This window comes from Psychroflexus montanilacus, assembly GCF_020164535.1.
Lineage (GTDB): Bacteria > Bacteroidota > Bacteroidia > Flavobacteriales > Flavobacteriaceae > Psychroflexus > Psychroflexus montanilacus.
The window spans coordinates 230,686-288,356 of record NZ_JAIQZC010000001.1 but is presented as its reverse complement, the minus strand read 5'-3'; the positions used below and the strand labels follow the sequence as shown (position 1 = coordinate 288,356).

Annotated in this window: 57 protein-coding genes (1 of these 57 running past the window's edge); 33 read left to right on the top strand and 24 right to left on the bottom strand. The window is 35.6% G+C overall.

Translation table 11 applies throughout. The features are described from left to right. From dapB to LB454_RS01300, 17 genes are all read right to left on the bottom strand, one after another. Nucleotides 1–634, bottom strand: partial view of a 4-hydroxy-tetrahydrodipicolinate reductase gene (gene dapB, locus LB454_RS01380; RefSeq protein ID WP_224462516.1) — the 5' portion only. Its footprint begins 83 nt before the window's first position; 634 of the gene's 717 nt are visible here — the first part of the coding sequence; its start codon is at nt 632–634; the stop codon falls past the left edge of the window. Next, complete coding sequence (locus tag LB454_RS01375) at nt 635–1,222, bottom strand: DUF5683 domain-containing protein (protein ID WP_224462515.1); 588 nt, start codon at nt 1,220–1,222, stop codon at nt 635–637. Beyond that, nucleotides 1,212–2,114, bottom strand: a complete 903-nt coding sequence (locus tag LB454_RS01370; protein ID WP_224462514.1) for a ParB/RepB/Spo0J family partition protein — start codon at nt 2,112–2,114, stop codon at nt 1,212–1,214. The genes LB454_RS01375 and LB454_RS01370 overlap by 11 nt, the downstream gene beginning before the upstream one ends. 4 nt (nt 2,115–2,118) lie before the next feature. Further along, nucleotides 2,119–2,883, bottom strand: a complete 765-nt coding sequence (locus LB454_RS01365) for a ParA family protein (RefSeq protein ID WP_224462513.1) — start codon at nt 2,881–2,883, stop codon at nt 2,119–2,121. Nucleotides 2,884–2,971: 88 nt separating this feature from the next. Then, nucleotides 2,972–3,853, bottom strand: a complete 882-nt coding sequence (locus LB454_RS01360) for an SDR family oxidoreductase (RefSeq protein ID WP_224462512.1) — start codon at nt 3,851–3,853, stop codon at nt 2,972–2,974. A gap of 64 nt (nt 3,854–3,917) precedes the next feature. Then, nucleotides 3,918–4,832 (bottom strand): 1,4-dihydroxy-2-naphthoate octaprenyltransferase, encoded by a 915-nt coding sequence (menA, locus tag LB454_RS01355; RefSeq protein WP_224462511.1) that lies wholly within the window; start codon nt 4,830–4,832, stop codon nt 3,918–3,920. A gap of 4 nt (nt 4,833–4,836) precedes the next feature. Continuing rightward, nucleotides 4,837–6,174, bottom strand: coding sequence for an adenylosuccinate lyase (gene purB / locus LB454_RS01350; RefSeq protein ID WP_224462510.1), 1,338 nt, complete (start codon nt 6,172–6,174; stop codon nt 4,837–4,839). Between the two features lie 112 nt (nt 6,175–6,286). Then, nucleotides 6,287–6,964, bottom strand: coding sequence for an SIR2 family NAD-dependent protein deacylase (locus LB454_RS01345; RefSeq protein WP_224462509.1), 678 nt, complete (start codon nt 6,962–6,964; stop codon nt 6,287–6,289). Between the two features lie 5 nt (nt 6,965–6,969). Next, entirely contained in the window at nt 6,970–7,740 is a 771-nt protein-coding gene (locus LB454_RS01340) for a carboxypeptidase-like regulatory domain-containing protein (RefSeq protein ID WP_224462508.1), read from the bottom strand. A gap of 64 nt (nt 7,741–7,804) precedes the next feature. Continuing rightward, nucleotides 7,805–9,565, bottom strand: a complete 1,761-nt coding sequence (locus tag LB454_RS01335) for a DEAD/DEAH box helicase (protein ID WP_224462507.1) — start codon at nt 9,563–9,565, stop codon at nt 7,805–7,807. A gap of 68 nt (nt 9,566–9,633) precedes the next feature. Continuing rightward, nucleotides 9,634–10,206 (bottom strand): RdgB/HAM1 family non-canonical purine NTP pyrophosphatase, encoded by a 573-nt coding sequence (rdgB, locus tag LB454_RS01330; RefSeq protein ID WP_224462506.1) that lies wholly within the window; start codon nt 10,204–10,206, stop codon nt 9,634–9,636. Beyond that, on the bottom strand, nt 10,203–11,534 hold the full coding sequence (locus tag LB454_RS01325; RefSeq protein ID WP_224462505.1) for a DUF58 domain-containing protein: 1,332 nt from the start codon (nt 11,532–11,534) through the stop codon (nt 10,203–10,205). Before LB454_RS01325 ends, rdgB begins: the two co-directional genes overlap by 4 nt. Continuing rightward, nucleotides 11,534–12,520 (bottom strand): AAA family ATPase, encoded by a 987-nt coding sequence (locus LB454_RS01320; RefSeq protein WP_224462504.1) that lies wholly within the window; start codon nt 12,518–12,520, stop codon nt 11,534–11,536. The genes LB454_RS01325 and LB454_RS01320 overlap by 1 nt, the downstream gene beginning before the upstream one ends. 3 nt (nt 12,521–12,523) lie before the next feature. Further along, entirely contained in the window at nt 12,524–13,714 is a 1,191-nt protein-coding gene (locus LB454_RS01315) for a DUF4350 domain-containing protein (RefSeq protein ID WP_224462503.1), read from the bottom strand. Continuing rightward, complete coding sequence (locus LB454_RS01310; protein WP_224462502.1) at nt 13,707–14,480, bottom strand: hypothetical protein; 774 nt, start codon at nt 14,478–14,480, stop codon at nt 13,707–13,709. Before LB454_RS01310 ends, LB454_RS01315 begins: the two co-directional genes overlap by 8 nt. Next, entirely contained in the window at nt 14,470–15,354 is an 885-nt protein-coding gene (locus LB454_RS01305) for a hypothetical protein (protein ID WP_224462501.1), read from the bottom strand. The genes LB454_RS01310 and LB454_RS01305 overlap by 11 nt, the downstream gene beginning before the upstream one ends. Further along, entirely contained in the window at nt 15,335–16,303 is a 969-nt protein-coding gene (locus LB454_RS01300) for a stage II sporulation protein M (RefSeq protein WP_224462500.1), read from the bottom strand. The genes LB454_RS01305 and LB454_RS01300 overlap by 20 nt, the downstream gene beginning before the upstream one ends. Nucleotides 16,304–16,335: 32 nt before the next feature. On the opposite strand from LB454_RS01300, the gene LB454_RS01295 reads away from it, so the two are divergent. Further along, entirely contained in the window at nt 16,336–17,052 is a 717-nt protein-coding gene (locus LB454_RS01295) for an RDD family protein (RefSeq protein ID WP_224462499.1), read from the top strand. After that, complete coding sequence (locus tag LB454_RS01290) at nt 17,052–17,681, top strand: trimeric intracellular cation channel family protein (RefSeq protein ID WP_224462498.1); 630 nt, start codon at nt 17,052–17,054, stop codon at nt 17,679–17,681. Before LB454_RS01295 ends, LB454_RS01290 begins: the two co-directional genes overlap by 1 nt. A gap of 1 nt (nt 17,682) precedes the next feature. Here the strand turns inward: LB454_RS01290 and LB454_RS01285 are convergent, their stop codons facing one another. Continuing rightward, complete coding sequence (locus tag LB454_RS01285; RefSeq protein ID WP_224462497.1) at nt 17,683–18,399, bottom strand: peptidylprolyl isomerase; 717 nt, start codon at nt 18,397–18,399, stop codon at nt 17,683–17,685. On the opposite strand from LB454_RS01285, the gene LB454_RS01280 reads away from it, so the two are divergent. From LB454_RS01280 to LB454_RS01270, 3 genes are all read left to right on the top strand, one after another. Beyond that, complete coding sequence (locus LB454_RS01280; RefSeq protein ID WP_224462496.1) at nt 18,387–19,025, top strand: NUDIX hydrolase; 639 nt, start codon at nt 18,387–18,389, stop codon at nt 19,023–19,025. The two genes, LB454_RS01285 and LB454_RS01280, sit on opposite strands and share 13 nt — an antisense overlap. Nucleotides 19,026–19,065: 40 nt before the next feature. Then, nucleotides 19,066–19,989: a lysophospholipid acyltransferase family protein gene (locus LB454_RS01275; protein WP_224462495.1), complete on the top strand. Its 924-nt coding sequence runs from the start codon at nt 19,066–19,068 to the stop codon at nt 19,987–19,989. A 72-nt stretch (nt 19,990–20,061) separates the two neighbouring features. Next, nucleotides 20,062–21,012 (top strand): aldo/keto reductase, encoded by a 951-nt coding sequence (locus LB454_RS01270; RefSeq protein WP_224462494.1) that lies wholly within the window; start codon nt 20,062–20,064, stop codon nt 21,010–21,012. A gap of 76 nt (nt 21,013–21,088) precedes the next feature. Here the strand turns inward: LB454_RS01270 and miaE are convergent, their stop codons facing one another. Genes miaE through LB454_RS01250 form a run of 4 tightly spaced genes read right to left on the bottom strand, consistent with a single transcriptional unit; the run spans nt 21,089 to nt 24,806 of the window. Next, nucleotides 21,089–21,673: a tRNA-(ms[2]io[6]A)-hydroxylase gene (miaE, locus tag LB454_RS01265; RefSeq protein WP_224462493.1), complete on the bottom strand. Its 585-nt coding sequence runs from the start codon at nt 21,671–21,673 to the stop codon at nt 21,089–21,091. 5 nt (nt 21,674–21,678) lie between these two features. Next, complete coding sequence (locus LB454_RS01260) at nt 21,679–23,508, bottom strand: DNA polymerase III subunit gamma/tau (protein WP_224462492.1); 1,830 nt, start codon at nt 23,506–23,508, stop codon at nt 21,679–21,681. Between the two features lie 24 nt (nt 23,509–23,532). After that, a complete protein-coding gene (locus tag LB454_RS01255) occupies nt 23,533–24,633 on the bottom strand; it encodes an endonuclease/exonuclease/phosphatase family protein (protein WP_224462491.1) in 1,101 nt (366 codons plus the stop codon). 8 nt (nt 24,634–24,641) lie between these two features. Beyond that, nucleotides 24,642–24,806 (bottom strand): YqaE/Pmp3 family membrane protein, encoded by a 165-nt coding sequence (locus tag LB454_RS01250; RefSeq protein ID WP_224462490.1) that lies wholly within the window; start codon nt 24,804–24,806, stop codon nt 24,642–24,644. A 181-nt stretch (nt 24,807–24,987) separates the two neighbouring features. Between LB454_RS01250 and LB454_RS01245 the strand changes: the two genes are divergently transcribed. Continuing rightward, nucleotides 24,988–28,245, top strand: coding sequence for a S41 family peptidase (locus tag LB454_RS01245; RefSeq protein ID WP_224462489.1), 3,258 nt, complete (start codon nt 24,988–24,990; stop codon nt 28,243–28,245). Nucleotides 28,246–28,320: 75 nt separating this feature from the next. On the opposite strand, the gene LB454_RS01240 is transcribed toward LB454_RS01245, so the two are convergent. Next, entirely contained in the window at nt 28,321–28,839 is a 519-nt protein-coding gene (locus tag LB454_RS01240) for a GNAT family N-acetyltransferase (RefSeq protein WP_224462488.1), read from the bottom strand. Nucleotides 28,840–28,943: 104 nt separating this feature from the next. Between LB454_RS01240 and LB454_RS01235 the strand changes: the two genes are divergently transcribed. The 9 genes from LB454_RS01235 (at nt 28,944) to LB454_RS01195 (ending at nt 38,498) form a co-directional block, all read left to right on the top strand. Continuing rightward, entirely contained in the window at nt 28,944–29,714 is a 771-nt protein-coding gene (locus tag LB454_RS01235) for an MBL fold metallo-hydrolase (protein ID WP_224462487.1), read from the top strand. Between the two features lie 23 nt (nt 29,715–29,737). Then, nucleotides 29,738–31,102 (top strand): alpha/beta hydrolase family protein, encoded by a 1,365-nt coding sequence (locus tag LB454_RS01230; protein ID WP_224462486.1) that lies wholly within the window; start codon nt 29,738–29,740, stop codon nt 31,100–31,102. 381 nt (nt 31,103–31,483) lie between these two features. Then, nucleotides 31,484–32,839: a hypothetical protein gene (locus tag LB454_RS01225; RefSeq protein WP_224462485.1), complete on the top strand. Its 1,356-nt coding sequence runs from the start codon at nt 31,484–31,486 to the stop codon at nt 32,837–32,839. Nucleotides 32,840–33,117: 278 nt separating this feature from the next. Further along, entirely contained in the window at nt 33,118–33,639 is a 522-nt protein-coding gene (locus LB454_RS01220; RefSeq protein ID WP_224462484.1) for a hypothetical protein, read from the top strand. A 16-nt stretch (nt 33,640–33,655) separates the two neighbouring features. After that, entirely contained in the window at nt 33,656–34,102 is a 447-nt protein-coding gene (locus LB454_RS01215) for a DUF2147 domain-containing protein (RefSeq protein ID WP_224462483.1), read from the top strand. Nucleotides 34,103–34,173: 71 nt separating this feature from the next. Beyond that, entirely contained in the window at nt 34,174–35,325 is a 1,152-nt protein-coding gene (locus LB454_RS01210; RefSeq protein ID WP_224462482.1) for a DUF6268 family outer membrane beta-barrel protein, read from the top strand. 392 nt (nt 35,326–35,717) lie between these two features. Beyond that, on the top strand, nt 35,718–36,191 hold the full coding sequence (locus LB454_RS01205; RefSeq protein ID WP_224462481.1) for a T9SS type A sorting domain-containing protein: 474 nt from the start codon (nt 35,718–35,720) through the stop codon (nt 36,189–36,191). Between the two features lie 3 nt (nt 36,192–36,194). After that, on the top strand, nt 36,195–37,703 hold the full coding sequence (locus tag LB454_RS14030; RefSeq protein ID WP_322962805.1) for a collagen-like domain-containing protein: 1,509 nt from the start codon (nt 36,195–36,197) through the stop codon (nt 37,701–37,703). Between the two features lie 33 nt (nt 37,704–37,736). Then, nucleotides 37,737–38,498 (top strand): hypothetical protein, encoded by a 762-nt coding sequence (locus LB454_RS01195; RefSeq protein WP_224462480.1) that lies wholly within the window; start codon nt 37,737–37,739, stop codon nt 38,496–38,498. Nucleotides 38,499–38,519: 21 nt separating this feature from the next. Here LB454_RS01195 and LB454_RS01190 read toward each other — a convergent pair whose 3' ends face one another. After that, entirely contained in the window at nt 38,520–38,939 is a 420-nt protein-coding gene (locus LB454_RS01190) for a DUF2141 domain-containing protein (RefSeq protein ID WP_224462479.1), read from the bottom strand. Between the two features lie 290 nt (nt 38,940–39,229). Between LB454_RS01190 and LB454_RS01185 the strand changes: the two genes are divergently transcribed. The 18 genes from LB454_RS01185 (at nt 39,230) to LB454_RS01110 (ending at nt 57,626) form a co-directional block, all read left to right on the top strand. Next, nucleotides 39,230–41,485: an FUSC family protein gene (locus tag LB454_RS01185; protein WP_224462478.1), complete on the top strand. Its 2,256-nt coding sequence runs from the start codon at nt 39,230–39,232 to the stop codon at nt 41,483–41,485. Nucleotides 41,486–41,776: 291 nt separating this feature from the next. Next, nucleotides 41,777–43,003 carry a site-specific integrase gene (locus tag LB454_RS01180; RefSeq protein ID WP_224462477.1) on the top strand — a complete coding sequence of 409 codons (1,227 nt, stop codon included), beginning with the start codon at nt 41,777–41,779 and terminating at the stop codon, nt 43,001–43,003. Nucleotides 43,004–43,061: 58 nt separating this feature from the next. After that, nucleotides 43,062–44,405 (top strand): hypothetical protein, encoded by a 1,344-nt coding sequence (locus tag LB454_RS01175; protein WP_224462476.1) that lies wholly within the window; start codon nt 43,062–43,064, stop codon nt 44,403–44,405. A gap of 91 nt (nt 44,406–44,496) precedes the next feature. Further along, the gene (locus LB454_RS01170; RefSeq protein WP_224462475.1) at nt 44,497–44,841 is read left to right on the top strand and encodes a helix-turn-helix domain-containing protein; all 345 of its coding nucleotides are present in this window, start codon (nt 44,497–44,499) and stop codon (nt 44,839–44,841) included. 4 nt (nt 44,842–44,845) lie between these two features. Continuing rightward, nucleotides 44,846–46,045 carry an AAA family ATPase gene (locus tag LB454_RS01165; protein WP_224462474.1) on the top strand — a complete coding sequence of 400 codons (1,200 nt, stop codon included), beginning with the start codon at nt 44,846–44,848 and terminating at the stop codon, nt 46,043–46,045. A gap of 89 nt (nt 46,046–46,134) precedes the next feature. Then, nucleotides 46,135–47,142: a DUF6371 domain-containing protein gene (locus tag LB454_RS01160; RefSeq protein WP_224462473.1), complete on the top strand. Its 1,008-nt coding sequence runs from the start codon at nt 46,135–46,137 to the stop codon at nt 47,140–47,142. A 58-nt stretch (nt 47,143–47,200) separates the two neighbouring features. Then, a complete protein-coding gene (locus tag LB454_RS01155; protein ID WP_224462472.1) occupies nt 47,201–47,338 on the top strand; it encodes a hypothetical protein in 138 nt (45 codons plus the stop codon). A gap of 22 nt (nt 47,339–47,360) precedes the next feature. Then, the gene (locus tag LB454_RS14195) at nt 47,361–47,516 is read left to right on the top strand and encodes a DUF6965 family protein (protein WP_407692583.1); all 156 of its coding nucleotides are present in this window, start codon (nt 47,361–47,363) and stop codon (nt 47,514–47,516) included. An 85-nt stretch (nt 47,517–47,601) separates the two neighbouring features. Beyond that, nucleotides 47,602–49,110, top strand: a complete 1,509-nt coding sequence (locus tag LB454_RS01150) for a class I SAM-dependent DNA methyltransferase (protein ID WP_224462471.1) — start codon at nt 47,602–47,604, stop codon at nt 49,108–49,110. 29 nt (nt 49,111–49,139) lie between these two features. Beyond that, entirely contained in the window at nt 49,140–49,550 is a 411-nt protein-coding gene (locus tag LB454_RS01145; RefSeq protein WP_224462470.1) for a hypothetical protein, read from the top strand. Beyond that, on the top strand, nt 49,550–50,773 hold the full coding sequence (locus tag LB454_RS01140) for a DUF6575 domain-containing protein (protein WP_224462469.1): 1,224 nt from the start codon (nt 49,550–49,552) through the stop codon (nt 50,771–50,773). Before LB454_RS01145 ends, LB454_RS01140 begins: the two co-directional genes overlap by 1 nt. A gap of 3 nt (nt 50,774–50,776) precedes the next feature. Continuing rightward, complete coding sequence (locus LB454_RS01135) at nt 50,777–52,036, top strand: restriction endonuclease subunit S (protein ID WP_224462468.1); 1,260 nt, start codon at nt 50,777–50,779, stop codon at nt 52,034–52,036. Nucleotides 52,037–52,040: 4 nt separating this feature from the next. After that, the gene (locus LB454_RS01130; protein WP_224462467.1) at nt 52,041–55,229 is read left to right on the top strand and encodes a type I restriction endonuclease subunit R; all 3,189 of its coding nucleotides are present in this window, start codon (nt 52,041–52,043) and stop codon (nt 55,227–55,229) included. Nucleotides 55,230–55,243: 14 nt separating this feature from the next. After that, the gene (locus LB454_RS14020; RefSeq protein ID WP_322962804.1) at nt 55,244–55,471 is read left to right on the top strand and encodes a PDDEXK family nuclease; all 228 of its coding nucleotides are present in this window, start codon (nt 55,244–55,246) and stop codon (nt 55,469–55,471) included. 36 nt (nt 55,472–55,507) lie between these two features. After that, the gene (locus LB454_RS01125; RefSeq protein ID WP_322962803.1) at nt 55,508–56,146 is read left to right on the top strand and encodes a DUF5655 domain-containing protein; all 639 of its coding nucleotides are present in this window, start codon (nt 55,508–55,510) and stop codon (nt 56,144–56,146) included. 135 nt (nt 56,147–56,281) lie between these two features. Continuing rightward, complete coding sequence (locus LB454_RS01120) at nt 56,282–56,677, top strand: hypothetical protein (RefSeq protein ID WP_224462466.1); 396 nt, start codon at nt 56,282–56,284, stop codon at nt 56,675–56,677. Next, entirely contained in the window at nt 56,674–57,201 is a 528-nt protein-coding gene (locus tag LB454_RS01115) for a hypothetical protein (RefSeq protein WP_224462465.1), read from the top strand. The genes LB454_RS01120 and LB454_RS01115 overlap by 4 nt, the downstream gene beginning before the upstream one ends. Then, a complete protein-coding gene (locus tag LB454_RS01110) occupies nt 57,201–57,626 on the top strand; it encodes a protein-export chaperone SecB (RefSeq protein ID WP_224462464.1) in 426 nt (141 codons plus the stop codon). Before LB454_RS01115 ends, LB454_RS01110 begins: the two co-directional genes overlap by 1 nt. Nucleotides 57,627–57,671: the final 45 nt, after the last annotated feature.

The following is a 57,671-nucleotide window of genomic DNA, read 5'->3' as shown; positions in this document are numbered from 1 at the left end:
CGGCGCCATGAGCGAATCCTTTTCTAGATTTTGCATTATGTGAAATTGAAATAGTATCTATATCAGAATCATAAGTGACATCATGAAATCCAAATACGCCCTCTTCTCTTTCGGCTTCAATATCAATTGAAGAATCCTCTCTTTTAGGTGGATGATTCCAGCTGGAATAATTTGTTTCTTTTATAATTTGTTCTGCCAGGCTTATAGCAGTACCACTAGGCGCATCTTTCTTTTCCAAATGATGAACCTCTTTCAGTTTGACGTCATATTCTTTCAATCCAGACATCATTTTGGAGAGGTAAGAATTCAATTCAAAAAACACATTGACACCTACACTAAAGTTGGAGGCGTATAAAAATCTTCCAGAATTGGATTTACAAATTTCTTCAGCCTCTTCAAATTTATCCAGCCATCCTGTAGTTCCTGAAACAATAGCAATATTATTATTTAAACAAGCAGAAATATTGGTATAAGCAGCTTCAGGTATGCTAAAGTCTATTGCAACATCGGCTTGTCTAAGTTGTTTGAGATCCAACTGGCCCGACGAGATGTAAACAATCTCGTGGTTTCTAGATTTTGCAATTTGTTCAACGGTTTTACCCATTTTACCATATCCGAGTATAGCGAGTTTCATTTAATTTAATTTAAAATTCAAAGTTAAGCCATAGTCTATGTTTCCACTCAAATAGTTGGGCTCAAAGTTAGGTCGAAGTGATAGGTCTTTAGACACATCAAATTGTCTTAGGTGAGCATCAACGTTTGCATCCACTATATTCAATAGATAGAAGGCTACAGTAGCCAATATGGCAAATTCTTTATTTTGTCTGAATTGTTTCTGGGCATTGATGAGGCCATCATTTTCCAGAATATCCTGAAATTCATCATCTGTAAAACCTGCCAATCTACGTTTGTAAGCATCGCGGTAGCGATTGTATTCGGTATCATTTTGAATCACCAAATAAAGACTAGTTCCAATACCTGCATATACTAAAGGAATTTTCCAGTAGCTGCCATTGTAAGCTTGGCCTAAACCTGGCAATATAGCAGAGTAAAAAGCGGATCTAGCTGGAGCTAGAGGATCGTAAAGATCTAGCTTGAAAGCATCATTGGTAGAAGTCATTGTACTTTGGATGGTTAAGCTATCTTGATCCTGTTCTTGCGCCAAAGTCAAAAAAATACTTCCAAGAGCAAATACAAGCGAGTAGAAGAAATTACGAGTCACCTTGTATTAATTTTTTGATTCTTTGGAAATCTTCGTCAGAAGAAAATGGAACAATCAATTTTCCGTTACCTTTTTTATTGACTTTCAATTCTACTTTTGCACCAAAATAAGAAGAGATTTGCTTCAGAGCTTTTTGTTTTTTCTCATCAACTTGAGGGGTCTTTTTGTCTTTAGATTGTTTTGAACCGTCCTGAATGCGTCTTACTAAAGCTTCTGTTTCTCTTACAGAAAGCTTGTCTTTAAGAATTCGCTCATAGACTTCAAGTTGAATATCCGTACTGTCCACATTGATGAGCGCTCTTCCGTGTCCCATGCTCAAAAAACCGTCTCTCATGCCCGTTTGGACTATGGGATCCAATTTCAAAAGCCTTAAATAGTTGGCAATCGTAGATCTGTTTTTACCTATTCTTTCACTCATTTCTTCCTGAGTCAAATCAATTTCATCGATGAGACGTTGATAAGAAAGGGCAACTTCAATAGGATCAAGATCCTGACGTTGTATATTTTCAACAAGAGCCATTTCCAGGGACTCCTGATCATTGGCAATTCTTATGTAGGATGGAATAGTTTCCAGTCCAAGCATTTTGGAAGCTCTGTAACGACGTTCTCCAGAAACCAGCTGGTATTTATTAAAATCTAGTTTTCTTACAGTAATGGGCTGTATAACTCCAAGTTCTCTAATAGAAGAAGCTAATTCTTTTAAAGCATCTTCACTAAAACTGGTTCTGGGCTGAAAGGGATTGACCTCTATTGCTTCCAGACTCAGCTCAACGATATTACCTACTACTTTGTCTGCATTTTTATCTTCTGCAGATTTAATATCATTCTCGGGATCATTTAGCAAGGCTGAAAGCCCTCTTCCTAAAGCTTTTTTCTTTGTCGTTTTGGCCATGAACTTAGTTTGACTTTTTTATAATTTCTTCGGCTAGGCTTAAATAATTATTGGCTCCTTTACTAGCTGCATCGTATTTAATGATACTTTCTCCATAACTTGGAGCTTCGCTTAAACGTACATTTCGTTGTATAATTGTTTCAAAAACCATGTCATTGAAGTGTTTTGTCACTTCTTCAACAACCTGATTAGAGAGTCGTAACCTAGAATCGTACATGGTTAAAAGTAAACCTTCTATACTTAATTGCTGATTATGGATCTTTTGAACACTTTTAATGGTGTTTAATAATTTTCCGAGACCTTCAAGGGCAAAATATTCACATTGAATTGGAATCAAAACTGAATCAGAAGCTGTTAAGGCGTTTAGCGTAAGCAATCCCAGAGAAGGCGCACAATCAATAAGAATATAATCAAACTTATCTTTGATAGGCATTAAAGCGTCTTTAAGCATATACTCACGTCTTTCCATGTCTACCAGCTCGAGCTCTATGGCCACAAGATCTATGTGAGAAGGAATCAATTCCAAATTTGGTGAATCGGTTTCCATAATTGCTTCTTCCGCATGTTTGGTATGTTCCAAAAGCTGGTATGTACCTATCTCTACAGATTCGATATCAATACCCAATCCAGAAGTAGCATTGGCTTGTGGATCTGCGTCAATAAGAAGTACCTTTTTTTCTAAAACCCCTAAAGCTGCTGCCAGGTTTACTGCAGTTGTTGTTTTACCAACACCTCCTTTTTGGTTTGCAATCGAAATTATTTTACCCATTAAAATATCTGAATTATGAGTTGTAAAATTACAATTATTTATGGCATACAAATATGCCTAATCTATTTATGAAATTTAAAATTTGAATCTAACCCTTCTTTTGGGCGCGAATCATTTGTTCCAGCTGATCCCACATCTCCGGTGTTACCATCTCAAGCAAATTGAATTGCCCGGCACCTTGCAGCCACTCACCACCATCTATAGTGATCACTTCTCCATTGAGGTAATGCGCAAAATCTGAAACCAAATAGGCCGCCAGATTAGCTAGTTCCTGATGATCACCTACACGCTTTAAGGGTACTTTTTTAGCTAAATCAAATTTTTCTTTAAGTTCTCCAGGCAATAATCTATCCCAAGCTCCCTTGGTTGGAAACGGTCCTGGAGCAATGGCATTAAATCGGATCCCATATTTTGCCCATTCTACAGCCAGTGACCTTGTCATGGCTAGAACACCTGCCTTGGCAGTTGCGCTAGGTACAACATAGGCAGACCCAGTCCAGGCATATGTGGTCACAATGTTCAACACGGTTTTGTTTGTTTGTTTTTTATCGATCCAATATTTCCCTAAAGCTAAAGTGCAGTTTTTGGAACCTTTTAAAACAATATCAATAATTGTGTCAAAGGCATTTGCTGAAAGTCTTTCAGTTGGAGAAATGAAGTTTCCAGCTGCATTATTAAGTAAAATATCTACTTCACCAAATGCATCATGCGCTTTTTCAATCATCGTTTCTACTTCTTCATAATGCCGGACATCACACTGTACCGGCAAGCATTTGCCTTTGGTTTCCTGTTCTAGTTCAGATGCAGTTGTCTTTAATTTTTCAAGATTTCTACTCGTGATGACCACATGAGCACCAAGTTCAAGAAAGTATTTTGTCATAGATTTTCCAAGGCCACTTCCGCCACCAGTCACTATTATAGTTTTGCCTTCCAAGGCGTCATCACGTAACATTTTCTTTTTAAAATCCATCAGATGTTTTTTTCTCAATTTACAAATTTATGTTTCAAAGTCAAGTTTCAAATTATTCTATTTTTCAATTGCTGAATAATAGAACAATAAAGAACGATAGTGAAAGGGCAAACGTACTTAAAGCTACTTTCTTAAGTTCAGGGTCCAATACTCCCGGATCTTTATATTGTGTAATCTTCTTTAAGTGAATGGCTAAAGGCACAAAAGCTAAAAATGGTAAAAAAATAAAACCAGATTCATCTGCCAGGTAACTTATACTAAAAATGAGTAAACTCAAAAATGATATCAAGATAAGACTGGAATGATAAACTTTTGCAAATCGCTTTCCGAAGATGACTACCAGCGTTTTTTTATTTGAGTTTCTGTCGCTGTTTTCGTCTCTCATATTATTTAAGTTGAGAACAGCGCTGCTCAGTAATCCAATACTTATAGCTGGAAGAAGTAACCAAAAGTCAATCGTTTTGGTCATCAGGAAATTAACGCCAATTACGCTTACTAATCCAAAGAAGATGAACACAAACAAATCTCCAAGACCTCTGTAGCCATAGGCAGAATTTCCAACGGTGTACTTGATAGCCGCTGCGATGGCTGAAGCGCCCAGCACGATGAAGACCAAACTCAGAATAAAATTATCCTTTCTGAAACTGATGTAAATAAGAGCCAGGGCAAGCAAAGCTGTAATAAGTGAGGTGAGAATTATACCTTTCTTCATCTCTTTATCGGATATGACACCACTTTGTAGAGCCCTCATTGGACCAATCCGTTCATCATTATCTGTTCCTTTTACACCGTCACCATAGTCATTGGCAAAATTGGAAAGAATTTGTAAACCCAAAGTTGTCGCCATGGCCAGCCAAAATATTTCAGCATTAAAGTCACCGGAAGGAAATGCTAGTGCAGATCCTACAAGTATTCCAGATAAGGAAAGGGGTAAAGTGCGTAATCGCGCTGCAGAAATCCAGGCTGCGGTTTTACTCATAGTCTTAAATTCCTGTATAGTTGGATGGCGTAATTGCCCTTAGTTCAGCTTTAACGGTTTCAGAAACTTCTAAAGAATCTATAAATGTAGAAATACTTTCTTCATTTATCTTTGAATTGGTTCGCGTTAACCCCTTCAAAGCTTCATAAGGATTTTCAAAATTTTCACGTCTTAGAATTGTTTGGATCGCCTCTGCAACTACAGCCCAGTTATCATTAAGATCTTTCTCAATCTTATCCACATTTAAGACAAGTTTATCCAGTCCTTTTGCTGTGGACTGTAAAGCAATTAACATGTGACCCAAAGGAACGCCGATGTTTCTCAAGACAGTGCTATCCGTTAAATCTCGTTGTAGACGACTTATTGGTAATTTTGCTGAAAGGTGCTCCAGCAAAGCATTGGCAATGCCTAGGTTTCCTTCAGAATTTTCAAAATCAATAGGATTTACTTTGTGTGGCATTGCAGAAGAACCTACTTCTCCTTTTTTGATTTTTTGTTTGAAATAATCCATGGAAACGTAGCTCCAGATGTCTTTATCAAAATCCAATAAAATGGTATTAATACGCTTCATAGCATCAAAACTTGAAGCCATATTATCATAATGTTCTATTTGAGTTGTAGGGAAGGAGTGCTTTAGCTTCAATCGTGTTTCTACAAACTCTTTTCCAAAGGCTTTCCAGTCGATGTCTGGATACGCTACTTTATGAGCATTGAAATTACCTGTGGCTCCACCAAATTTAGCTGATGATGGAACTTTTAAAAGTTGACTTAATTGTTCCTGTAGTCTCACAACAAAAACCTCAAATTCTTTTCCTAAACGGGTAGGCGAGGCCGGCTGACCGTGAGTTCTGGCTAGCATAGGAACTTCAGCCCACTCTTCAGCTTTAGCTTTTATACCATTGATTACTTTTTCCAATTCAGGAATATAAATCTCATGAATAGCTTCTAATAAGCTTAATGGTACTGCTGTGTTGTTGATATCTTGTGAAGTCAGTCCAAAATGAATAAACTCCTTGGATGTTTTCAAATTTAAATCATCCATTCGCTCTTTGATGAAATACTCTACAGCTTTTACATCGTGATTGGTCACCTTTTCAATCGATTTGATGTGTTTGGCATCTTTAAGACTAAAGTCCAAATAAATTGATCTTAGGCTTGGGTACAATGCACTATCTACCTCCTTAAGCTGAGGAAGCGGTAACTCACACAAAGCAATAAAATATTCTATTTCTACACGTACTCGGTATTTGATCAAAGCGTGTTCGCTGAAATATTGACTTAGAGACTGTGTTTTGGAAGAATAGCGCCCATCAATTGGGGAAATGGCATCAAGAGAATTCATGAATTCAAATTTAATTTTGCCAGCAAATATAAGCTTTCATGACCATATTCTTAAGCTATACAGATTTACTTTTTAAGGAAAACTTACTTTTGAATATGCTTTAGACTCTTCTTTAGTCAAGAAGTTCATCGACTACTTTTTCAACACCAGTTGTAGCATTTTCAGCATAAATGTGAATGTGCTGAGAGGATTGAATACTTGGACTTGGATCGATAAAATAAATAGGAGTATTCTCTGGAGCAAAATCGATAAGTCCTGCCGCAGGATAGACTTGCATAGAAGTCCCAACAATGATAATAATATCGGTTTGCTGAAGGATTTGAATTGCTTTGTCCATCATAGGAACTGCTTCGCCAAACCAGACCACATGGGGTCTTAGTTGATGATCTTTTTCATTGACATCTCCAAGTTTTAAGTCTTCAGTCCAGTCATAGATTAAAGATTCATCGTGAACACTTCTGGCTTTCATCAGTTCGCCGTGAAGGTGAGTTACCTTAGAGCTGCCAGCACGTTCATGCAAATCGTCTACATTTTGAGTAATAATGTCTACTTCAAATTGCATTTCGAGATCCACTAAACGCTTGTGAGCATGATTTGGAGAAACTGTTTTTAATTGTTTTCGCCTTTGGTTGTAAAAGTCAAGGACTAATTTTGGATTTTGTTCAAATCCCTGCGGAGTTGCGACTTGCATCACATCGTGACCTTCCCAGAGCCCATCATGGTCTCTAAAGGTTTTAACACCACTTTCTGCGCTTATGCCTGCTCCAGTAAGTATGCTGATGTGTTTCAAAACGCTTATCTATTTATGGCTCTGTATTCTTCGTAACAGCTACTTATGGCATCCAGAACCTGTAGGTCGTTAGCTGTAGTTACAAAATCACGGGAATAATTACATCTGTCCAAAACTTCATCTATATCGTCTTTACTAATCTGTAAAACAGCTGAAAGTGTCTCTCTGTCGTATTTGTCTTGTAGGATTTCTTTGATGCTTTCGTTCATCTTCATCTTCCGTAAGCGACGCATTTGTTGATCCTTTTTACTGAAGGTCTTGTAGAGTAAATCCGCTGGATTGGAAATGGATTGTAAAACTTTAGAAATTGCACTTCTCTGATAATTACCACCTTCGTAAGCGTAATCTAAACCAGAAATACTATATCTATAGTTATCATAAATAGGAATATTTTTTGCGTCAATTTCTAGATATCCAGTTAGTTGAATTTCTTGTAATTTAACTTCTTCTAGAGCAATAGCCGATTCAGTCATTTTAACTTTGACGTCACCAAACTTTACCCAGTCTTCTGTGATTTTCACCTGTATAGACCGAAATCCAAGATAGGACAAATACAATGTATCATTGATGTTTGCTTTAACTTGAAATTCGCCATCTTTGTTAGTAGTAGATCCTTTTACTGTATTGATATTGACAATATTCACATTCTCCAGGGGCTTATCATTAGAGGCATTGATAACAACACCAGAAATGGTCTCTAACCCAGAGTCCTGACCCCAACTTAGCATCGACGTCAAAAAAACTAATAAAAAGGCTGATATATGTTTAAAACTCATATGTTAAAAGTAGTCATTTCGATACAATACTTTAGCATCGAAATGACTTTTTTTAAGACTTAGTTTAGCTCTTTTTTCTTCTTCTTTCAAAAGAACTTTTCACGCTAGAACCACCTGATTTTTTTCCTTTAAAATCTGAAGACTTGTTTTTATCAAAACGTTTTCTAGGCTTGCGATCTCCACGGTCGCGACCTCCGCCACCACCTTTTCTTCCGCCACCACTTTTCTGATCTTTTGTGATTTCAACATTCACATGTCTGCCTTTCAGCATAAAAGTATCAAATGTGCTTTGTACTTTTTCTACATCATCTGTAGCTACATTAAAGAAAGAGAATGTATTTTTCACATCCACTTTAGCCACACCATCACGGTCTAGATTCAATTGCTCTTTCAAGAAGTCTTTCATAGACATCCAGTTGAAGCCATCTTTCTCCCCAATATTGATAAAGAAACGGGTTTCATCACCATAATCCTTACCAGACGAATAAGCTTCGTCTGCAGAATGCTGTACAATTTTTGGAGCGTTTTTATAGTAATTATGGAATCTTGTAAATTCGACAGAGAAAAATTTCTTGATAATATCTTCTTTACTCAAATCTTCAAATTGGGCTTCCAAATCTGGAATAAAAGAATCTATCTCATGATTGATTTCCGTGTTTTTAATTTCATCAGCTAAATGAAATAACTGGCGTTTGCAAATTTCTTCACCAGAAGGTAATTCTTCCTGAGTAAATTTTTGACCAATGATTTTTTCTACCTGGCGAATCTTTCTTACCTCACTTTTAGTCACAATCACTAAAGATTTACCTTCTTTTCCAGCACGACCTGTTCTACCACTACGGTGAGTGTAGGTTTCGATTTCGTCTGGGAGTTGGTAATTGATCACGTGTGTGATGTCATCTACATCAATACCACGGGCAGCCACATCGGTTGCGACAAGCATTTGGATTTGTTTCTTTCTGAAACTATTCATCACCATGTCTCTTTGAGCCTGGCTCAAATCTCCGTGAAGGGCAGAAGCGCTATAGCCGTCTTCAATTAATTTTTCAGCTACTTTTTGAGTATCTCTTTTGGTCCTACAAAAGATCACTGCATAAATATCTGGATTTGCATCTACTACACGTTTTACCGCACTGTAGCGATCACGACCACCTACGATGAAGTATTCGTGACTTACAGATTTGGTCGAAATATTTTTCTGGCCAACTGTAATTTCTTTAGGGGTTTTCATGAATTTTTTAGCGATCATCGATACCTCTTTTGGCATCGTTGCACTAAATAACCATGTGTTTTTTTGGTCTGAAGAATGCGATAAAATCTCTTTAATATCTTCAAAGAAACCCATATTCAACATCTCATCGGCTTCGTCAAGAATACAAATGTTGATGTTGGAAATATCGATAATGTTTCTCTGGATCATATCTTTCATACGTCCAGGAGTAGCCACAATAATTTGTGCGCCTCTCTTTATCTGCTTGGCCTGGTCTGTAATACTAGCTCCACCATAAACTGCAACTGTGTTGAGATTTTGGTAGTATTTCGCATACTGCTTCAACTCGTTGGTGATTTGCATACACAACTCACGCGTTGGAGAAAGAATTAAACCTTGTGTTTTTTTGGAATTAAGGTCGATGTTCTGAATTAATGGAAAACCAAATGCTGCGGTTTTTCCTGTACCTGTTTGGGCTAGCGCTACCATATCGGTAGGCTCTTCGAGTAAGACAGGAATCGTCTGTGCCTGTACCTCACTCGGGGACTCAAATCCTAAATCTTGGATCGCTCTCAAGATTTCAGGGCTTAAGCCTAATGATTCAAATGTAGTCATAAGTAATTTAAAAATAGGTGCAAAGGTACGTATTCCTAAACTGCTTATGAGTTGTATTTGTTTTTATTTTAAGCTTTTAGGAATTCTATGAGCTTTTGGAAGGCTAACCCCCGATGACTAATTTTGTTTTTTTCTGATGCAGGCATTTCTGCAAAAGTTTTTGAATAACCGCTGGGTTTGAAAATCGGATCATAGCCAAAACCAGCATTTCCAGCAGGTACTTGAGTGATTTCACCCTTGCAAATACCAGTAAATTCTCGGTCTTGAGCTCCATCTTTAAAGACAATAACAGTTTTAAATTGTGCCGACCTGTCTTCTTTGTTTTCCAGTTCTTTCAATAACTTTAATTTGTTGGCTTCGTCGCTTTTTTGCTCACCAGCATATCGTGCTGATTTGACGCCAGGCTTTCCGTCTAAAACTTTCACTTCCAGACCCGTGTCGTCTGCAAAACAAGGAAGATTAAATAACTTTGAGACAGCTTCGGCTTTTATTCTAGCATTGGCTTCAATAGTATCTCCATCTTCTATGATCTCCTCATGATAATTCATATCCGATAAAGATTTAATCTGAATATGATTTGGTACCAATCCTTGAATTTCCTTGACTTTATTGGGGTTATGCGTTGCAAAAATGAGTGTCATATAAGTCCTCTGGCTTTGATTTCTAAATATTTATTGATGGTGTTGACCGATAAATCCTTGGGTTTGGTTAGAACAGTCTGTATTCCATTTCTTTCCAGTTCTTTCACCATCAGTTGTTTGTTGTAGATAAATTCCTGAGCAATGGTTTTTTCATAAATTTCGGTCAGTTTTGTGGTTGACCTTGTGGCAATTTCATCCAGTTCTGTATTTTCAAAGAAAATAACTACCAAAAGATGAGATTTAGCAAGAGCTCGAAGATAGGGGAGTTGCCTTTTTAAACTGGTAATGTGTTCAAAATTGGTGTATAGCATCAACAAACTTCGTTGAGTGATTTTCCTTTTGCTATGTGCGTAAAGTCGATTAAAATCTGACACCAGAAAATTAGTGCTGATGCCATATAAAGTTTCCAGCAAGGTATTCAAGTGTGTTTTCTTTGAATTGGCAGGCACAAAATTCTCGATGGAATCTGCAAAGGTGAGCATGCCTACTTTATCTTTTTTCTTTAAAGCTATATTGCTGAACGCTAAAGAAGAGTTGATCGAATAATCCAAAAGTGAAAGTCCTTCAAAAGGCATTTTCATGACTCGACCTACGTCGATGATGTTATAGATAGGCTGAGACTTTTCATCCTGATACTGATTGACCATCAGGCTGTTGTGCTTGGCAGTTGCCTTCCAGTTGATGGTACGGATGTCATCACCAATCACATAATTTTTGATTTGCTCAAATTCCATGGTATGCCCAATCTTTCTTATTTTTTTCATACCATACTGACTCATTTTTTGGTCGATGGATAGAAAATCTAAAGCACGCATTTGAATGAATGATGGATAGACTTTTACCTCAGCTTCATTTTCGAATCTGTAACGCCGCTTGACTAATTTAGATTTGGTACTGATGTAACAATTGAGGTATCCAAATTTGTAAACTCCTCGTTTTAAGGGTGTTAGGATGTAATTGTAATCGCGATTGGATTTGGCTTCTATCAATAGAACTTTTAAAAAATCTCTCTTTTGAAATTGTTCCGGGATTTCATCAATGATTTCAAGATAAATGGGGAAGGCGTAATTATTGTCGAAATGAAGTTCAACAGTATTGGCGTCGCTATTGGAAAACTTTTCTGTTAAGATTCTTTCCGCCATGAATTTTTTTCCATTAAATAGCCTGAACATCTCTATCAATAAAATGCCGATAAATATGATAAGTAAGCCAGTACTGATAACAAACAGACTTTCAAACCAAAAGGAAAGCAAATAAAGCCCCGATAAAGCATACAAAATCGTATACACCAGTTTGCCGAAATAAAGAGAAGCTAAAAATTGACGCACTACCTTGGGATTTCTACAGATTTCTGAATAAGATCAATGACTTGTTCAGGCGTTGTGCCTTCCATCTCTTTTTCTGGTGACAGAATGATTCTGTGGTTCAAAATAGGTTTTAAACTCAACTTGACATCTTCTGGAGTCACAAAATCTCTTCCCTGGATGGCTGCAAAAGCTTTGGCGACTTTCAAAATCGATAAGGAAGCTCTGGGAGAACCCCCAAGCAGTAGATGAGGGTGTTTTCGTGTCTGTAATACAACCTCAGCGATGTAGTCAAAGATTTTGTCTTCCACCACGATATCATGAATCTGATCTCTAAACTTCAGTAAAGTCTCCACATTCATAACAGTTTCAATTTGTTCTAAAGGCAAACCAGCTTTACGCTGATGCTGAAGTTTTAAAATTTGAACTTCCTCTTCAAGATTGGGGTAATCAATTTTTAACTTGAATAAAAAACGGTCTAGCTGGGCTTCTGGTAAAGCATAAGTGCCTTCTTGTTCGATTGGATTTTGCGTGGCAATGACCATGAATGGTGGAGGCATTTTATATTCCCTTCCATCCATGGTGATTTGTTGTTCTTCCATGACTTCAAACAAAGCTGCCTGAGTTTTGGCAGGCGCGCGGTTGATTTCATCGATCAATACAATATTTGAAAAGATAGGTCCTTTTTTAAATTCAAAATCAGATTGATCTGCTTTTAAAATAGAGGTACCCAAGACATCGCTCGGCATGAGATCGGGTGTGAATTGAATTCTATTAAATTCAGTATTAATGGATTTAGCAAACAGTTTTGAAGTAATGGTTTTAGCAATTCCCGGAACGCCTTCAATGAGCACGTGACCATCGGTTAATAAACCAACGATAAGTAGTTTTACAAACTCATCCTGGCCTACGATTACTTTTGCCAATTCTTTGCTGATGGCCTCTACGGAAGATTTTAGCTCTTCTAAAGGGATTCTATTGTTGAATTCTAGTGAATTTTCGTCTTGCATAATCTAGCTGTTGAAAGTTGTCATTTTTTTATCTAAAGTTTTTAATTCGTCTTCACTCACCACTTCAGAGGTATTGATGCGTTCAATATACTGAAATAATGCCTTCAAGTCTTCATATTCCTGATTGGTTTTGGAGGCCAAATCTTTTAAAAATGAAGTATTGATTTCACTGGTGGATAAATTATAAGTGGATCTTATTTGTTCCAAATAGCTTGTGATTTGCTTTTGTGCAATGGCTTTGTGATCCTTTTTGTCCAAATACATTCCAGCGATGGTCTGTGCAAACTCATAGGAGCGGTTTTGAACGGGAGGGATGATAGGAATTGGACGTTGTTTTCGTTTTCCACCAAAGAGCACATATAAAAGCGACGTAATAATAATGAGGTAATATGCCGATTTCAAATAGGGATTGGATAATAAATAATACAATGGATTGGAAATCCTTTCTTTCCCAGACTTGTAATAATTATCCCAAAATAAAGGCTGACTAAGGTTTAAATAGCCGAGTGTTCGTGAGGTATAATCAGCATTATCTTCATCTACCATAAAATAATTGGTGTAGACTTGTGGAGCAAGGTGCAGCAAAAACTTACCTTTCCCCCAATTGACTTGGATGTAATTGGTATGCGTTTCGTTTTCTTCATTTTTAGCTTTGACTACACCTAAAGCTTTGGTGCTGGCTGAATCTATTTTAGAAAAATAAAGATACTCGAAGGCTTTCTTCGATTTTTTAAACTCAGAGAGTCTTTGGGGTTTGTCTTTCAAATTGAAACTAGGGTTGTATTCAATTTCAGAATTACTCACATAAAAGCTGATATCTAAGCCTAAGGTATCTAGTAATAACTTCGGAATTCCTTCTGAAGCGATGAAAACTGAATTTCCGTTCTCTGCCCAGCTCAATAATTCGTTGCTTTCCTCATCGGTTAAACTGACGTATCTATTGATAAAGAAATAAGTCCCTGATTTTTGTAAACTATCCTGGAATTGCTCAAAAGGCGACTGGTCTATATGTTCAATTTCTGAGGTTACCGTTTTCAATCCTTCATAAAAAACCTCTGTTGCAAGTGCTCTTTTGTCTGTATGTACATAACTTGCAGTCCAGTCTGTAGGTTCCACTTTTGTAGCATCTAGCAGAATGATCAGGATCACAAGTCCCATAACTCCCCAAAGCAAAGCTTTCATTTTTTTATCCATTGGCTTTGGTAGTTTTAATAGTTTCTATCAGTTTTTCAAAACGCGTTTTTGCCGTTTTGAAATCATCCATTTTCAGCGTAAAATCTCCGTACCAGACGAATTCGTAAAATCGGGAAGCGTAAGAAAAGTCAGATTTAATTGTTGGTTGATTTATTTCAGATTTATAGTCTGTATTGGTTTTTTGAAATTGATACGCGATGAAATCATGATCTTTTAGGTGCTTCAGAATATTCAAAAACAAATACCTGGAAGCTAATCTGTAGTTTCCTTCAGCTTCAGCCTCATCGACCAGAATAGATAAATCTTTTTGTTGAATGAGGCGCTCGTCTTCAGATAAATTGATGTCGCTTTCATCTGCTGGCGGCGATTTTTGGGTGACCACATAATATTTATTGAACAACCAAATGATAAGAACACCCAAACCTATAATCAGCAGAATCTTGAAAATCAAAGCCAGATAATTCCAAAAGTTTCCTTCTGAAACACCAGATAAAAGCCAGTCTATAAATTTATCTATTTGTAGGTTCAACCAATTTTGAAACTTACTCCAGGCAGATTCCTCTTTAGTGTATTTAAAATAATTGTAGTCTTCATTTTGTTGATAGGATTCAATAATGGACTTTTCAAATTCTACGATCTCTGGGCGGCCCACTAAACTATCTCCAGATTGAAACTGTGATGCGGCCATCACAAAGCCAGTTCCTATACAATTTAAAATAAGGAAAAACGCTAAGGAGTAACTAAAATGACGTGATTTAACTTCCAATACGGTCTATATTTTCTAAAGTTCCTGTTTTGTTGTGATACTCATTCAAGTTGAAATAGATAAAAACAATGCTGATGACTGTCACAAGACTTAAAATGTATTGTGCCAAAGAGGCGATTACATAAAGTATCATGTACAACCAGTTACTGGCAAGGCCTTCAGTCCCTGGTGTCTCCGCACCCTCTCTTACAGAAACCACTGATTCCATGACTCCCATGATAGCTATTGGTAGCTGAAATAAGCCTCCAATGAGGGATATCAGTATACTCATGATCAAAATAGTAGCAAAGCTAATCCACCAGTTTTGTTTAATAAGATTGAAGCATTCTGTAAACGCATCTGAGAATGATTTTTCCTGAAATATAATTATAGAGAAGATGAGCGAAAGCGGAACAAATAAATAAATACCAGGGAGTATACATAAAGTAAATCCTATTGCAACAAGTATTCCTACTACGATGACACTTCCTAGTGATCTGCCAAAATACTGACCGATATATTGACTGACTTCATCTTCATTAATTTCTCCCTCATTTTTCACATAACTTTTGATGATACTGTTGATGGTGGTAATGCTGAGTGCTGTATATGCAATATAACTTAATGAAAGTAACAGAATAGCAATACCAGTGGTTGCGAAAAGATCAATTAAAAAATTTTCTGGATCCTGGGTATTTAAGAAATCTCCTGTTATGCTAAGCGATTGATATTGATAATAAGTGCTGGCAGCAACAATAAGAAGCAAAAGCCAACCGACATGCTTAAGGTAAAGCCTAAATATAGTTTTGTATTCTTCTCTAATAAATTTAAAAGTATCTGAAATGATAGCGCCCAGATCACGTTCTTTTTTGAAATTAATGTAGTTGTTTTCCATGCTTGTTATAGGTTAGTTGTGGAAATATGACGTAATAATAAATGATTAAAAATAAAGATGAAAATATGATTAGAATAGCTAGCCAATCTGGCATTCCTGTAAGTCGGGTAATAAAACCTTCCAAAAATCCTGCAATAATAAAAAAAGGAATGGTACTTATCACGATTTTAAGTCCAGCTTTCACTCCCTGAGTAAAGGATTGGAGTCGTGTATAGGTTTTTGGAAACAACAGGCTTTTTCCCATCACAAGACCAGCACACCCAGCCACGATAATGACAGAAATCTCAATTGTGCCATGTATCCAGATCGTCCTTGCAGACTCCCAAAGCAAATCTTGCTCGTAGAAGAAATACTGAAATGATCCCAGCATTATAGCGTTTTTCATCAAAATGAAAATGGTGCCAAGCCCTGCCAATATTCCAGCTGTGAAAGCAAATAAAGCAACCTTTATGTTATTGATGGTGATACCAAGAAACATGTCAGTTTCATTGGCTTTTTTATATACTGCCATAGGATCACCCTTTTGAATGTTTTCTATGGTAGAGTTGACATAAGCATCTCCCAGAATAAGTCTTACAAATCCATCATCTGCAGATGCAGAATAGGCTCCAACTGCACTAAAGCCAATAAACAGGAGGAATGCTAAAAGTAAAGTTGGCCTGTGTTTGTAGAAAAACAGAGGAAATTCTTTTATATAAAATTGATAAATCTTGTTTTTCGACTCCTTTTTGGTTTTGTAAATTTTTTGGTGTATGCCTACAGACAGTTCATTGAGGTAGGCAGAAGTCTCACTGTTGGCGTAAAACGTTTGAGCGTAATTGAGATCTTCCGTAAGCTCAACATAAAGTTTGGAGAGTTCGCTGGGAGAAATGCTGATATTATTTTGCACAACCCTTTCAAATTTTAACCATTTGTCTTTATTTTGCTTGACAAAAGCCGCCTCTCGCATCCTGATATAATTTATCCAAAGAAAAGCAATCTATGAGTCATTTTCAAATAGAAACCGCACAAAATGTAAAGATTGAACAAAGTGTGGCTACAGTGTGGGATAGAATCCTGGCTTACCTTATAGACGTTTTAATCATCATCGTTTATGTATTTGCTACATTGGCCATCATGAGTGGATTACTGAATGTGTCTCCATTTGAAGGTTATGCTACTTCTTTGGTGCTTGGTTTACCTCCATTTTTATATCATCTAGTGATGGAAACTTTTATGAATGGGCAAAGTGTTGGCAAAGCTTCTATGCGATTAAGGGTTGTCAATCTTGACGGATCAAAACCTCAATTTTCAAGTTATTTAATTCGGTGGCTACTTAGAATCGTGGATATAAGTTTGGTGAGTGGAGCCATCGCTATAGTGGTGATTCTCGTCAATGGTAAAGGACAGCGTCTTGGAGATCTGGCGGCTAAGACCACGGTAATTTCTGAACGAAGAAAGACAGGATTTAAAAAAATTCCATTGTTTGAGATAGATGATTCGTATCTTCCGCAGTATCCTCAGGTTGCCACCTTGAAGGATGAAGACCTGAGAAGAATAAAATCAATTTTTGATAAAGCAAAACGTGAAGAGGATCATTCTATAATGGTAAAACTAGCAGAAAAAGTGAAAAGTCAGCTTCAAGTTGAGACCGATTTGTCCTCACAATCTTTCATACAAACTGTATTGAAAGACTATCAATACTATAGTACGCATTAATGGAGTATACACTCATACTTGACATCCTTGGTGTTGTTGCCTTTTCAATTTCTGGAGTTTTGACCTCTCTTAGAAAACGTATGGATGCGTTTGGAATTCTCATCATAGCCTTTGTCACTTCAGTTGGTGGTGGAACCTTAAGAGATGTCCTGCTTGGAGTACCCGTAATGTGGATGCAAGACATGACCTATGTTTATGTGATTATTGCTACCACGATTTTAGCAGTTCTTTTCAGAAAAAAATTATCCTATCTGAGGAAATCTTTGTTTTTATTTGACACTCTGGGGATAGGGCTTTATACTGTTGCAGGAGTTGAAAAAGGAATTGCTGAAGGTTTGCCAGCCATCATTTGTATAGCACTAGGGACAATGAGTGCTTGTTTTGGTGGGGTAATACGAGACATTTTATGCAACGATATTCCACAAATTTTCAGAAAAGAAATTTATGCTACAGCTTGTATTCTTGGAGGATTTAGCTACTTCGTTTTCCTTAAATTGAATTTACCGGTAAGTTTGATTTTTATATTCTCCGGGCTTGTCGTTATCATTGTAAGACTTTCTGCTGTAATTTTTAAACTTTCACTGCCTTCGGTTTACAAAAAAGATGAAGACATTAGAGATTATTGGTAAGTTATCTTATAACTTTTATATTCATCCCTACATTGGTTAGTGGCCATTCACTGCCATCGGTTTCCAAATCATCGATTTTTTCTACAACATCCATTCCGCTGATGACTTTTCCAAATACTGTATGGTCATTATCCAGGTGGTAGGCTCCATTGGACTTGGTCACAACAAAAAATTCGAAAGGAGAAGAGGCATTGCTCACATTTTGTTCAGAATATTTAGCGGCTGAAACAGCTCTGTAATCATGTTTATATTTACTTGTAAATTCATTTGGAATCAGGTAATTACCTACTGCTTTTCTAAACTGATGTGTTGCTGTTCTATCACTATTGCCTCCCTGAACCACAAAGTTATCATCTACTCTGTGAAAAACTGTCGTATCAAAATATCCAAGCTTTGTAAGACGTATAAAATTAGCTCGGTGAAGCACAGGTTCTGGATATAGTTCGATGCTGAAATTCCCCATATCGGTCTCTACTTCTACAATAGTTTCAGGATTTTCTTTCCCGTAATTTTTCAGAAATGGAATTAACTCTTCTTGTTCTATAAATTTTATCTGTCTTAGATCTCTGTCAGTTTTACCATTGGAAGGGATATTAACTTCAATTTCTTTTTCAATGCTATCTTTTTTGACCGCTTTTTTTTCTGATGAAGTATCTTTGTTTTCTTTACAGGAAAAAAGAACTGCAAACAGACATATAATAAGAAATGGAATTTTCATCGTTTACGAATTTAATTTCAAAATTAAAGAAAATAGAACTTCCTGGCGAATCTTTTCATTATCAACTCGCACCTTTATTCAGGCAGGATGAATTAAAACGCATTGATCTCAATGGAAAAGATCCAAATTATGCAGGAGTCGTCTCACTTTTGTATCCCAAAAATGGCGAAGCGCACATGGCTTTCATTTTGAGAAAAACTTATAAGGGTGTGCATTCCAATCAGATCGGCTTTCCTGGTGGTCGCTATGAAGAGATTGACAAAGATTTAATGCAGACTGCCCTCAGAGAAACAGAAGAAGAAATTGGTGTATCTTCAAACAGTATTCAGGTCATAAAACCACTCACGGAACTTTATATACCACCATCCAATTTCTTAGTGCATCCTTATCTCAGCTATATTGAGGAAGAGCCTGTTTTTGTTTTACAGGAAAGTGAAGTTGAAAATATTATAGAAATTCCACTTTCTGTTTGTCTTGATAAAAATAACTTGAATACCGAACTAATTGATGCTTCTTACGCCAAAAACGTAGAAGTTCCTGCCTTTAATTTTAATGGACATGTAGTGTGGGGAGCTACCGCTATGATATTGAGTGAAATAAGGGAACTCTTTATTAGAATAGCATAAGTCTATAAAAGCGTATATTTGCCAATTAACTTTTTGAGATATGGGCTTATTCAAGAAAAATCCTTTCGGACATTATTTATTTTTAAAAAAATGGCTAATAAGGATCATGGGTGGACTTACTCATCAACGCTATCAAGGATTTAATGACCTCAAAATTGAAGGGTCATCCATCATAAAAGACTTACCAGATAGAAACGTTTTATTTGTTTCCAATCATCAAACTTATTTTGCAGATGTTGTTGCCATGTATCATGTGTTCAATGCTTCATTGAGCGGTAGAGTAGATAGTATCAAAAATGTAGGTTACCTGTGGGACCCGAAACTCAATATTTATTACGTTGCAGCTGCCGAAACCATGAAAAAAGGATTACTCCCCAAAGTTCTGGCTTACGCAGGCTCTATAAGTATTGATAGAACCTGGAGGGCAGATGGCAAGAGCGTAAACAGACAAGTTAAAATGAGCGATATTTCCAATATTGGAATGGCTTTGGAGGATGGCTGGGTTATTACATTTCCTCAGGGAACCACCAAGCCCTGGAAACCCATCAGAAAAGGAACCGCATTTATTATTAAGAAATACAAACCTATTGTGATTCCCATTGTTATAGATGGATTTAGAAGATCTTTTGATAAAAAAGGAATCCGTATCAAAAAACGTAATATTCTTCAGTCAATGGTCATTAAAGAGCCTTTGGAAATCGATTACGATAATGAAGAAATAGATAGCATCGTCGAAAAAATAGAATACGCTATAGAACAGCATCCTTCATTTTTGAAAGTGATTCCGGAGAGTGAAATAATGGCGCAGGAAGCTCTTAATGAGGAACGTAGATTTAGTGCTAAAACTCAAAAAGAGAAAGAAAAGGAAGAAAAGAAGAAAGCCAAAAAAGCGAAAAAGAAAGCAGAGAAAGAAGCGAGAGAAGCCAAAGAGAAAGAAGACAATAAAGACAAAACAAGTAGTTAAATCTTGGCTAAAGTTATCTGTAGTTTTTGAAATTCTTGTGTATGAGTCTACATTTAGATAAAATTGAAAACTATGAAATTATTAAAATTCAACGATAACGATCAAATGCACGCCATTGGTTTAGGAACCTGGAAATCCGAACCTGGAGAAGTCAAAAAGGCCGTGAAACATGCCCTTGAAATTGGTTACAGGCATATTGATTGCGCAGCAGTTTATGGAAATGAAAAAGAGGTAGGCGAGGCTCTTAAAGAAACTTTCGATAAAGGCATCATCAAAAGGAATGAGGTGTTTATCACTTCAAAACTTTGGAACAATGCACACCGACAGGAAGATGTCAAGCCTGCTTTGGAACAAACGCTCAAAGATTTACAGCTAGACTACCTGGACTTGTACCTCATGCACTGGCCAGTTGCGTTTAAATCAGGTTTAGAAGGGTTCCCGCAATCAGACGATGACTTTCTTTCTTTGGAAGAAGTCCCTCTTAAAGAAACTTGGGAAGCCATGGTAAATTTGAAAAAGGAGAAACTGGTGAAACACGTTGGGGTCTCCAATTTCAGTCAAAAGAAACTGAGCCAATTGATGAGTGAAACTGACTTTGTTCCGGAAATGAATCAAATCGAGTTACATCCTTATTTACATCAAGAAGAACTAGTTAAATTTTGTCACGACAATGCCATTCTGATCACAGCTTTTTCTCCACTTGGAAGTCAAGACCGTACAGAGGAGATGAAGGCAGAGAATGAGCCAACACTCCTAGAAAATGAAGTTATTAAATCTATTGCAGAAAAACATGAGGTAAGTCCTGCTCAGGTGTTGATAAGATTTCATTTAGAAAGACAGGTGGCCACCATTCCAAAATCAACAAATGAAAGTAGAATTGAAGAGAATTTTAAAAGCGCAGAAGTTGAATTGGATGGAGAAGATATGCAGAAACTGAAAGATCTAGATAACCATTACCGTTATGTCAATGGGAAGTTTTTCGAAACCTCGGATGGTAAGTATTCAAATGTCTATGACGAATAAATTTTAGCCAAAAATTAAGAGCCAATAAACCAAGAACCAAGACGCTTAAGTCTTGGTTCTTGGTTTATTTATATTATTACCAGCCGTGAACTGAAGCACCATCCTGGAAAGACTCAAGAATTTTGGCTTCATAATCTAGTAAGTCAGACCATTTTTGATTCACTTCATCTACATTATGGTATTGTCTGGCAAATCCTAAAAACATCGTATAATGGTTAGCCTCACTGATCATCAATTTGCGGTAAAAACGTCTTAGCTTTTCATCACTCAATTCTTCAGATAAAAGCCTAAATCGTTCACAACTTCTTGCCTCAATAAGTGCAGCATAAAGCAGGCGATGTGCAAGTTGAGTTTGTCGACTACCGCCTTTAGGAAAAAAGGTCACCAGTTTTGCCACATAATCATCTTTGCGGTCTCTTCCCAAAGGAATATTCTTCTCCTTTAGTAAATCATGAACCATTTTAAAATGGCTCATCTCTTCTTGTACAAGTTCCGTCATAGCAGTTACAAGATCTGTATATTCAGGAAAAGAAACAATTAAAGAGATGGCAGTAGAAGCTGCTTTTTGTTCACAATACGCATGATCTATTAGGATCTCATCTATGTTCTTTTCAGCAATATTTGCCCATCTCGGGTCCGTAGGTAATTTTAGTCCAAGCATAATAATTATATATCTAGGTCAAAAGTTGTACGCAACAATTCCAGATTTGGATTCACCTCTTTCAATTTTTCAAATTTCTCCCGAGGTGTGTAAACGTACTTTTTTTCAGCTTTATGATTCACTGTGATGTCCAGAACAATGGAGGTATTCTGTAGTTTTTGCTTTAAAAACTTCATCAATTCGCCCTGTTCCTGCAGGATATTCAATTTCATAGAATCATTGGGGAGCTCTAGTTTGATGACAGTTCCATCCAGCTTAGGTCTGGAAGTGTTCATAACCGAAGCTAAAATTTTGCTGCCATTATCGCCCAAAACGCCAATGTATTCATCCCAGACCTCTAGCATTCTTTCTTCGCTAAACTCTGCCGTCAATTTCTCCTCCTCAGGCTTGTCTTTTTGCATGGCCTCCTTCAGTCTCTTCTTTTCCTGTATGCTTTTTATAGAAAGTCCGTTTACTTTTTTTGGACGATTTTCTAGTGAAGGTTTTAGAGGTTTTCTAGGTTCTTCAACGCTATTTTTTTCTTCTGAATTTGCCTTTGCTGGCTTATTGTTTTCTGGTGGTGAGCTTGGAGATTCAGTTGAATTGATGTTCGCGTCCAAAGGTGTAGATACATTTGAAATGTCTTCATCAGTATTTACCTTAGGTTCATCTGAAGTCTTTATGACAGGAGTTGTCTCAGTTTCTTGATTTTGAGCTACTTCCGAAACTGTTTTAGGTACTTTCTCAAGCTCTTTTGGACTTAAGATATGGTGTTTAGTCTTTTTTTTTTCGGGAGAATTAGGATCTGTAAGTGAAGCTAATTTCATCAGACAAAGCTCCACATGCAATCGTTGATTCTGACTCATTTTGTAGTTGAAGTCACAGGAATTGGCCAAATCGATGCCGTCCTGCAAAAACGAATACGAGGTCGCCTGCGATTGCTCAAAGTATTTAGACTTAGTGCGTTCACCCACTTCCAGTAAAGCAATGGTCTGCTGATTTTTGGAAACCATCAGGTCTCTAAAGTGAGACGCCAAACCTGCAATAAAGTGTTGACCATCAAAGCCTTTAGCCAAAATTTCATTGAAATAGATTAAAACTTCAGGTATATTATTGTCAAGTAATAAATCGGTAGTACGGAAAAAAGTTTCATAATCTAAAACGTTTAGATTTTCTGTCACTGCTTCCCGAGTTAACTTATTTCCGCTAAAACTGATTACTCTGTCATAAGTTGATAGAGCATCACGCATGGCTCCATCTGCCTTTTGTGCAATAATATGCAAAGCATCATCATCTGCATCGACGCCTTCTTTTTTGGCAATATCAGCTAAGTGCTCTTTGATATCGCCGACCGTAATTCTTTTGAAATCGAATATTTGACAACGCGATAATATCGTTGGTATAATTTTGTGTTTCTCTGTGGTTGCCAATATAAAAATGGCATGTTTTGGTGGTTCCTCAAGGGTTTTCAAAAAAGCATTAAAAGCTTGTTGAGAAAGCATATGCACCTCATCAATGATATAGACTTTATACTTTCCAGATTGTGGAGGAATTCTCACTTGATCGGTGAGATTCCTAATATCATCTACAGAGTTGTTCGAAGCTGCATCCAACTCAAAAATGTTGAATGCAAAATCTGTAGTTTCATCATCGGTCGCATCCTGATTTATCTTCTTAGCTAGAATCCTGGCACAGGATGTTTTTCCAACACCACGAGGTCCTGTGAATAATAGTGCTTGTGCTAGATGGTCATTGTTGATGGCATTGAGCAGAGTATTGGTAATTGCCTTTTGTCCAACAACGTCTTCAAAAGTTTCGGGTCTGTATTTTCTGGCAGAGACAACAAAATGTTCCATGACACAAATATAGTTTTATGAAATCTATACTGCAACGTCAGTTTCATTTTTAATTTTAGATAAGGGGGAAGTTTTTTGAAAAGCCTTTTCTATTTTTTCATTGGCTTGTTCCTTTTCTTCAGTATCAGCCTCATGTTCTTCTTGATGTTTTTCTGCAAGCCTTGTTAATTCGAGTTTGGCATAAATCGGAAAATGATCAGATCCAATATCTGGCAAGACTCTTATTTCGTTTAAGCTAAAATCTTTACTGTGAAATAAATGATCCAGGGGCCACCTTAAGAACGCATATTGAGCATGAAAGGTACTGTAACGTCCTCGACCTATTCTAGGGTCCAGCAAACCGCTTATCTTTCTGAAGAGTTGCGTACTTCTAGACCAGGCAACATCATTAAGGTCACCAAATACCACAACAGGTTCTTCAATCTCTTTTACGAGTTTGGCCACTATAAGCAACTCAGCATCTCGATTGGTAGATGTTTTTGCTTCTGTAGGACTTGGAGGCTTGGGGTGTAAGGCAAAAATTTTCACTTTTTGCTCATCATCAATCCTTACATAAGCTTCTATGGATGGAATCTCATCTTTTAGAAAATGGTTTATTTTGACCTCTTCCAACTCATATTTGGAATATAAATGCATTCCATAGAGATTGTCTTTAGGAATTTTCACAGTGAAAGGATAATCGCTTTCAATGGATTGTAGTGCCTTTTCCCATTTTAAATCACTTTCTAAAGTAAGTAAAAGATCAGGCTTGTAAGTCTGTATTCTTCCCAGTAGCTTTTCATAGTGATCATTTGGTGTCAAAACATTACTTGCCATCAAACTAAGACATCTCGATGATTTTGTCGGTGTAGTTCTTAAAACTTCTTTTCTGAAAAAACCGCTGTAAGGTATTATTTTGATACAGTGAAAACTAATTGCTAACACGACCATACTGATTCCTATCCATTGAAAAATATCTCCAAAGTTGAAATAAAGAATTCCAAGAAAAAGGCCTAAAAGACTTAGTAAAAGCAACTGGACTTTTGGAAAATCAAAAAGTCTTACTACCCAGTGATCTACTCGGAAAAGAGTCACAAAAGCAAAAAAGCACATCAGAACTTGATAAATGATAATAGCAACAAGCATTTCTTCTATTATTTATCGTTTTTTGCAATGATCCAAACAGCATGGACGACACCAGGAACAAAGCCCAGTATCGTAAGCAGGATGTTAAGCCAAAAGGCTCCACGAATGCCAACTGTAAGAAAAACACCAAGTGGGGGTAGAAGGATTGCAAAAATTAGTCTTAAAATACTCATAGGTTTAGGTTTGTTTGATTAGGCTAATCTAATTTACTTAATTTGAATTTGACATAATTTATTCTGTTTTAACTAAAGTAAGTTGATATTTTAATCGGCAACAAAATCTACTGCTGATTTATTTTTATTTTAAATCCAAATAGTCATAAATTCATCATTTTTAATTTTTACTCAAACTCCTATGAAGAGATTTTACTTACTATTAGTCTTAACTTTTATTTCAATTGAAGGATTTAGTCAAGGCACTATGCTTTTACGACAGCCAACAATATCTAGTGATTATGTAGTCTTTGTCTATGCAAATGATTTGTGGAAAGTTCCTCACACCGGTGGAGAAGCTGAGCGTTTAACAACTTATGAAGGTTATGAATCTTTACCACATTTTTCTAATGACGGCAAATGGATTGCCTTTAGTGCAGAATATGATGGAAATACAGATGTGTATGTGATTCCAGTTGAAGGTGGAACACCCAGGCGACTAACCTTCCACCCTGGTGGTGATTTTGTGCAAGGCTGGACGCCAGAGGGAGATATTTTATTTCGTTCGGGTAGAAAATCTCATCCAACTAAAACTGCTCAACTCTACACCGTTTCAGTCAAAGGAAGTTTTCCGGAGCCCTTAATTGATGTAAGGGCAGCTTACGGCGATGTTTCTCCAGATGGGAATTACCTGGCCTACACACCAATCACTTCCTGGGATCCTGAGTGGAGAAACTACAGAGGTGGCCAGGCCATGCCTATTTGGATTTTAGATCTTAAAAATCAAGAATTGGTGAGAACACCTCAAACCGATAAGGAAAGGCATTTGGAACCTGTATGGATCGGTGAGAAAATATATTACTTATCAGAAAGGGATTATTCCAGCAATATCTGGAGTTACGATATTCAAACTAAACAAGAGAAACAGATTACGTTTCATAAGAAATTTGATGTAAAAAGTTTAGATACACATGGAGATCATATAATTTATGAACAAGGGGGCTACCTACATCTCTTTTCTACAAATGATAAGTCTGCTCAACAACTGGAAATAAATGTTGCAGGTGATTTAAATTTCAGCAGGGAAAGATGGGATGATGTTAAGTCTGGAAACGTTTTAAATCCAAATCTTTCTCCTAATGGAAAAAGAGCCATTTTTGAATATAGAGGTGATATTTTTACTATCCCAAAAGAGGAGGGAAGCTGGAGGAATATCACTCAAAGCAGTGGAGTCGCAGATAGATTCCCAATATGGTCGCCAAAAGGAGATAAAATCGCTTGGTTTTCAGATGCTAGTGGAGAATACGAACTTGTCGTTTCCAATCAATATGGTGAAAACAAAACATTCTTTAAGTTAGACAATCCTACATTTTATTTCACTCCAGATTGGTCACCAGATGGTAAATTCATTAGTTACACAGACACAGATTATAATCTATGGTTTATCAATCTCGAAAATGCTAAGGTTAAAAAAGTGGATACTGACGGCTTCGCGCATCCCAACAGAACGATGAATCCAAACTGGTCTCCAGACAGCAGATACATTACTTATGAAAAGCAGCAAGACAGTCATTTTAAATCCATTTTTATTTACGACACTCAAACAGGAAAGACAAATCAAATATCAGATCCTCTGGCCGATGCGATTTCACCTGTCTGGGACAAGTCGGGGAAATATTTGTATTTCCTGGCAAGTACAGATTATGGGCTAAATACAGGATGGTTGGACATGAGTTCATACGATGCATCTGTAAATAGAAGTCTGTATGCAGTCGTTTTAGATGCTGATGGTGAAGCACCAAATTTGCCAAAAAGTGATAATGAAGAAGGAGATAAGACAAACGATAAAGATGAAAAGTCTAAAAAGGACAAAATAAACAATGATGATGAGCAAAAAGTAAAACCAATCAAAATTGATTTTGACGGCATTCAAAGCCGAGTGGTTGCGCTTCAACTTCCAGCAAGAGATTACCAATTTATTAAAACTTCTGATGCAAATAAACTATTTATTGCAGAATCGGTTTTACACAAAGATGGATTAAAAGTTCATAATTATGATGTGGAAAAAGAGGAAGCCGAAGACTATGAAGAAGAGATTAGCCAGATGGTACTTAGCAAAAATGGAGATTATACTCTTTATCAAAAAGGCGGGCAATGGACTATAACAGATACCAAAAGTAAAGCTAAACCTGAAGATAAACTTTCAGTTTCTGCAAAGATGTTAGTTGATCCAAAAGCAGAATATGCTCAAATATTTAAAGAAGGCTGGAGGTTTATGAGAGATTTTCTATATGTCGATAATGTTCATGGTGCTCCCTGGAATGAAGTTTATAATTGGTACGTTCCATGGCTTGATCATGTAAACCATAGAACAGACTTGAACTATTTGGTTGATATTTTAAGTGGGGAAGTATCTATTGGACATTCTTATGTCTCTGGAGGTGATATGCCAGATGTAGATAGAGTTCCAGTAGGATTGCTTGGCGCTGATTTTGAAATTGAAGATGGTCATTACAAAATCACTAAGATTTACGATGGAGAGCAGTGGAATCCGGATATTTCGGCACCCTTAGGTTTAACAGGACAAAAGGTGAAAGAGGGAGATTTTGTGTTGGAAGTAAATGGAAAAAGCCTCTCAGCTGAAAATAATATTTATAAACATTTTGCTCAAACATCTGGAAGAACGGTCAGTCTGCTAGTGAATACTTCTCCTTCAAAATCTGAAGCAAAGAAAGTGTATGTGAAACCAGTAAGTAATGAAAATGGGTTGAGATACATCGACTGGGTAGAAAGCAACAGGAGAAAAGTGGATGAAATGTCTGACGGTAAGTTGGCTTACGTATACATACCAAACACGAGTCAGCCTGGATTTACAAGTTTCAACAGGTATTATTTCTCACAACAAGATAAAAAAGGAGTTGTTCTAGATGAAAGAAATAACGGAGGAGGTTCTGCTGCAGATTATATGATAGATATTATGACGCGTGAACCTATTGGTTATTTCAACAGTAAAGCAGGAGATAACAAACCCTGGACCTCTCCGCTGGCTGGAATATGGGGACCCAAGGTTATGATTATCAATGAAAGAGCAGGTTCTGGAGGTGATTTACTACCTTATATATTCAAGAAAAAAGAGATAGGACCATTGGTTGGAACCCGCACCTGGGGCGGACTTGTGGGGACTTGGGACACACCACGATTTATAGATGGAGGAAGAATGGTTGCTCCAAGAGGTGGGTTTTATGATACAGATGGAGAATGGGCAGTGGAAGGAGAAGGAGTATCTCCAGATTTTGAAGTTATAGATGAACCAAAACTATCTATACAAGGCAGAGATGCCCAGTTGGAAAAAGCTGTGGAAGAAGCCTTAAAACTCCTTGAGACTGAAGAATTTCAAATGCAGCCAGAGCCAGAAGCTCCCAAAAGATGGAAGCGACCTGAAGGCTATGATAAAAAATAAAAATCTAAGTGAAATAGAATGAGCCGTGGAGTATTCATATTTCACGGTTTATTTTTTGTAAAATAACGCCGTAAACTAAATCATCTTCAACATTACATAATTGGGGTTGGAATGTTTATCACTTATTTTGAAATCATGTTCACCGATGATTTTAAAATTATTTTTTTGATAAAATTTTAGGCCTTTTACATTTTGGGTCCAGACAAAAAGCCAAAAAGCTCTTTGTTGATGGTTTCTTGCGATTTCTATGTTATGTTTTAAAAGCTCTTCGCCTAAACCAAGTCCGTAGAAATCTTTTAAAAGATAAAGCCTTTCAAATTTGGCGATGGGTGTGATGTCTGTGAAGGGATGAGGTTTATCTAAAATAAGTTTGGAATAACCAGCAAGTTGGTTATTGAAATATATTTTGTTGAAGTGAATATCAGGATCGTTAAGGGCCTTTGATAGTTCCTCTATATTGAAATGAAAGTCAACGTAATTTTCAATATCCGAAGCTTCTGCACTATGCCCATGAGATTCTAAAAAAGTGGCTTGACTTAGTTTTGCTAGAGATTCAACTTCAGAGGAACCAATGACTTTTATACTTATCGACATCGTTCAATTTTTTTTGCAAATAAAAGCAATAGCTTCAACTTATCTTTATAATAAAAGTTGAATTATCTTTGAGCAAGAAGTCGATCTAAAATAAAATCAGAATAATGATATACCATCACCTTAGGAATGCTACTGCAATTATTGAAACTAAAAGAGATGTCATTTTGGTTGATCCCATGCTTGGTGAGGTAGGAAGCATTGAAGCGTTTACAAAAAAGCGTTTCCCGCCAAAACGAAATCCTTTGGTCAAACTCCCAAAACAAGCCAACTCTTTACTCGAAAACGTGACGCATGTTTTAATAACTCATCAGCACGCAGATCACCTGGATGCTGCCGGGATTGATTATTTGAAAGAAAAAGGACTTCCTGTTACCTGTAGTGTCCTGGACGCCAAAGACCTAAGAGACAAAGGACTGAAGATTGTTCAGGAGCTTGAGTACAACAAGCCTCAGAACTTTCTCGGTGGAAGTATAGAGGGAATTCCTGCTCAGCATGGTTATGGTGAAGTTGCCCAACTGATGGGGAATGTTATGGGTTTTTACCTTAAATTGCCTGATGAGCCTAGTTTATATCTGGCTTCGGATACGATTCTAACCGATAAGGTTGCTGAAGTTTTAGTCAATGATCAGCCTGATATAAGTGTAATTCCTTGTGGTTCTGCTCAGCTGGATGACTATGAACCTATTTTGATGACATTGGAAGACATAGTAAAATTCACTAATCTGAATTTTGGTGTGACTATCTGTAACCACTTGGAAGCTTTAAATCATTGTCCAACAGAAAGAGCAGATTTAGAGACGGCCTTTGTTTTACAAAAGCTAAAAGACAAGGTTTGGATTCCACAAGATGGAGATTCTAGATTATTTAAAAATTAAAATAATACTTAACAGCTAAAGCCATGAAATACTTATATACTTTTCTTACCGCCCTATGTTTCTTTCAGGTTTCATATTCACAAGACGTAACAGGAGAATGGACTGGTGAATTAAATTATGCAGGGAACTCACTTGACCTCAACTTTATAGTATATAAAGATGAAAATGCTTATAAATCTGCCCTGAGTGTACCAGCTCAGTCGGTAAGTGATTTTAAATCGACTTCCACTTCTTTTACAGATTCTATTTTGGCAATAGAGCTTAAGCCTCTAGGCATTAAATATCAAGGTAAATGGGTTACAAAAGATACTATTGTAGGAAATTTTGTTCAAAATGGAATGTCTCTAAAACTAAATTTGATAAGAGGAAATAAAAAGTTGAATAGGCCTCAGGAACCCATACCTCCTTATGATTATTACGAAGAGGAAGTGAGATTCAGCAATGAGAAGGATAGCATCAGTTTTGCAGGAACTCTCACCATGCCCCATAAAGAGGGAAATTTCCCTGCTGTTATCTTAATCAGTGGAAGTGGTCCGCAGGACAGGAATAGTTATATTATGGGGCATAAGCCCTTTCTTCTTTTGGCTCATGAGCTCACTCAGAGTGGGGTTGCTGTGCTGAGGTTTGATGAAAGAGGCGTTGGAGAATCTGAAGGTGAATTTTTGGAAGCCAGTATGGATGATTTTGTTGATGATGTGAAATCTGCATTCAATTATTTGATTGAACGTCCAGAAATAGATTCCAAGAAAATTGGTTTAATTGGCCATAGTCTGGGAGGTATTCTGGCACCAAAAATAGCGATTACAGAAGATGTTTCATTTCTGGTGCTTCTGGCGGCTCCAGGAATTGATGGTCATAAAATGATGCTCAAACAAAGAGCTGATTTTTTGAAGTTGAGAGGTCTTAATGAAACACAAGTTGAAAAATCCAATGAAATGTTTTCTTCCACCTACGATTATATTTTATCTACAAAGGCTGAGGGCCAGCAATTGAAAGATGAGTTGATGGTGTTTTTTACAGATAATTATGCTAATGTAATGATGGAAAAAGAACTGATGGCAATGGCAGAGCAATTGACTACAAAAGAATTACTTGGTATTCTTAGAAATAAGCCTTCTGCATATTTAAGTCTGGTGAATTGTCCTGTTTTAGCAATCGCAGGAAGCAATGATTTCCAGGTATCTTCTAAAGAAAATTTGGAAGCTATAGAATTGGAGCTAAGAAGAGGTGGAAATCAACAAGTAGAAATTAAAGAATTCGAAGGCCTTAATCATCTTTTACAGGAAAGTGAAACCGGAGATTTGAGTGAGTATGGCGTTATAGAACAGACTATGTCTCCAAAGGTTTTAGATTATATAAAAGAGTGGATAAATGGACAAGTTGAGTGAATAATACTTAAGTAAACGCTTGTTTTGACTATTTAACTAGATAAAATTTATTTTTCGTCTTGTAACTATTTTTACCTCAGCTCCTTCAAGTTAAGACTTGTGCATGATCAATCCTCTGCATTTACATGAACTTTTTATTAGCCATCAAGAGTAAGAACATCTTTTTGGCTTTGAAACAAATACGCTTTACTCAATAAAGCTCTGTACCTAATGAAAGTAAGTGATTCTGGGATGTAGTGAAAAACTATATTAACTATTAAAGAATCAAACGAGAAATTATCTTCAACTTTTATTTAATGCTCCATCAGGCGTAACTAGAGTTACAGTAAAAATGTTCCACACTTTCTAGATTTGTGGTTGTGATCTAAACAACTACAGATTTTGAGATTAATTTCAATAGTTTTACTCATAAATGTTTCAATCTCTTTTGGACAAAATGATTCTGTTTCTATTTCTAGCAATACCTTAAAAGATGTCTTTTCTGAAGCCAGAGTGAATGGAAGAATACGAAATTTTTCTATGGCAACATTCAATAGAAGTAGCTTTCAGGATTACTCTACCAATGCCACTGGTGCTGTTATAGGTATTTCAACAGGCTCTTTTAAAGGTTTTCAGGCAGGGATTAAGACTAGTTTTACTTATAAGACTTTAGGAAATGATCTTAGCATTATAGACCCTGTTGTTGGAAGGGGAGATAAGTGGGAGTTTGAGCTCTACGATATTTTCAATAAAGGGCAATTTAACCATTTGGTACGACTAGATGAACTATACCTGAAGTACCAGGTTGGTAATTACTACATTAGTGTTGGAAAAATCAAAACCGAATACACACGTCTTATCAATGCCAGTGATGGTCGAATGAATCGCTTTGCGCACAGTGGAGCGTGGTTACACCTCAATTTTGATTCTCCTCACAGTTTGGATTTAGGATGGTTAAAAGGCGTATCGCCAAGATCATCTTACGATTGGTTTAGCTTCGATGAGGTGTTTGGAATGGTCAACCAAGGGTTTCAGCCCAATGGGGAAAAGGCTACCTATAGAGGCTTTTATCCTAGTCGTGGTGTTGGAGTATTCAATTATGGGTTCAATGCTAATAACTTGAATATTCACGCTTACAATTTCCTATTCGATAAAATTAGCAATATAGTGTGGCTGGAAGCAGAATACATTCATAAGTCATATAAAGTTGGATTTCAGTATGCGCACTCATTATCTTTAGGGTATGGCGATGAACTGAATTATATCAACCGCTATATGCAGCCCGGCGAGCACGCCAATGTATTTAGTTCTAAACTGACTTGGTTTGACTCAAGTTGGGAGTTTGGTGCAGCATACACGCATGCATTGGATACAGGCCGTTTTCTCTTCCCGAAAGAATTGGGTAGGGACAATTTTTACACCTCTATGCCAAGATCTAGATTGGAAGGACTTGGTGGTGTGAATGTGTTTACATTTCGAGTGGATTACAAATTTTTAAACCCCAACCTAAAGGTTGGCTTTCACTACCAGGATTTGAGTGGTGCAGAGGTAGGAAAGTTTCACCTTAACAAATACAACATAGACAGTACACGTCAATACAACACGCAGCTTACTTATAAACCAAAAGGTTTCTGGAAAGGATTGAGTTTTGACTTACTCTGGGTTTACAGAGAAAACAAAAATGAAACTCAGCCCGAACTCTTCTTCAACAGAAGTAACTTTCATCAGATCAATTTTGTAACCAATTATTACTTCTGAATTTGTTATACCTTACATTGAATTAACTAAGATATCAAGCTTTATCATTGAAATTGATTAAGGTTTCGTCTGTGGATTTAAGAAACTTTAAAGGTCTTTTCGTTTACATCATATAAAATTAAGATAGCTCTAATCATTTGACCCTATGCCTTAACAGATTTTGTATCAATAAATTAGTTCCTTAATCAATATTTATTTCAGAAAAAAGTTTGCTTATTCTTATCGAAAATGAAAAATAATGATATTTTTATATAGATTTGTTTAAAACATAACTTACAATGAAATATAAATCATTAACATTTTTATCCTTGCTTATTATCTTAAGTATAACGTTTTCGTGTGCCGTTGAAACTGAAAAGCACGAGGTCTCAACACCAATTTTAGATCTTAAAGCAGTTGGTCCGTTATTTGAAGGATCCAATACAGCAACAGCTACTTGGGAGTTTTCATTGGAAGAACTTTTTCCAGACATAGAAGGAGATATCATAGTGAAAAAGGCAAAAATTACAGGCATCAACGTTAAGCCCAGAACAGGAATGGATTTTCCTAAAGTGGGCAAAATGGTAATGGAAATGAAATCTAAATACACCAGTATGACCAGAATTGGATTGTTGGAAAGCAATATTCAACCAGATAAGAGCTACAATCTTCAGATTGCAGGAAAACAGAAGGAATTAGAAACTGCCTTTACAGATGAACGCATCACTTTTGTAGGCGATTTCGATATGCTGGATGAAGATTTTTATGAGGATGTTGTTTTTGACTTGCAAGTCACTTTTGAAGTAGAAACCGAAAAATAATTTAATACTTAAAACTATGAATAATAAACTTTTTTTAATTGCTTTTTGTTTACTTGGATATTTTAGCCTTGCTCAGGAAGCTGAGGATATTGTTGGTGTTTGGGAACCAGGTCACGGAAAAGCTAAAGTGAAAATTGATAAAATCGATGATAAATTCTATGGTAAAATAGTGTGGTTGAAAGAACCAACAGATCCAGATACAGGTGAAGCTAAATTGGATAAGAATAATCCAGATGAAAGCATGCAAAATGTTCCTTTACGAGGCTATAGAATCTTAAAAGATTTTGAATATCAAGGTGAAGGAGTTTGGGAAGAAGGGACAATTTACGATCCAGAAAGTGGCACAACATACAGTTGTGTAATTACGATGAAGGATGAAAACACACTTGATATCCGCGGATATGTTGGTGTCAAAACTTTCGGAAGAACAGATACCTGGAGAAGACTTACCAAAAAGAAATAGAAATCAACAATCGAAAACTGCTGTACGTTACTAAGTACAGCGGTTTTTTTTAGCTTAAAACTAAAATAAATATGAAAAATAGTTACAGTTATGTTTTGATGCTTGCCTTTCTAATGTTTAGCATATCCTCAGTTCAGGCGCAGGAGGAGGATGACGATGAAGATTACAGTATGTATGACGATTTTGAGCTTGAGGATGACACTCCTGTGAAACGCTATGCCAAACCAACGATCTCAGGAATGAGTCCTCAAAAGTTTATTGGTGTTAGTTTTGATGCCCAGATGCCATACGATTATGAGTTTTCTGAAGTTCGATTTCCACAGACGCTCAATAATGGGTTTGATGTAGATGAAGATAATCCTGGAGTGAATGAAGCTGGAACTGCAGAATTTACCGGAGGATTTAGATTCAATACCAATATACCCATTATTTCCAAAAGTAGTTTCGTTTGGCAATCTGGAATAAACTTCATGGATACAAGGTACAACATAAGAGAAAATTTGAATTCTCCGCAAAGTCCTGTTGTCCTTCCAGATGGTACACAAGCCAGAACTCTTGGCCAAATACTTAATGAAGACGGATTAAGAAATATTAACTGGACCAACACTTTATTTTTTCCATTGAATGAAAAAGACTTCATTGTGTTTCAAGGACAAATGGATTTGAGTGGTAACTATGATTTTGATAATTTTCAATCGTTGAATACACTTCGTTATAGCGCAGCAGCAGTTTATGGAAGGCGAGTCAACGATTATTACCGCTGGGGAATAGGTATATCTCGAACCTATAGAGTTGGAAATTTAAATTACGTACCTGTTATTATGTACGACTGGACTTCCAAGAATAGAAAATGGGGAACAGAAATTTTATTTCCTGCAAAAGCTTATGTGAGATATAATATTAATAGCAACTCTTTACTATTAGCTGGATTTGATCTTGAAGGCCAGAGCTATAGAATCGACGATTACTCCATCAATGGAAATTCTTACGAAATAAGAAGAGGAGAGGTACGGCCAAAACTTGAATTTCAAACTCGCATATCAGGATACATTTGGGCAACAGTGCAAGCAGGCTACAGGATGGACTGGTCTTATGATGCAGATGAGCTAGATAGTAACAGAGACTTTTTTAGAGGCTTTTTTGGAAATCAGGACTTCGGAATGATAAACAACCTGGGGAATCCACTCTTCTTTAATGTTGGATTAAACTTTGTAAGTCCATAAATAAAAACCAAACTTATATAAGCTGTTTTATGAATAAGTAAAACAGCTTTTACATGTTTTCAATTCTGGTATTTTCATTTTACAGCATAGCAAAACCTTGATCCTAGTCATTTTATTAGATATTGATTTTTTTAGAGTCTAAAATTATGCTAGTTTTTAATTCTATTAATAGTCTTTCATATTGGCTGGATTATTTTGATCTGAATTCTTATTTAAAAAAATTTCAAACCTATATTTAAGTTGTATGACGTGAATATAGATTTTTTGAGAGAAAACCTACTTTTTAAAGATTATAATGCTGATGCATTCTTCAATTAAATGGTATTCAATTCAAATTCAACATAAAATTTTATTTTTTTAAACCCTTCACAAACTAATCACGTATATACCATATGAAAAATTATAAATTAACATTTATTTTAGTTTTAGCTATTCAGTTTTCAGCCTTTGCCCAACAAGCTTTATCCGTTACAGGAGGAGACGCTACAGGTGTAGGTGGATCATCTAGCTTTACTGTAGGTCAAGTTGCATTTAATTTCTGGGAAGGCTCTACAGCAACACTAAGTGAGGGCATACAGCAGCCCATTGAAAATTATACCTTAAGTGTAAATGATCTTGAAACTACATTTTCATTATCGATTTATCCAAATCCAGCTTCAGATCATTTGACAATTAATTTTGATAATATGATTGAAAAGAAATACAACTACAAACTTTTTGATTTAAATGGTAAATTGATTTTGAAAGATCAAATTACCTCAAACCAAACTCTTTTGGATTTGAAACCTTTTGCTTCTTCAATCTACCTCTTAAACCTTTATAAAAGTAATATCAAATTACAATCCTTTAAGATTTTAAAAAACTAGTCTATGAAAAACTTTACTATTAAAATTAATACTTTATTCTATTTCTTTTTATGCTTTTCTGAAATTATTTTTGCGCAAGCACCTCAGAAAATGAGCTACCAGGCAGTTGTAAGAGACAATGCGGATGCACTAATCACTTCAACTCAAGTAGGGATGAGAATAGGAATTATACAAGGTTCATCCAATGGAACTTTAGTTTATGAAGAAACACATTTGCCTTCCACCAATCAAAACGGATTAGTGAGTTTTGAAATTGGTACAGGCGAGGTTGCGTTTGGGGAATTTGCCAATATTGATTGGTCAAATGGTCCTTTTTTCATCAAATATGAAACAGATCCTACTGGTGGATCTAATTATTCAATAGAAGGCATAAGTGAATTTTTAAGTGTTCCTTACGCTTTATATGCATTAAACGGGCCTGCAGGAGCAGATGGAATTGGTATAGAATCTACAGTCGATAATGGTAACGGTACTTTTACCTTATTTTTTGATGATGGTTCATCATTTACAACTTCAGACTTTACAGGTCCTGAAGGTCAGGCTGGGCCTATTGGACCTGAGGGTCCACAAGGTATACAAGGTGAAATTGGTCTCCAGGGAATTCAAGGTGATGTTGGACCAATGGGGCCAACAGGTCCACAAGGGGTAGCTGGAGAAATTGGTCCAGAAGGACCTGCCGGGCCAAAGGGAGACATCGGAGAAGAAGGTCCACAAGGTATTCCAGGACCAATTGGAGCCACAGGACCAAAAGGAGATACTGGAGAACAAGGTCCTCAGGGTGAAACAGGTGCACAGGGTCCAAGGGGTCTTCCAGGAGAAACCGGCCCACAAGGTGTCCAAGGTCCAGCTGGAGCTACAGGACCCAAAGGAGATACAGGAGATCAAGGGCCTCAGGGTGAAACAGGTGCTCAAGGTCCAAGGGGACTGCAAGGAGAAACCGGGCCACAAGGTGTTCAAGGTCCGGCTGGAGCTACAGGACCAAAAGGAAATACAGGAGACCAAGGACTTCAGGGTGAAACAGGTGCACAAGGTCCAAGGGGATTGCAAGGAGAAACCGGCCCACAAGGTGTTCAAGGTCCAACTGGAGCTACAGGACTAAAAGGTGATACAGGAGAACAAGGCACTCAGGGTGAAACAGGTGCACAAGGTCCAAGGGGACTGCAAGGAGAAACCGGACCACAAGGTGTTCAAGGTCCAGCTGGAGCTACAGGACCAAAAGGAGATACTGGAGAACAAGGTCCTCGGGGTCCGCAAGGTATTCAAGGTCCACCTGGAAGTGACTTAGAATACAAAGCTGGATCTTCAAGTGGTACCAACACAATTGATGTAACGTTTAGTAGTCCTATGCCAAATACTAATTATACTGTGAATTTGACCAGAGTAGGAAGTTGTGGTCAGAGAGTTTATATTTCAAATAAATCGACTAATGGATTTAGAATAAATGTTGAATATACGCTTGGATTACCACTTTGTACAGCAAACATAGACTGGTTGGCAGTCCCTTTTAAATAGTTATATTTATGATTGAATTTTAAAACTTTTTAAATGAAGACGATACCAGTATTTCACAAAATGAACCTAATCCTGTTTTTAGTAATTCTATTTAATAGCTTTAACTTTAATGCTCAATCATTCGAGGGTTCATGGCAACTTGTTGAACTCAATGATGAAAAAATCACAGATCGAGAGGTTATTAAAATTGTGACTGATGGTTATTTTGCATTAGGATCTAAAAGTGTTGAAGACAATTCATTTCTTGGCGCAGCAGGCGGAGAATTTAAAATTAAAGGAGAATCTTTAATTGAAAAAAGAGATTTTGATACTTACGATGATGGCAAAATTGGTAAAGCGATAGAGTACCAACTGAATTGGATAGATAACCAAACACTTGAAATAGCTAATGAACATCATCGAAAAGTTTGGAAAAAGCTAAATACCAACAAAGATGATTTGAAAGGGAATTGGGTTATAACCGGTAGGCAGAGAGATGGAAACTTAAATACAATGAAGCCAGGCGACAGGCGCACAATAAAAATATTAGCCGGGGGACGTTTTCAATGGGTGGCTTTCAATTCTGCTGAAAAAACTTTTAATGGGACAGGAGCTGGAACCTATTCTGCTAAAAATGGAAAATATCAAGAAAATATCTTATTATTTTCCAGAGACAAAGATCGAGTTGGTGATGCTTTAAGTTTTGAATATGAAGTAATTAAAGGTGAATGGCATCATAAAGGAAACAGCTCAAAAGGACAACCTATTTATGAAATTTGGTCTCCTTATTCAAAAGCATATCCTACTGATTTTTAATTATAATCAATTCCTTCATGCTTAGTTCATGTATTTGATTGTCATTGTTGAATCTTCACTTACATTGAATTTACATTTTGAAAATTTAGGTCTGCCAAGTGAAGTCATATTAGAAGCACCTACTGGCTCTTTTGGAATACCTAACATGTTGGTGTCCATTTCCTCGTTTCCATTTAGGTCTTGAAAGATGGATATGGCATAGTCACCTTCTTTAAGTCCTGAAAAAGTGAATTCTGCGGTAGTATTAAATTTCTCAATTTTTCCTGTTTTTACTGCTTTTTTATCGTCACTTGGAAAGCTGTCCGCATTGTCATGCAATGATAGATAGATAATTCCATCCTTATCTTCGATTTCCTCTACAACTACTTTTAACTCGAAAGTTTGTGAAAATCCTGTAAAACTTATAAAAAATGTAAATAAAATGCAAAGAAGTGTTTTCATGATATAATGTTTTTAATTTACCTGTAGCTTATCCAATTATAAGAATTCATAGAACTATACAATAGATAAACGGCATTAATTAATATTTTTAAAATTAACCTATAATCAGTCATTCTCTTGTTAAAACTATCTGATAGTTTTCAAAAAATTCAGCTATTCTTTAAATATCCATCTAAATCTAAACCCTAAGTTCATTAAAATTTCGGATATTAACTTTAAAACTTTTTCCACAGGAAGTTTAATTTATAAACTAGGGCGTCATCTATTTAAATTAACTTTATCTCAAAAAAGTGAAAGAAACGATCAAGCAACTCGAATTATTCTTTAAAAGTTCAAATTTTGATCGAGGAATCCGTCTTGGTGTGGCGCTTGCTTTACCATTTGCTATTTTGTATGGCTTAGGCTACTTTGAATTTGCTTTGCCTATTGTAGTTGGAGCTTTTTTAAATGCTCCTGGAGATATGCCAGGTAGTAGAAAACGAAAAGTTAACGCCATTTTGATCAGCACTGGTTTAACAATGTTGATTACCACTGTGATATTATTTACAAAGCCTTACCTGCCAGTCTTACTTATAGCTATGGGCGTGATTGCCTTTTTTGTTTCACTCCTTTCTGTTTATGGATTTAGGGCATCTCTGGTATCTTTTTCAGGTTTATTGGCCATGGTGATTGCCTTTGCTATTGATAAAAGTTCGACTTCAGACATTTTAATTCAAGTAGTCTTTATGGGAGTTGGTGGGCTTTGGTACTTAACAGTATCGCTGCTTTTTCAATTTATTTTTCCAAATAAAGATCAAAATCAATTGTTATCGGATACACTGTATTTGATAGGTGATTATTTGAAGTTACGAGCTAGACTATTAACCGATGCAAAAGATAGGGACAGTAGACTTCAGCAGAGCTTCGTGCTACAAAATCAAATCAACGATAAGCATGAAACCCTTAGAGAGGTGCTCCTTACAGTGAGAAAACGATCAGGACGTTCAAGGTATGAAGAAAAACAGTTATTGATTTTCATTTCAACGATTAAAATATTTGAACTTATCGAAGCTGAACAAATGAATTATGAAAAAATCGATAAAGTTTTTGCAGACAGAAAAGAGTTTCTTAAATCTGCTAAGAAGTTAAATAAGGTCATGGGTAACCATCTCATTAGGTTATCTGAAGTCTTAATGCAACACGATCCATTACCAGATAAAGAGAATTTAACCAAGGCCTTAACTAAGGCTAACGACTCTATAACGGACTATCTTGAGAAATTTAAGCTACCTCTGGCTAGAGAAGGAGCTTTAATCTTAAAGAACCTTTACGATTATCAGGAACAATTACTAGAAGAAATCATTGCTATACGACGAGCTATGGATAATGTGAAAGAGGCGGCAAAGGTTTCTCTAAAAAGGCAGGATGCTAGTCAGTTTTTAACCCTCCACGAATATAGGTTCAATGTAATTTTACAAAACTTACGACTGGATTCCACTTTATTCAGACATTCACTAAGGCTAAGTATTGCCATGTTATTTGCTTACAGTTTAGGAATTTTCTTTGAAATTCAGAATACCTATTGGATATTACTTACCATCATTGTTATCATGCGTCCAAGTTATGGATTGACTAAAGAACGCTCAAAGGACCGTATCATTGGAACCATCATAGGAGCAGTTATAGCTGTGGGAATTGTTTTACTTACTCAAAATGAAATTCTATATGCAGTATTAGCATTAGTGTCTCTGGTGTTTGCTTTTGCATTGATTCAGCAGAATTATAAATCGGCTGCCGCACTTATCACTATTAGCATAGTTTTCGTTTACTCATTTATCAATCCTAAGGCTCTTGAAGTGATTCAATACAGAGTCCTAGACACTTTTATAGGGGCAGTAATTGCTGTAGTGGCGAATTATAGTCTATTGCCTAGCTGGGAAGTGTATAATCTAAAACAAGTGCTTATAAAAGCTTTGAAAGCTAATAAAGCTTATCTTCTGGCCACTCAGGATTTATATCAAAATCCAGATGATAAAACCTTGGCTTATAATTTAGCAAGAAAAGAAGCATTCCTGGCTATAAGCCAATTGAACGCTGCCTTTCAAAGACTGACTCAGGATCCTAAATCCAAGCAAAAAGAATTTCAGTTGATTTATGAAATGGTAACGCTTCACCAGACCCTCATTTCTGCCATAGCATCTATAGGGAATTTTATTACTAAGCACCAAACTACGCCAGCTTCAGTCGAATTTAATGTGCTTATCAATAGAATCTCAAATACACTCCAGGGAGCTTTAGATAGCCTGGAAGAAACCTCAAGTCAGGAAAAAATTGCTAAAACTAAAGTCGAACATGCTCAGGAGAAATTATTTAGTACATATAAGCGTCTAGCGCATGTAAGAGATGAAAACATCAAACAAGGTAATGAAACACTGGATACGGAAACTTTGCATGCTTTGCAGGAAGCCTATTTGATTTCCAACCACCTGGGATGGCTCGTTTCCTTATCGGACAACTTGGAGCGATCAACAAAGCGATATTGCCAGACGATACTGCTGTCTAATTAAAGGTTTGTGATTTCAAACCAGGAATGTCTAAAAAGCAAAAAACCACATTCGAAAGAACGTGGTTTTATGGTTAAGTGATCGCGACAGGATTCGAACCTGTGACCGTCTGCTTAGAAGGCAGAAATAAGCCCAAAATACCAATATACATTTATAAGAAAAAACAACATAAAACACTATATTTCAGCTTTATATGTAAAATTATTTTGCTTTATTATGTGTTTGTTTTGCTTTATTATAGTATATTTGTGTTACAAATGTGTTACAATACTAAAATCAAAAAACCAAAAAGCCATGAAACCAGCTAATGCAACTATCTACCATGACACTAATAGACCTAAAGCAGACGGGTCCTGTTCTGTGAAAATCAAAATTACTTTCAACAGAAAGCGCATTTATTTTTCAACCGGAGTTGATTTAACTACAGATGAATTTGAGAAAGTTTTTTATAGCAAAAGAAAGACCGAGGATCAAAAAGTAATCAAATCTACAATTGAGTATTTTGAGAATAAAGCTAATGACATTATAAAAAAACTGAAGGTTTTTTCGTTTGAAATTTTCAAAGAGCATTATTTGGAGTACCGTAATGTAAATGACAGCGTTTCTTATGCATTTGATAAATACATTGAAACACTAGAGCTGAACGACAAAATAAGCACAGCATCCTGCTACAAATGTGCTAAAACAAGTATAGATAAATTTCATAAAAACTTGACTTTTGCCGACATAACACCGAGATTTTTGAAGAAATACGAGAACTGGATGAAAATACAGGGCAACAGTATCACAACTGTTAGTATGTATTTAAGAAGCCTTAGAGCAATCTACAATCAGCAAGATATAGATAAAAGCATATATCCATTTGGTATTGGAAGTAAAAAATACACTATTCCTACAAGCAAAAACACTAAAAAAGCATTAACCATTGATGAGATAGGCAAAATTTACAACTATGAATCTGAATTGAGTAGCGCAGAAGATATGGCGAAAGATTACTGGTTATTTCTTTACCTTTCAAATGGTATGAACGTAAAAGATTTTTGCTTATTAAAATGGAGTAACATAAACAACAATATGCTCACCTATAAAAGAGCAAAAACAAGAGATAGCCGCAAAGAGCCAAAGAATATCACAGTAGCCTTAAAACCTGAAAGTTTAGCGATAATCAAGAAGTGGGGGCAACCATCATTAAACCAAGGGGCTTATATATTCCCACACTTTGAAATCAATATGACAGCAAAGCAACAAAGAAAAGTTTGCCAAAACTTAACCAAAATTATAAACAAGTACATGAAGCGCATTGCTAAAGAAATAGGCATTGAGAAAAACGTAACCACCTACTTTGCCCGGCACAGCTTCGCCACGGTATTAAAGCGCTCTGGGGCCAAAATTGAAATGATTAGCGAATTACTGGGGCATAGCAACGTTGGAGTTACAGAAAACTATTTAGATAGCTTTGAAAACGACCAAATTCAAAAAGAAACAGACGTGCTGACATCCGCTTTTAAAAAAAGCAGTTAAATATTCTTTATTAAATGAACATAAACAACATTCTTATCAACCAACACAATTATAAGAAATGGATTTTTTAGATATAGTTTTAAAAGGATATACGAACAAAAACAGTAGAGAATTTTTAGATAAATATTTTTATCGCGAATTTAAAAAAGCTGAAAAGGATCACTTTTTTGAAGCAGATGAATTTTTTAAAGGCTGTCAAGATGTAATAGAAAGTTTCAGAAATCACTTGCAAGACAAAGTATGGGAACGCAAAGAAATGCTTTTAAAAATGCTTGAAACAGCTAAAAACAATACCATCACCTATGGTGATTTACAAGGCAAATCTATTGAGCAAAAAAGAAAAGAAACTATTGATTATTGTGAAAAAGAATTAGAAAGTGAAACACCTTACAGTATGGGTGGTTTTACATTCACAGTTCATCTAATGAGCATAACAAATGGTCGGTATTTAGGTAGTTTAAATTATTATGAAGTTGAGAATATTGAACGTGATATTAAATTAGCACAATTAAAGGTATTAAAAGAAAGTTTCAGGCAACTTGAAGTAAAAGAAGGGAACATAGTAGCTAAACCTATAAACTACCCAGTTTTGAAAGAAAAAAGTAGAGCAGAAAGAATAAGAGAAAGCCTAGAAGATTTTTATTTTTTTCAAATAGAACTAATTTCTGATTTAAATGTTGATGGTAAAACTTACAAAAATATAAAGCAAAAAAACAACAATAGCATTCTAAATCCTAGTAACTGGGAACAGCATAAAGATACATTCTTCAATCAAAGAATGGAAACTTACCCTGAAAGCTATACAAGAGAAGAAAAAATAAAACTAGAACTAGAAACAGTAGAAAAACTAACTATAAATAATATTGATTATAAAATACTAAAAGATAGATATGTCAAATATTTAAAATCAGCTATTGATACAAATGGCACTTATTTAAATATTGACAACACAAATATTAACAATGAACATTCAGACAATCCTATTCAAGATGAAACTCACTCATTAGCTGATAAAATAGAAACTTACTTTACTTTTTTTTTAGACGATTGCCACCAAAAAGGAAAGCCAATATTAGACAATGAGGAAGACTTTAGAAATTTACTCAGATGGACCACCTATTTTTTTGAGCATAATTTTACAGTACCTGTAATAAGTAAGCCTATAAGAAAAGTTAAAACCAACAAATATATAACCCAATTAGCTTTCCAAATCTTATTTGATGAATTAAGAAAGGATGGTTTTCATAATAGAACTGCTAAACACCAAAAACTTTTTACGTTGTGGGAATCAATCTTCTTAGATTATAAAGGCTACAAAGAAGACAACTTCTGGAAAGTAAAAAAGAAGAATGAAAATGGCGAAGACTATGATGTTCGAGTCAGAAAACTGATGGGCTTATAAAATATTACTTTCCGTAAACACGGATTTTTTCCGTGAAATATTCGGAAACCCGTTTTTCAATTTTGCATGGTACAATTAAATATAATGTATCATGAACGAAAATCTAACCTTCAACGACCTACCAAAAGCTATTCAAGCAGTGTACGACAAAATGAGCACAATTGAAAGCTTAATCCAAAAACACTTTAACACTCCAAAAGAAGAACAGGTAGAAAAACTAATGAGCATCAAAGATGCTTCCAGCTTCTTGAACCTTTCGGTTCCCACCATCTACTCAAAAGTCTCTAGGAATGAAATTCCTTATATGAAACGAGGAAAACGCCTTTATTTCTCAAATAAAGACCTTATTAATTATTTAAAAGAAGGGCGCAATAAAACACAAGAAGAAATACAGCATGAAGCAGACGCATATTTGTGTAAACTAAAAAAGGATTGAAGCTATGGAAAATAACAACAACCCTACAATATCTAATGATCATAATGAGGGTAAAGATAATCAGCTTAATGCCATACAAATTAATCCTCAATTTGATAGTTTAGATAATCCTGTGACCATAGTAAAGCACTTGCATACTTTAAAGAATAGTTCCCTAAATGATTATTCAAATTTAGAGGTTAAGCCGACAGATAATATTCCACTGCCTAAGATTGCATGGAAACAAGTAATTGACGATAAATATACCATTTTAGGTACATTAGGGAATTTGTCGCTTTTAATTGGAAAAGCAAAAAGTAGAAAATCTTTTTTTGTTGGCATTACTGTATCAACATTATTGAGTGCTGGTAAACATTTTAACCAATTTGTCGGTTGTCTTCCTCATGATAAAAAGAAAGTTCTGTATTTCGACACTGAACAGGGTAAATATCATGTACAATTAGCTTTAAAGCGCATCTGCAAGCAGATAGGACAAAGTAAACCACAGGACTTAAAGGTGTATTATCTACGCTCTAAAAAACCCGAAGAAAGGCTTAGTATTATTGAAGACATCATCTATAAAACTAAAAATTTAGGCTTTGTGGTTATTGATGGAATAAAAGACTTAGTAACCTCAATTAATGATGAGGCTGAAGCTACAAATATCTCATCCAAACTTTTAAAATGGACAGAAGAATTAGATATTCATATCATAAGTGTATTACATCAAAATAAAAGTGACAATAATGCTCGTGGCCATATAGGTACGGAGCTGATTAATAAGGCTGAAACTGTTTTATCAGTCACCAAAAATGAGCATAATGATAATATTTCAGTTGTTGAAGCACAAATGTGCAGAAATAAAGACCCTGAGCCATTTGCCTTTGAAATAAATGAGGATGGTATGCCGGTATTAGTTGACGATTATAAAATTAAAACTGAATCAAGAAGAAAAAAATTTGATATACTTGATTTAGAAGATTATAAAAAGTACCAAATCCTCACAGAAGTTTTTTCAAAAGAAAACAGTCTTAGTTATTCAGAACTCGTCATACAAGTAAAAATAGCTTTTAAAAATCAATATGATAATAAATTAGGCGACAACAGAGCTAAAGAATTAATCACTATCTGTAAAAACAAAAATTGGCTATTACAAGAAAAGAACAAGGCTCCCTATACCCTTGGTGAATACAATGAAGGAGTTGAAGATGATTTTCAATTTTAATCGGTTTAGTTTAAGGTGTATATATAGGCTCTTAAACCTAAACCGATAGAATTAATAGTTTAAACAATCAGTTTAAACCCTAAACCGATATGCAACAATACCAATACCATCTAGAAAAAGGAAGCAAAAAACATAGATGCCCATCATGCCATAAAAAACGATTTGTAAGGTATATTGATGCAGAAACAATGGAATACTTGCCAGAGATATACGGTAAATGTGATCGAGAGACGAATTGCGCCTATCACCTCAATCCATACAAACATGGATATAGCTATACTAATAAATTCTTATTGGGTTCGAGAAAAATAATACCCCAAACAATCAGCAAGCCTTTACAAGTTTTTTTTCCAAACAAAATATTTGAAAAGACTAGAAAAGATTATCATATAAACACATTTATTCAGAACCTTTTAAATAATATAAAATATCCGTTTGAAGTTGAAAGTATAGAAAAAGTCATAGCACAATACCATCTTGGCACCATCACAAAAGGGTATCGTAAAGGAGCAGTAACATTTCCTTTTATAGATATAAGCGGTAATGTACGGGCAATACAGGTCAAGCAATTTAATAACCAAAATCACACCATTGGAACAGACTTCCTACATAATATCATTGAAAGAGATTTAAAATTTAAAAACAAAATTATACCTGAATGGCTATCCAAATACAACAACCAAGACACTAGAGTGTCATGCTTTTTTGGAGAACATTTGCTTCGCAAATATCCCCACAACCCTATTGCATTAGTCGAAGCACCCAAAACAGCTATTTATGGCACATTGTATTTTGGGTTTCCTGAAAACATTGATAACTATTTATGGTTAGCCGTTTATAATCTTAGTAGTTTATCATTTCAAAAATGCAAATCATTAAAAGGCAGAGATGTATATCTCTTCCCCGACCTATCAAAGCAAGGCAGAGCCTTTAACCTTTGGTCAGAAAATGCAAAAAAATATCAAAATAAAATCCCAGGCACAACATTTACAATTTCAGATTTATTAGAAAAATTAGCCCCATCACAAGACAGAGAACAAGGCAAAGACATCGCCGATTACCTAATTGAATTAGACTGGCGAGATTTTAGAAAATGAGGTAGAATCTAATGACAATGAAAAACAAGTACATCAAGAACAAAAATTTACTCAGATAGTGGATAACATTGAAGTGACAGAAAAAGAAATACCAACCAATCAAAATGATTTAAAAAATGAAAACAACCCTATTGAAGAAAAAACCGATGATTGGTCAGTAGAAATTAAAGAGTTAGGACTTCTTTTCAAAAACTGAATTTCCTAAAGGTAACCTAAAGATTAATAACTTTAGCACCATTTTAGATTGCTCGGAGTTTGTTGAAAGTCATTTGAATGTAGTTATGGCTAGCATGGTGAATAAAACGTTTAAACCATACCTTGATAGACTTATTGAATTAAAAAACCTCCATCTGCAAAATTACCCCGACAATTAAGGTCAGTTCAAAATTAAAGTGAAGTCTGCTTCCTTATTTCAGCAAAAGATTTATATTTTTATCAACTAAAGAATTTATAAAAAAAATGAACCAAGAACTCGAAAAAACCCTTTGGGCTACAGCTGATAAGTTGCGTAATAATATGGATGCAGCAGAATACAAGCATATTGTATTGGGCTTGATTTTCCTAAAATACATTTCTGACAGCTTTGAAGATTTATACAACAGGCTCAAAGAGGACAAACTTTCTGATGCAGAAGATAAAGACGAGTACTTGGCAGAAAATGTTTTTTATGTGCCACCTTCTGCAAGATGGAGCTACCTTCAACACCAAAGAGCAAAATTACCAAGCATAGGCAAAGACATTGATGATGCTATGGATGCCATCGAAAAAGACAACCCTACACTTAAAGGAGTTTTACCTAAAGATTATGCAAGACCAGCTTTAGATAAAAAACGTTTGGGCGAATTGGTAGACTTAATCGGCAATGTAGGTTTCAAACAAGAAGGACACAGCAGTAAAGATTTATTAGGTAGAGTTTATGAGTACTTTTTAGGAATGTTTGCTGATGCCGAAGGTAAAAGAGGCGGTCAGTTTTATACACCTGAAAGTATTGTAAAATTATTAGTAGAAATGCTTGAACCTTACAATGGGCGTATCTATGACGGTTGTTGTGGTAGTGGAGGTATGTTTGTGCAAAGTGAGAAGTTCTTGAAAGCTCACGGTGGTAGAATTGGCGATATTGCCGTTTACGGTCAAGAAAGCAACCCAACTACTTACAAATTGGCTAAAATGAATTTAGCCATTAGAGGAATTGATGCCAAAATTGAATTAGGCGACACGTTCCACAACGATAGACACAAAGACCTAAAAGCAGATTATATTATTGCTAATCCACCATTTAATATTTCCGATTGGGGTGGCGAGCAGTTGCAAGACAGCCATATGTGGAAGTATGGTGTACCACCAGTAGGAAATGCCAATTACGGTTGGTTGCAACTATTTATCAATAAACTAAGCACCACTGGAACAGCAGGTATTGTATTAGCCAATGGCTCAATGACCACCAATGCAGGTACAGAAAACGAAATAAGAAAACAACTCATTACAGAGGGTTTAATAGATTGTATGGTAGCCTTGCCAACACAACTATTCTACAATACCCAAATACCCGCTTGTTTGTGGTTCTTGGCTCGTAACCGAACCAATCACAAATTCCGCAATCGTTCTGGCGAAATTCTGTTTATAGATGCCCGAAAATTAGGCACTATGACCAGCCGAAAAAACAAAGCATTTGAAGATACAGACATTGCCCAAATATCAGAAGCCTACCACAATTGGCGTAACATAGACGGCAATTATGAAGATGTACAAGGTTTTTGCAAGTCTGCAAACCTTGCAGAAGTAGAAGCAAACAACTTTGTTCTAACACCGGGAAGATATGTTGGTACAGAAGAAGTAGAAGATGACGGCATACCCTATGAAGAAAAAGTAGCTACCATTTCTGAAAACCTAAAAGGGTATTTTGAAAAGTCTATTGAGTTGCAACAGCGTATTAAAACGAATTTAGTAAAAGTAGGTATTGAGATATAATGGCTAAAAAATTCAAATATCAAGAAGATATGGACAATATCAAAAATGAGCATAATTGCGATTGTCCTAATAAAGATTTAAAAGCAATAACTCCTTTTGATTCTTACAGATATGTATTTGAAAACATAAACCATAAGAGCAATTTTCTACCTCAGTTAAAAGACGACCCTGCAAGATTCATTGATGCTAATGGGAAGAAAAAATGTGATTACTTAAACCTATCTATGTATTCTAAAATTGAAGGAGCTAAAGAAAGGTATTATCAATTAGCTAATTCATTTCCAAATTTTAAAAAAACAGCAGGTACACATATTGCAAATGGCGTTCTTGAATCAACAGATGGTTTAATAACTGAAGAAGGTAATCTAACTCATTTTGGTTTATACGAATTTGAAAATATAGAGCTTCAAAATAAATTTAATGTTATAGAAATACTATAATGGAAACAGTAAAAGGCATATCAATAAAGTCCGATTGGCTAAATGATTTAGTCAAAGTAAGTGACCTCATATATTATGATGGCCCTTTACTTTCTCATTACCAAAGTTTATCAGGTGAAGATTATCTATTTTATTGGGTTGATACTGATGATACCTATAATAGATGGCTTATTATAAATATTAGCATTGTTAAACTCCAAGATTACCTCAATCGTAAAATTTCACTATTAAGCCTTATCACAGAATTAGATAATGGTTTAGTTTATAAGGTAGATATAGATAAAGATATTCAATATCATAATTTCGAGTTTTTATACATTTACGAATTACCCGAAACCTATCTGCCAACAAAGAATAGTTTGTACAGCTTTGAGCCACTTAAACAGCAAGTTGATTTAAGTAGTTATTCTAAAAAACACAATCAAGGTATTTTTCAAGCATATTTTGGAAACTCTGAAAAAGTGGGTTATGGTACAATTGATGCCGAATTATGGGCAAATTCATTAATTCAATTTGTAGCCATTAATAAAGGGCTTAAAAAGGACTACATCAATAAAACAAAGAGAAAAGCTAAAGAAGAAAATATCAAGATTGATACCGCCTTATTACAAGGAGCATCAACATTCCACTACATAGGTAATACAAGAAACTCTTTTGGTGCATTATTTAAACCAGTAGGTAATGAGATTATTTTCCCTGGCACTAAAACTACGGAAGATAAATTCGTAGAATATGTAATCGGTTTTTACGAATCTTCAAATAATATAGAGGATTTCAAGGAGTATATCTCAACCTTAGATAAAAAGGTAGTCAACAGCTATAAAAGCCTACTTAAAACAATCACAGGGGCAAAAACCAACTTCAAACTGAATTATGTAAATGCTATTTCAGAGCAGATTATTACCAGTGATATTGATTATAAAAAAGCTAAAGTCATTCTTAATAATTTAGAAACATTAGAGTTTTCAGATACAGTTGACACTAAAATTACAGGCCGTTTTACAGCCTTAAATTTAAAAACAGGGCATTATGAATTTGAAGATTTTGAAGACGAAACAAACAGATCAAAAGGGTATTTAGATAGCGTCCGTTTAGAAGTAGCATACAAGATTAAATGGGATAAAACCTATAATATAATTGTGAAGCGAAAAGAGGAACTTAAAACAGGTTCAAAAGACCCAAAAATAACAGATTTATTAATCTCATTTATTGAGCAAGATTAAGATATGACCAACTGGCAAGAATATAAATTAGGAGAGATTGGAGTGGTAATTACTGGTAATACACCCTCTAAAAAAAATCCAGAACAATGGGGTGATAATATACCTTTTGTAACACCTACTGATTTTGATGCATATAACAAGAATATTTGGGGTTCTATTAGATATTTATCGGAAGAAGGTATAAGTGCATTTCAAAAAAAAATATTACCAACTGATAGCGTAATTGTAACTTGTATAGGCTCTCAAATGGGTAAGGTTGCATTGAATAAAAAAGGATGCGTTACAAATCAACAAATTAATTCAATAATACCTCATAAAGAGTTCAATTCAGACTTTATTTACTACGTCATTTCTTCAATGCAAGATTACCTTAGAAATCTTGCAACAGGTGGCTCAACTATGCCAATAGTAAATAAATCCACTTTTGAAGATATAACAATTAAAGCACCTGATTACGAAACCCAAACCGCCATTGCAGAAATCCTTTCCTCACTTGACGACAAAATAGAACTCAACAACAACATAAACCAAGAGTTAGAAAACCTTGCCCAAACCCTCTTTAAGCAGTGGTTTATAGATTTTGAGTTTCCCAAAGAAAACGGAGAGCTTTACAAATCATCAGGTGGAGAAATGGTAGATAGTGAGTTAGGGGAAATTCCTAAGGGATGGAATGTTGGAAACTTAAATCAAATAGCCGAACTACTAAAAAAGAATAAAAAACCATTTGAAAACCCTGATACAATTTATCATCATTATAGCCTTCCAGAGTTTGATTCGGGTAAAATGCCGTCAATGGAATTAGGCGAAAAGATTCTCAGTTCAAAGTATCAAGTTTTGAAACACTCAATTCTTGTTTCTAAACTAAATCCGAGAATCCCGAGAATATGGACAATAATAAAACCAAATGATAATTCAATTTGCTCTACTGAATTTCAAGTTTTAAAACCACTTGAAGATGTATATTTCCCATTTGTAAATTGCTTATGTTCAAGTGATGGATATATCAATTCCATTCAATCAAAAGTCACAGGTACAAGTAGTAGTCATCAAAGAGTTAATCCAAAAGACATAATTAATTATGAAATGGTATTACCGCCATTATCAATTGTAAATCAATTTTACGATTCAGTTTATGACTCACTTAATTTAATTGATGATAATAGGAAAGAAAACCAAGAACTAACAAACCTTAGAGATACGCTATTGCCCAAGCTAATTTCGGGAGAGTTAGATGTAGCAGAAGTAATGGCAGAAAAAGTATAACCCTATGGCAGTAATATCAGAAGACCACATAGAGCAAATCATCATACAGGAGTTTATAGAATTAGGCTACCAGTACATCAATGGCACAGACATTTCGCCAGACGGCTCAATGCCTGAACGAGATTACAACGAAGTAGTACTCAAAAACCGCTTACAAGAAGCCATTGCCAAACTCAACCCTACTATTCCGTATGATGCCCAAGAAGAAGCCTTGCGTAAAGTGTTGCGTTCTGATAGTCCAGAATTATTTCAAAACAACTACCAATTCCATAAATACCTAACTGAAGGTGTAGATGTAGAGTACAGAAAAACAGACCGTATTGCGGGCGATAAAGTTTGGCTCATAGATTATCAAAACCCAAGCAATAATGAGTTTTTAGTCATCAATCAATTTACCGTAATAGAAGGCAATACAAATAAACGGCCAGATGTTATTCTGTTTCTAAACGGCTTGCCTTTGGTAGTGATTGAACTAAAAAATGCAGCAGACGAAAATGCAGATGTCAATGCAGCGTTCAACCAATTACAAACCTACAAGCACACCATACCAAGCCTATTTCAGTACAATGCTTTATTGATAGCTTCTGATGGTTGGGATGCTCTCTATGGTTCGCTAACTTCACCCAAACAGTTTTTTGTGCCTTGGAAATCCATTGATGGGCAATTAGTAGCAGACGATACCATTCCTCAAATGGAAGTAATGGCAAAAGGGATGCTTAATAAAGAAGTGCTGCCCGACCTGATTCGTCATTTTACCATATTCCACCAAAACAAAGAACAGATTACCAAAATAGTACCTCGTTATCATCAATACTTTGCAGTTAATAAAGCAGTAGAAGCAACACGAAAAGCAACAGCCGAAAACGGAGACCAAAGAGCAGGTGTTATCTGGCACACACAAGGAAGCGGTAAAAGCCTTTCTATGGCGTTTTACGCAGGTAAATTAGTGTTGGCACTCAATAACCCTACATTAGTCATATTAACCGATAGAAACGACCTTGACGACCAATTATTCGATACCTTTTCATTAAGTCAAGACATACTTAGGCAAACACCAGTACAAGCTGAAAATAGAGACGATTTAAAGAAGAAACTATCCGTAACATCAGGCGGTATTGTATTTACTACCATTCAAAAATTCCTTCCCGAAATAGAAGAAAAACTTGATTTAGGTAATGGTAAATTCAAAAACATCAAAGGTCAGTTTGAAGAATTATCAGTCCGCAGAAACATTGTAGTAATAGCAGACGAAGCACACAGAAGCCAATACGATTTTATGGATGGCTTCGCCAAGCATATGAGAGATGCTTTACCCAATGCTTCCTTTATTGGTTTCACAGGTACACCCATTGAAAACACAGATAAAAATACCCAAGCAGTCTTTGGTGATTATATAGATGTGTACGACATTCAGCAAGCAGTAGAAGATGGAGCAACGGTTCGTATTTTCTATGAAAACCGATTGGCTAAAATCACTTTAAAAGAAGAAGAAATTCCAAGAGTAGATGCAGAGTTTGAAGAGTTAACAGAAAGCGAAGAAGTTACAGACCAACAAAAACTAAAAGCAAAATGGGCAAGACTGGAAGCCATTGTAGGTAATCAACACCGTTTATCACTTATTGCAGCAGATATAGTAAACCATTTTGAACAGCGTAATGCCATATTAGACGGTAAAGCAATGATTGTGTGTATGAGCCGTAGAATAGTAGTAGATTTATATGCGGAAATTATAAAAGTAAGACCAGATTGGCACAGTGATGATGATGCAGAAGGCACTATAAAGGTAGTAATGACAGGTTCATCATCAGACCCTCTTAACTTTCAACAACACGTAAGAAATAAGGCAAAACGAAAAGCATTAGGCGATAGATTAAAAGACCCTAAAGACAGTCTTAAATTGGCTATTGTAAGAGATATGTGGCTTACAGGATTTGATGCCCCTAGTATGCACACCTTATACATTGATAAGCCAATGAAAGGTCATAACTTAATGCAAGCCATAGCAAGAGTTAACAGGGTATATAAAGACAAAGAAGGCGGTTTAGTAGTAGATTATATAGGTATTGCAACAGACCTTAAAAAAGCCCTTTCTGTTTACACAGAAAGCGGAGGACAAGGAAAACCAGCATTTGACCAGGATGAAGCAGCATCAGTAATGATGAGTAAGTATGAGATAGTGGCTCAAATGTTTGAAGAGCAACCAACAGACAAATCTCAACCTAAAGGTTTCGATTATAAAAGTTTCTTTGGGCTTACGCCAAAAGAAAAACTGTATTTTCCTATTCAGGCAGCCAATTACATTTTAGGATTAGAAGATGGCAAAGCAAGATATACCAATTCCGTAACGGCACTTTCAAAATCCTTTGCTATTTCAGTACCACATCCATACACAAGTGATATTAGAGATGAAGTAGGCTTGTTCCAAGCCATAAAAGCAAGAATTGTAAAAGTTACCCAGAGTAGCAAAACCAAGAGTGATGAAGAAATAGAAACAGGAATCAAGCAAATATTATCAGATGCAGTAGTCGCAGACGAAGTAGTAGATATTTTTGATGCAGCAGGAATCAAGAAACCAGATATTTCTATTCTTTCAGATGAGTTTTTGGCAGAAGTAAAAGGAATGCAACATAAAAACTTAGCTTTAGAATTGCTTAAAAAATTACTGAATGACGAAATAAAAACAAGGCAGAAAACCAATATAGTACAATCCAAAAAGTTTTCTGAAATGCTTGACCAAGCAGTTAAAAACTACCAAAACAACCTAATCACATCAGCTCAAATAATTGATGAAATGATTCGGTTGGCAAAAGAAATTAAAGAAGCAGACCGCAAAGGCGAAGATTTAGGACTTGATTTCAGAGAGTTTGCATTCTACTCAGCATTAGAAGTAAACGATAGTGCAGTAGCTGTTTTAGGAGATGAAATATTAAGGCATATAGCAAGAGAGTTAGTAGATACCATTCGTAAAAACAGCAGTATCGATTGGACAGTTAGAGAAAATGTACAAGCCAAAATGCGAATAGCAGTAAAAAAGATATTACGAAAACACGGCTACCCACCAGACTTAGAATTAAAAGCCACAGAAACGGTAATTGAGCAAGCCAAAATGATGGCAAGTGAGTTTTCAAAAACCAAAGAGTATAAAAACAAGCCTGATGATAATATGCCATTAGCAGCTGAACCAAAGGAATAGTAAGTTAATAACATATGATTATATACAACACCACAGGGAATAAATTAGTACAGGTTAAAGAGAAGCCCTTTAAACTTGAACGTGAAATACAATCAATTTTTGAAAGCAACCTTCAAAACATTATGGGTTTGTTGTTTGTCAAATCTGAATTTACCATCAAAAACAAGCGTATTGATACACTTGCTTATGATAAAGAAACCAATGCTTTTATTATTATTGAATACAAGAGAGATAAAAATTAAAGTGTGGTTGACCAGGGATTAACCTACTTAAATTTAATGCTCCAGAATAAGGCAGAGTTTATCTTGACATACAATGAAACCTTAAAAGATGTTTTACATAGTAAAGATGTGGATTGGTCTCAATCAAGGGTTGCTTTTGTTTCTCCAAGTTTCACCGACAACCAAATATCAGCAAGTGATTTCAAGGACTTTGGTATTGAGTTATGGGAGATTAAGCAATTTGAAAATAATACGATTAGTATAAATACAATTAAGAAAAGTAGTGGTGCTCCAAGTATCAAACCATTGTTGGAGAATAGCGATAGTCTAAAAGAAGTAAAAGAGAACATCAAAGTTTACACAGAAGAAGACCATTTCAGCAATGGCTCGGATTACATTATAGAGTTATATGAGAAGTTTAAATCTTCAATACTCAACCTTACTGATGGTATAGAAATACAACCGCAGAAATATTACATAGCTTTTAAAAAGGGTTCAAATATTTCTGATATTGAAATTCAAAAGAAGTCATTAAAAGTATTCATTAATGCCAAAATAGGAAGTCTTGATGACCCAAAAGGATTAGTAAAAGATGTTTCAAATATTGGGCATAGAGGTAATGGAGATTATCAAGTCCAAATAGAAAACGACAAGGATTTAGAGTATATAATGAGTTTAATAAAACAAGTTTTGTAATAATATGGTAAGGAAAAGCAGATATACACCTTTACAAAGAATAGAACGAAACCTTCTGGATGTTCGATTTTGCTTGTTTCTTTAATCAATTTATTGTAAATTTACAAACAAATTATTACCTTTGCACTCTTTTTTATGGGGCACTTAAAAAACAAATCAGAACTAAACTTAGGTGCGGCAGAGCTTTTGCACCAACAAAGCTACTATCCTTCTGTTGTTCATTGTGCGTATTACAGTTGCATTCAACTAATGAAACACACTTGGTTAAATTCAATGGGAAAATCGGAGCAGGATTTAAAAGTTATAAATAATAGTTCCAATCAAGGTTCTCACGAAGTGTTGATAAATCAGATAAAATCATTTGTTCAAAGTAAATCACAGAATGATAGAGAATTTTACAATGATATTTTACAGTTAAAAAGGTTGAGGGTTAATGCTGACTATGATGACATTTCAATTGATTATACAAAAAGTAATCAGTCGATTAGTTTATCTAAGTCATCACTAAGTATTTTAAAAAAATGTATATGAACAATTTAGAAGCAACAAATTTTATTAAAGAAGCATTAAAAAAGTTTATCGCATCTTTCCCAAAGACTCGTGTTAGATATGAGTTTGATATTGACGCTAATGTTCATTGTGTAGAAGTAGTACCAAATAGTATTTATCATTTAGACAACGATTATATTAATTGGGAAAACAATTTTACAAACAATTTCATACAGTTATTTCCATTCCAAAATATTTGCTTTTTTTCTGATGATGCAATAGTTGGTATTAACAACATTGAGTTTGAGCTTATAGGTAGTAAATATGTCGACTTAATTTCAACTAATGATTGTAAATCGTACATTAATCTTGAGCAAATACATATTTTTAATAGCTCTAATTATTTGAATCTTGAAAGCATCAGTTCTACTACTGGTGTTTTTAATAATGGTATTGCAAATCAAGTGAATCAGAGTAATATCATTATTGCCCAGGCAAATAGCTTAACATCAATAGAAAATCAAAATCAAGCATTGTTTTCTATCAATTATCCAATGGCAGCGTAATGGAAGCACAAGAGAATAATAACCAAATGGAATCAGGCTTTAGAATAGCCAACTTAATTTTGTTAGAAAGCACTTTTAAACGTGTTCCAAATGTAACGTTTAATAATGAAGGTGTAAAGCAAAATATTAATGTTGACGTCAATGTAAACGTTAAGGATAAAGTAGTTTTCGTTACTGAAAAAATAGACTATACACAATCATTTAATGATGTTGAAGAAGTTAGCTGCACAATTGTTATGGCTGGTGTTTTTGAGAAAGTAGGCGATACAAAATTAGAAGACTTAGAACAGTTCGGTCATATTAATGGTGCGGCAATTATTTTCCCATACATAAGGGAACATCTTTCAAACCTTTCATCTAAAGCAGGTTTAGGATTGATTATTTTACCGCCTGTAAATTTCACAAAAAGGAAAGATAAAGTATAAGTGGTGAAGTAAGACACGTCTTTAATATGATTACTAGCACATCAA

Coding starts and splice junctions, on each gene's coding strand:
- LB454_RS01370 (WP_224462514.1), bottom strand. CDS start 2,114: ATGGCCAAAACGACAAAGAAAAAAGCTTTAGGAAGAGGGCTTTCAGCC.
- LB454_RS01365 (WP_224462513.1), bottom strand. CDS start 2,883: ATGGGTAAAATAATTTCGATTGCAAACCAAAAAGGAGGTGTTGGTAAA.
- LB454_RS01360 (WP_224462512.1), bottom strand. CDS start 3,853: ATGGATTTTAAAAAGAAAATGTTACGTGATGACGCCTTGGAAGGCAAA.
- menA (WP_224462511.1), bottom strand. CDS start 4,832: ATGAGTAAAACCGCAGCCTGGATTTCTGCAGCGCGATTACGCACTTTA.
- purB (WP_224462510.1), bottom strand. CDS start 6,174: ATGAATTCTCTTGATGCCATTTCCCCAATTGATGGGCGCTATTCTTCC.
- LB454_RS01340 (WP_224462508.1), bottom strand. CDS start 7,740: ATGAGTTTTAAACATATATCAGCCTTTTTATTAGTTTTTTTGACGTCG.
- LB454_RS01335 (WP_224462507.1), bottom strand. CDS start 9,565: ATGACTACATTTGAATCATTAGGCTTAAGCCCTGAAATCTTGAGAGCG.
- rdgB (WP_224462506.1), bottom strand. CDS start 10,206: ATGACACTCATTTTTGCAACGCATAACCCCAATAAAGTCAAGGAAATT.
- LB454_RS01320 (WP_224462504.1), bottom strand. CDS start 12,520: ATGCAAGACGAAAATTCACTAGAATTCAACAATAGAATCCCTTTAGAA.
- LB454_RS01315 (WP_224462503.1), bottom strand. CDS start 13,714: ATGGATAAAAAAATGAAAGCTTTGCTTTGGGGAGTTATGGGACTTGTG.
- LB454_RS01305 (WP_224462501.1), bottom strand. CDS start 15,354: ATGGAAAACAACTACATTAATTTCAAAAAAGAACGTGATCTGGGCGCT.
- LB454_RS01300 (WP_224462500.1), bottom strand. CDS start 16,303: ATGCGAGAGGCGGCTTTTGTCAAGCAAAATAAAGACAAATGGTTAAAA.
- LB454_RS01295 (WP_224462499.1), top strand. CDS start 16,336: ATGAGTCATTTTCAAATAGAAACCGCACAAAATGTAAAGATTGAACAA.
- LB454_RS01290 (WP_224462498.1), top strand. CDS start 17,052: ATGGAGTATACACTCATACTTGACATCCTTGGTGTTGTTGCCTTTTCA.
- LB454_RS01280 (WP_224462496.1), top strand. CDS start 18,387: ATGGAATTTTCATCGTTTACGAATTTAATTTCAAAATTAAAGAAAATA.
- LB454_RS01285 (WP_224462497.1), bottom strand. CDS start 18,399: ATGAAAATTCCATTTCTTATTATATGTCTGTTTGCAGTTCTTTTTTCC.
- LB454_RS01275 (WP_224462495.1), top strand. CDS start 19,066: ATGGGCTTATTCAAGAAAAATCCTTTCGGACATTATTTATTTTTAAAA.
- LB454_RS01270 (WP_224462494.1), top strand. CDS start 20,062: ATGAAATTATTAAAATTCAACGATAACGATCAAATGCACGCCATTGGT.
- miaE (WP_224462493.1), bottom strand. CDS start 21,673: ATGCTTGGACTAAAATTACCTACGGACCCGAGATGGGCAAATATTGCT.
- LB454_RS01260 (WP_224462492.1), bottom strand. CDS start 23,508: ATGGAACATTTTGTTGTCTCTGCCAGAAAATACAGACCCGAAACTTTT.
- LB454_RS01255 (WP_224462491.1), bottom strand. CDS start 24,633: ATGCTTGTTGCTATTATCATTTATCAAGTTCTGATGTGCTTTTTTGCT.
- LB454_RS01250 (WP_224462490.1), bottom strand. CDS start 24,806: ATGAGTATTTTAAGACTAATTTTTGCAATCCTTCTACCCCCACTTGGT.
- LB454_RS01245 (WP_224462489.1), top strand. CDS start 24,988: ATGAAGAGATTTTACTTACTATTAGTCTTAACTTTTATTTCAATTGAA.
- LB454_RS01240 (WP_224462488.1), bottom strand. CDS start 28,839: ATGTCGATAAGTATAAAAGTCATTGGTTCCTCTGAAGTTGAATCTCTA.
- LB454_RS01235 (WP_224462487.1), top strand. CDS start 28,944: ATGATATACCATCACCTTAGGAATGCTACTGCAATTATTGAAACTAAA.
- LB454_RS01230 (WP_224462486.1), top strand. CDS start 29,738: ATGAAATACTTATATACTTTTCTTACCGCCCTATGTTTCTTTCAGGTT.
- LB454_RS01220 (WP_224462484.1), top strand. CDS start 33,118: ATGAAATATAAATCATTAACATTTTTATCCTTGCTTATTATCTTAAGT.
- LB454_RS01215 (WP_224462483.1), top strand. CDS start 33,656: ATGAATAATAAACTTTTTTTAATTGCTTTTTGTTTACTTGGATATTTT.
- LB454_RS01210 (WP_224462482.1), top strand. CDS start 34,174: ATGAAAAATAGTTACAGTTATGTTTTGATGCTTGCCTTTCTAATGTTT.
- LB454_RS01205 (WP_224462481.1), top strand. CDS start 35,718: ATGAAAAATTATAAATTAACATTTATTTTAGTTTTAGCTATTCAGTTT.
- LB454_RS14030 (WP_322962805.1), top strand. CDS start 36,195: ATGAAAAACTTTACTATTAAAATTAATACTTTATTCTATTTCTTTTTA.
- LB454_RS01195 (WP_224462480.1), top strand. CDS start 37,737: ATGAAGACGATACCAGTATTTCACAAAATGAACCTAATCCTGTTTTTA.
- LB454_RS01190 (WP_224462479.1), bottom strand. CDS start 38,939: ATGAAAACACTTCTTTGCATTTTATTTACATTTTTTATAAGTTTTACA.
- LB454_RS01180 (WP_224462477.1), top strand. CDS start 41,777: ATGAAACCAGCTAATGCAACTATCTACCATGACACTAATAGACCTAAA.
- LB454_RS01175 (WP_224462476.1), top strand. CDS start 43,062: ATGGATTTTTTAGATATAGTTTTAAAAGGATATACGAACAAAAACAGT.
- LB454_RS01170 (WP_224462475.1), top strand. CDS start 44,497: ATGAACGAAAATCTAACCTTCAACGACCTACCAAAAGCTATTCAAGCA.
- LB454_RS01165 (WP_224462474.1), top strand. CDS start 44,846: ATGGAAAATAACAACAACCCTACAATATCTAATGATCATAATGAGGGT.
- LB454_RS01160 (WP_224462473.1), top strand. CDS start 46,135: ATGCAACAATACCAATACCATCTAGAAAAAGGAAGCAAAAAACATAGA.
- LB454_RS01150 (WP_224462471.1), top strand. CDS start 47,602: ATGAACCAAGAACTCGAAAAAACCCTTTGGGCTACAGCTGATAAGTTG.
- LB454_RS01145 (WP_224462470.1), top strand. CDS start 49,140: ATGGACAATATCAAAAATGAGCATAATTGCGATTGTCCTAATAAAGAT.
- LB454_RS01140 (WP_224462469.1), top strand. CDS start 49,550: ATGGAAACAGTAAAAGGCATATCAATAAAGTCCGATTGGCTAAATGAT.
- LB454_RS01135 (WP_224462468.1), top strand. CDS start 50,777: ATGACCAACTGGCAAGAATATAAATTAGGAGAGATTGGAGTGGTAATT.
- LB454_RS01130 (WP_224462467.1), top strand. CDS start 52,041: ATGGCAGTAATATCAGAAGACCACATAGAGCAAATCATCATACAGGAG.
- LB454_RS14020 (WP_322962804.1), top strand. CDS start 55,244: ATGATTATATACAACACCACAGGGAATAAATTAGTACAGGTTAAAGAG.
- LB454_RS01125 (WP_322962803.1), top strand. CDS start 55,508: ATGCTCCAGAATAAGGCAGAGTTTATCTTGACATACAATGAAACCTTA.
- LB454_RS01120 (WP_224462466.1), top strand. CDS start 56,282: ATGGGGCACTTAAAAAACAAATCAGAACTAAACTTAGGTGCGGCAGAG.
- LB454_RS01115 (WP_224462465.1), top strand. CDS start 56,674: ATGAACAATTTAGAAGCAACAAATTTTATTAAAGAAGCATTAAAAAAG.
- LB454_RS01110 (WP_224462464.1), top strand. CDS start 57,201: ATGGAAGCACAAGAGAATAATAACCAAATGGAATCAGGCTTTAGAATA.